This window comes from Catenulispora yoronensis, from assembly GCF_039531695.1.
GTDB classification, from domain to species: Bacteria; Actinomycetota; Actinomycetes; order Streptomycetales; family Catenulisporaceae; genus Catenulispora; species Catenulispora yoronensis.
The window spans coordinates 57,672-115,342 of record NZ_BAAAQN010000003.1 but is presented as its reverse complement, the minus strand read 5'-3'; the positions used below and the strand labels follow the sequence as shown (position 1 = coordinate 115,342).

Annotated in this window: 35 protein-coding genes (2 of these 35 cut by a window edge); 11 read left to right on the top strand and 24 right to left on the bottom strand. The window is 70.3% G+C overall.

Going from position 1 to position 57,671, the window contains the following annotated elements:
- A protein-coding gene (locus ABD481_RS03375; RefSeq protein WP_344663998.1) for a polysaccharide lyase family 7 protein crosses the window boundary here: on the bottom strand, positions 1-1,201 show its 5' portion. It extends 56 nt beyond the left edge of the window; only the first 1,201 of its 1,257 coding nucleotides appear in the window; the start codon lies at positions 1,199-1,201; its stop codon lies beyond the left edge, outside the window.
- A 181-nt stretch (positions 1,202-1,382) separates the two neighbouring features.
- The gene (locus ABD481_RS03370; RefSeq protein ID WP_344663997.1) at positions 1,383-3,269 is read right to left on the bottom strand and encodes a glycosyl hydrolase family protein; all 1,887 of its coding nucleotides are present in this window, start codon (positions 3,267-3,269) and stop codon (positions 1,383-1,385) included.
- Positions 3,270-3,614: 345 nt separating this feature from the next.
- Here ABD481_RS03370 and ABD481_RS03365 point away from each other — a divergent pair, with 345 nt between their 5' ends.
- Together ABD481_RS03365 and ABD481_RS03360 are read left to right on the top strand one after the other, a co-directional pair.
- A complete protein-coding gene (locus tag ABD481_RS03365; protein WP_344663996.1) occupies positions 3,615-4,268 on the top strand; it encodes a tetratricopeptide repeat protein in 654 nt (217 codons plus the stop codon).
- Positions 4,269-4,484: 216 nt separating this feature from the next.
- Positions 4,485-5,585 (top strand): glycoside hydrolase family 19 protein, encoded by a 1,101-nt coding sequence (locus tag ABD481_RS03360; protein ID WP_344663995.1) that lies wholly within the window; start codon positions 4,485-4,487, stop codon positions 5,583-5,585.
- Between the two features lie 63 nt (positions 5,586-5,648).
- Here the strand turns inward: ABD481_RS03360 and ABD481_RS03355 are convergent, their stop codons facing one another.
- The 12 genes from ABD481_RS03355 to ABD481_RS03300 all read right to left on the bottom strand — a co-directional run bounded on the left by ABD481_RS03355 (position 5,649) and on the right by ABD481_RS03300 (position 23,205).
- On the bottom strand, positions 5,649-6,605 hold the full coding sequence (locus tag ABD481_RS03355; RefSeq protein ID WP_344663994.1) for a hypothetical protein: 957 nt from the start codon (positions 6,603-6,605) through the stop codon (positions 5,649-5,651).
- A gap of 147 nt (positions 6,606-6,752) precedes the next feature.
- On the bottom strand, positions 6,753-7,349 hold the full coding sequence (locus tag ABD481_RS03350) for a hypothetical protein (protein WP_344663993.1): 597 nt from the start codon (positions 7,347-7,349) through the stop codon (positions 6,753-6,755).
- A gap of 180 nt (positions 7,350-7,529) precedes the next feature.
- Complete coding sequence (locus ABD481_RS03345) at positions 7,530-9,002, bottom strand: S8 family peptidase (protein ID WP_344663992.1); 1,473 nt, start codon at positions 9,000-9,002, stop codon at positions 7,530-7,532.
- 56 nt (positions 9,003-9,058) lie between these two features.
- Positions 9,059-9,937 (bottom strand): N-acetyl-1-D-myo-inositol-2-amino-2-deoxy-alpha-D-glucopyranoside deacetylase, encoded by an 879-nt coding sequence (gene mshB / locus ABD481_RS03340; RefSeq protein ID WP_344663991.1) that lies wholly within the window; start codon positions 9,935-9,937, stop codon positions 9,059-9,061.
- Positions 9,930-10,133 carry an MbtH family protein gene (locus ABD481_RS03335; RefSeq protein WP_344663990.1) on the bottom strand — a complete coding sequence of 68 codons (204 nt, stop codon included), beginning with the start codon at positions 10,131-10,133 and terminating at the stop codon, positions 9,930-9,932. Before ABD481_RS03335 ends, mshB begins: the two co-directional genes overlap by 8 nt.
- Positions 10,130-16,936, bottom strand: a complete 6,807-nt coding sequence (locus ABD481_RS03330) for an amino acid adenylation domain-containing protein (RefSeq protein ID WP_344663989.1) — start codon at positions 16,934-16,936, stop codon at positions 10,130-10,132. Before ABD481_RS03330 ends, ABD481_RS03335 begins: the two co-directional genes overlap by 4 nt.
- The gene (locus ABD481_RS03325; RefSeq protein ID WP_344663988.1) at positions 16,933-17,196 is read right to left on the bottom strand and encodes an acyl carrier protein; all 264 of its coding nucleotides are present in this window, start codon (positions 17,194-17,196) and stop codon (positions 16,933-16,935) included. Before ABD481_RS03325 ends, ABD481_RS03330 begins: the two co-directional genes overlap by 4 nt.
- Positions 17,193-18,323: a 2-oxo acid dehydrogenase subunit E2 gene (locus ABD481_RS03320; protein WP_344663987.1), complete on the bottom strand. Its 1,131-nt coding sequence runs from the start codon at positions 18,321-18,323 to the stop codon at positions 17,193-17,195. The genes ABD481_RS03325 and ABD481_RS03320 overlap by 4 nt, the downstream gene beginning before the upstream one ends.
- The gene (locus tag ABD481_RS03315; RefSeq protein ID WP_344663986.1) at positions 18,320-19,300 is read right to left on the bottom strand and encodes an alpha-ketoacid dehydrogenase subunit beta; all 981 of its coding nucleotides are present in this window, start codon (positions 19,298-19,300) and stop codon (positions 18,320-18,322) included. The genes ABD481_RS03320 and ABD481_RS03315 overlap by 4 nt, the downstream gene beginning before the upstream one ends.
- Complete coding sequence (locus ABD481_RS03310; protein WP_344663985.1) at positions 19,297-20,214, bottom strand: thiamine pyrophosphate-dependent dehydrogenase E1 component subunit alpha; 918 nt, start codon at positions 20,212-20,214, stop codon at positions 19,297-19,299. The genes ABD481_RS03315 and ABD481_RS03310 overlap by 4 nt, the downstream gene beginning before the upstream one ends.
- Positions 20,195-21,700 carry a condensation domain-containing protein gene (locus ABD481_RS03305; protein ID WP_344663984.1) on the bottom strand — a complete coding sequence of 502 codons (1,506 nt, stop codon included), beginning with the start codon at positions 21,698-21,700 and terminating at the stop codon, positions 20,195-20,197. The genes ABD481_RS03310 and ABD481_RS03305 overlap by 20 nt, the downstream gene beginning before the upstream one ends.
- A complete protein-coding gene (locus tag ABD481_RS03300) occupies positions 21,688-23,205 on the bottom strand; it encodes a class I adenylate-forming enzyme family protein (RefSeq protein WP_344663983.1) in 1,518 nt (505 codons plus the stop codon). Before ABD481_RS03300 ends, ABD481_RS03305 begins: the two co-directional genes overlap by 13 nt.
- A 111-nt stretch (positions 23,206-23,316) precedes the next feature.
- Here ABD481_RS03300 and ABD481_RS03295 point away from each other — a divergent pair, with 111 nt between their 5' ends.
- Positions 23,317-24,621, top strand: coding sequence for a condensation domain-containing protein (locus ABD481_RS03295; protein ID WP_344663982.1), 1,305 nt, complete (start codon positions 23,317-23,319; stop codon positions 24,619-24,621).
- Positions 24,618-25,361, top strand: coding sequence for a tyrosine-protein phosphatase (locus ABD481_RS03290; protein WP_344663981.1), 744 nt, complete (start codon positions 24,618-24,620; stop codon positions 25,359-25,361). The genes ABD481_RS03295 and ABD481_RS03290 overlap by 4 nt, the downstream gene beginning before the upstream one ends.
- Here the strand turns inward: ABD481_RS03290 and mshA are convergent.
- From mshA to ABD481_RS03270, 4 genes are all read right to left on the bottom strand, one after another.
- A complete protein-coding gene (gene mshA / locus ABD481_RS03285) occupies positions 25,333-26,586 on the bottom strand; it encodes a D-inositol-3-phosphate glycosyltransferase (protein ID WP_344663980.1) in 1,254 nt (417 codons plus the stop codon). The two genes, ABD481_RS03290 and mshA, sit on opposite strands and share 29 nt — an antisense overlap.
- Positions 26,583-32,033 carry a non-ribosomal peptide synthetase/MFS transporter gene (locus ABD481_RS03280; protein ID WP_344663979.1) on the bottom strand — a complete coding sequence of 1,817 codons (5,451 nt, stop codon included), beginning with the start codon at positions 32,031-32,033 and terminating at the stop codon, positions 26,583-26,585. The genes mshA and ABD481_RS03280 overlap by 4 nt, the downstream gene beginning before the upstream one ends.
- 339 nt (positions 32,034-32,372) lie before the next feature.
- Positions 32,373-33,419 (bottom strand): LacI family DNA-binding transcriptional regulator, encoded by a 1,047-nt coding sequence (locus ABD481_RS03275; RefSeq protein WP_344663978.1) that lies wholly within the window; start codon positions 33,417-33,419, stop codon positions 32,373-32,375.
- 209 nt (positions 33,420-33,628) lie between these two features.
- A complete protein-coding gene (locus tag ABD481_RS03270) occupies positions 33,629-35,653 on the bottom strand; it encodes a ricin-type beta-trefoil lectin domain protein (RefSeq protein WP_344663977.1) in 2,025 nt (674 codons plus the stop codon).
- Between the two features lie 371 nt (positions 35,654-36,024).
- Between ABD481_RS03270 and ABD481_RS03265 the strand changes: the two genes are divergently transcribed.
- The 3 genes from ABD481_RS03265 to ABD481_RS03255 all read left to right on the top strand — a co-directional run bounded on the left by ABD481_RS03265 (position 36,025) and on the right by ABD481_RS03255 (position 44,879).
- Complete coding sequence (locus tag ABD481_RS03265) at positions 36,025-38,817, top strand: discoidin domain-containing protein (RefSeq protein WP_344663976.1); 2,793 nt, start codon at positions 36,025-36,027, stop codon at positions 38,815-38,817.
- 175 nt (positions 38,818-38,992) lie between these two features.
- Entirely contained in the window at positions 38,993-40,441 is a 1,449-nt protein-coding gene (locus ABD481_RS03260; RefSeq protein WP_344663975.1) for a hypothetical protein, read from the top strand.
- Positions 40,442-40,520: 79 nt separating this feature from the next.
- Entirely contained in the window at positions 40,521-44,879 is a 4,359-nt protein-coding gene (locus ABD481_RS03255; protein ID WP_344663974.1) for a DUF8189 domain-containing protein, read from the top strand.
- An 8-nt stretch (positions 44,880-44,887) separates the two neighbouring features.
- Here ABD481_RS03255 and ABD481_RS03250 read toward each other — a convergent pair whose 3' ends face one another.
- Positions 44,888-49,222, bottom strand: a complete 4,335-nt coding sequence (locus tag ABD481_RS03250) for a bifunctional nitrate reductase/sulfite reductase flavoprotein subunit alpha (RefSeq protein ID WP_425559107.1) — start codon at positions 49,220-49,222, stop codon at positions 44,888-44,890.
- Positions 49,223-49,532: 310 nt separating this feature from the next.
- Between ABD481_RS03250 and ABD481_RS03245 the strand changes: the two genes are divergently transcribed.
- The gene (locus ABD481_RS03245; protein ID WP_344663972.1) at positions 49,533-50,075 is read left to right on the top strand and encodes a hypothetical protein; all 543 of its coding nucleotides are present in this window, start codon (positions 49,533-49,535) and stop codon (positions 50,073-50,075) included.
- Here the strand turns inward: ABD481_RS03245 and ABD481_RS03240 are convergent.
- Positions 50,015-50,860: a helix-turn-helix domain-containing protein gene (locus tag ABD481_RS03240; RefSeq protein WP_344663971.1), complete on the bottom strand. Its 846-nt coding sequence runs from the start codon at positions 50,858-50,860 to the stop codon at positions 50,015-50,017. The two genes, ABD481_RS03245 and ABD481_RS03240, sit on opposite strands and share 61 nt — an antisense overlap.
- A gap of 55 nt (positions 50,861-50,915) precedes the next feature.
- Complete coding sequence (locus tag ABD481_RS03235) at positions 50,916-51,338, bottom strand: hypothetical protein (protein WP_344663970.1); 423 nt, start codon at positions 51,336-51,338, stop codon at positions 50,916-50,918.
- A gap of 145 nt (positions 51,339-51,483) precedes the next feature.
- On the opposite strand from ABD481_RS03235, the gene ABD481_RS03230 reads away from it, so the two are divergent.
- The gene (locus tag ABD481_RS03230) at positions 51,484-51,873 is read left to right on the top strand and encodes a nuclear transport factor 2 family protein (RefSeq protein WP_344663969.1); all 390 of its coding nucleotides are present in this window, start codon (positions 51,484-51,486) and stop codon (positions 51,871-51,873) included.
- A gap of 56 nt (positions 51,874-51,929) precedes the next feature.
- Here the strand turns inward: ABD481_RS03230 and ABD481_RS03225 are convergent, their stop codons facing one another.
- Both ABD481_RS03225 and ABD481_RS03220 read right to left on the bottom strand, forming a co-directional pair.
- Positions 51,930-54,623, bottom strand: a complete 2,694-nt coding sequence (locus ABD481_RS03225) for an ATP-binding protein (RefSeq protein WP_344663968.1) — start codon at positions 54,621-54,623, stop codon at positions 51,930-51,932.
- 95 nt (positions 54,624-54,718) lie between these two features.
- Positions 54,719-55,960 (bottom strand): helix-turn-helix domain-containing protein, encoded by a 1,242-nt coding sequence (locus ABD481_RS03220; RefSeq protein ID WP_344663967.1) that lies wholly within the window; start codon positions 55,958-55,960, stop codon positions 54,719-54,721.
- 255 nt (positions 55,961-56,215) lie between these two features.
- Between ABD481_RS03220 and ABD481_RS03215 the strand changes: the two genes are divergently transcribed.
- Positions 56,216-56,590, top strand: a complete 375-nt coding sequence (locus ABD481_RS03215; RefSeq protein WP_344663966.1) for a DUF4267 domain-containing protein — start codon at positions 56,216-56,218, stop codon at positions 56,588-56,590.
- Positions 56,591-56,667: 77 nt separating this feature from the next.
- Positions 56,668-57,168 carry a cupin domain-containing protein gene (locus ABD481_RS03210; protein ID WP_344663965.1) on the top strand — a complete coding sequence of 167 codons (501 nt, stop codon included), beginning with the start codon at positions 56,668-56,670 and terminating at the stop codon, positions 57,166-57,168.
- 134 nt (positions 57,169-57,302) lie between these two features.
- Here ABD481_RS03210 and ABD481_RS03205 read toward each other — a convergent pair whose 3' ends face one another.
- Positions 57,303-57,671 carry the end of a ricin-type beta-trefoil lectin domain protein gene (locus ABD481_RS03205; RefSeq protein ID WP_344663964.1) on the bottom strand. The gene runs 1,575 nt beyond the window's last position, so 369 of the gene's 1,944 nt are visible here — the last part of the coding sequence; the start codon falls outside the window, past its right edge; its stop codon occupies positions 57,303-57,305.

Below are 57,671 nucleotides of genomic sequence, written 5' to 3'. Positions count from 1 at the left end.
CGTCGCTGCCGGTGCTCTGGTCGTAGTCCCCGGCCTTGAAGTACATGCCGTAGCCGTTGAACGTGGACGACGCCGTCCACGTCCGCGCCGCGCCGCCGTTGAGCGACAGGCTGATCGTGCTGCCGCTCAGGCCGATGACGTAGCTCCAGTGCGTGCCCACCGGCACGTTGCCCACGGTGTAGAGCACCTCGTTGCCGCCGGCCGGGGTCTGCTCGATGGCCATCTTGATGTCGCCGTTGGCGTAGTAGAACAGTTCCAGCAGGGGCTTGGTCGACCCGCCGGAGCCGAGGTGGATCTGGCCGACGCACACGTGGTTCGGCACCTTCGTCACCTTCAGAGTGGCACTGAGGGTGTGGTTGCCCGGGGCGAACCAGTTCGCGGCGGCGCCGCTGGACGTCATCTCCCGCAGCTCGGACCGCGAGTAGTTCGAGTTCGGCGTGGTGACGCCGTTCTCGGGGTCCCAGAAGGTCATCGCTCCGTCGTGGGAGTCGGTGTAGAAGTACGAGTCCTGGAACCCGTTCGCGCCTTCCAGCTGGGCCGGGAGGATGGTGGTGGGCGAGCCGGGCGAGCCGGTCGGCAGTTGCAGCTCCCACAGCGACAGGTTGAAGTTGCCGCCCGGGGCGACGTTCGGGTTCAGCCCGCCGCCACCGCCGCCGCCGCTGCCGGTCGGCAGCTTCCACTGCTGGTAGACGCCGCCGTTGCAGGTCCAGATCTGGGACTGGGTGCCGGAGCCGCCGTGGTTGGTGTCGTCCAGGCACTTGCCGGACGCCGGGTTCAGCAGCTCGCCGTTCGACTGCGGGACCCACACCTGGGCGCCGGTTCCGTTGCAGTCGTACAGGTCGACGAGGGTGCCGTTGGCGGTGCCGGCGGAGTGCACGTCCAGGCACTTGCCGAGCACCTGGAGGGTGTTGCCGCTGCTGTCGACGGTCCACTGCTCGGCCGCGGAGCCGTTGCAGGTGTAGATCTGGACCGGGTTGAGGTTGGTGGTGACGGCGCCGCGGTCGTCCAGGCACAGGCCCTGGTATCCGGTGATGGGGCCGGTCACCGTCGCGGCGGAGGCGGCCGGAGCGAGCGTCAGACTGATGCCGGCGACGCTGAGCACCGCGCTGAGGACGCCGGCGCCGAGGATCGCCGTCGGACGACGGCGGTGGCGGCGGGCGCCCCGCTGGTCGGGGCGTGCCCCGTGAGGCCATCTGGCCATGGTGGGATTTCCTTTCCCGGGCGTGGGGCCCGGTCGGGGTGGGGTGCGGGATGGTGCGGGATGGTGCGATATGGGTTGTGCGGTTGGTGCCGTGGGGATGGGTGCTGCCGTGTTGTGTGGCGAGTGCTGTGCAGTGGGTGCTGTGCGGTGGGTGCTGCGCCGTAGGTACCGTGCGGTGTACTCAGATCGCAGGCTTCTGCGACCAGGTCTCCGAGGCGCTGCCGTTGCAGGTGTAGATGTCGGCGGTCGCGTAGTTCGCGGTGGAGGCGCCGGTCACGCTCAGGCACAGGCCGGATCCGGCGCCGACGATCGTGCCTGCCGCCGTGGCCGTCCAATGCTGGCTCGCCGCGCCGTCGCAGGCCTCGATGTCGACCCCGGCGGAGGGCGCGGTGGAGCCGCCGACCACCCCGAGGCAGTCGCCGGACGGGACGCCGACGATCGAGCCGTCGGCCCGGAGGGTCCAGTTCTGGCCGGCGCTGCCGTTGCAGGTGTAGATGTCCGCCGTCGCGCCGGCCTGGGTCGAGCCGCCGCTCACGCTCAGGCACTTGCCGGACAGGCCGCCGACGAGTGTCGTGCTCGTGCTGGTGGGGGCGGACGCGCTGAAGGTGAGGATCCGTGCGCTGCCGGCCGGAATCGTCACGGTGAGCGCGGCGCCGGAGACCGCGAACCCGTGCGGCGTCGGGGCCGGCAGGGTGCCGTCCGCGTGCACGGTCTGCCCGCCGAGCGTGATCCCGCCGGTCGCCGACAGTCCGCCGCTCGCGGTCAGGTCCACCTGGTTCGCCCAGCCGTACGAGGCCGGCAGCGTCAGCTGGACCGTGGTGGCGCCGGTGGACGACGGGTCGTCGACGTCGTCGAGCAGCACGCTGAGGGTTCCGTCCGCGTGCTTGACGGCGTAGGCCCGCACGTCGGCCCAGATCGGATTGGTCAGGTTCAGGAACTGGCCGGTGCCCAGCGCCCGGACCGTCGCCATCCCGTAGTACTCCGGCTGAGCGACCACGCGGCCCGCCGCCGCGTCGGCGGCGGTCAGCGCGCACAGCGGCGTGTACGGCATCGCCGACCCGCACTGCGCGACGCCGCCGTGCATGTAGTTCCCTGAGACGCCTTCACGCGCCATGACGAGTTGCTCGTCGACCTCCCACAGCGCCGAGGCGAAGACGTTGCTCACTCCGGGAGCGCCGCCGCAGTCGGCACTGTTGCTCTCGTCGATGGCCACCGGCACGCCGAGCGGCGCCGCGCTCGCGATCGCCGCGTCGGCCTCGGCCTTCTCGCTGCTGCGCAGCGTCGTCCCGAGCAGCGCGGCGATCGTCGGACTGCCGCCGCAAGCGTTTCCGGTCAACGGATAGTAGTGGTTCGTCAGCTCATTGATTTGCGGCTTCGGCAATGCCTTCTGCGCGCCGACGAACGCGTTCTGGAAGCTGCTGCTCGGCCCGCGCGCCTCGTCGCTGCCCTCGATCGGCACGCCGGGGGCGGCGGCGCGGATCGCCGATACGTAGGCCTGGAAGTCGGTGAGATAGCGCGACGTATTGCCCTGATATGCCGGGTAGAGGTCCGGTTCGTTGCCGATCTCGATGTCCTTCAGCGTCGAGCCCAGTATCCGCTGAGCGGCCTGAGCCTCGTTCGCGGCGCGCGCCGGGTCGTACTGCTTGAGGTTGACGCCGAGGATCACCTTCCATCCGCTGGCGTTCGCGAGTCCGGCCAGCGCGGTGAGGTCGGCCGGGGTGATCGTGGCGACGGACCACGACGGCGCGCTCTCGCCGGTGGAGGTCCAGAACGTCTGGTCCGACTTGTTGCCGCCGATGCGCAGGACGGACGACGGGCTGAGCGTGTCCAGGTACGCCGCGAGGTTCCCCCCGGTGAATCCGGGCTGCGCGAGGTTGTTGGCCTCGAAGGACAGGCCCTCCGCGGCGGCGGTCAGCGAGGTGCCGACGGTGGTGGAGTCGATGCCGATGACCGACGTGGCGGCGGCCGCCGGCGAGGCGGAGCCCGCGACGGGGACGACGAACGCCAGCGCCGTGGTCGCGGCGGCGATCGACGCCAGGGGCAAGCCGGGAGCGCGGAGGCGGAACATGTGGGGCGCACCTTCCACTGATATTCACGTATGTGAACACTGATACGTAGGTGAACGGCGCACACAGTAGGAGACAGCAGCCACCCCGTCAACGCCCTGTCTCAGGACTGCGGGACCGACCTAGTCGTCGGATGGCTTACTAGATGATTGATTCCTGGGGGTTCCGGCTTGCGGGGCCGCACCTTACGTGCGAGACGTGCGAAACGGCTCAGCAGCAAGCATGGGTGACCCGGACGGACACCCTCAGCCTGGTTTGGCTGTGGGTGGCCGGCCGGGGCGGCCAGGCGCCGCTGATCAGCCGTTTCGCGCCGGTACCCCCAGGAATCAATCATCTAGGCTTGCGAAATGACTTCTGATCCTCGTATTGAACTGGCTGAACACCTTTATGAGCAGGCAGTTTTCGGTGGCGACAGCGATGCCTTGACAGCCGCGCATCAGAGCCTTGACGCCGTCGAGGCCGACCATGCCCTCGCCCGCGGCCGCCTGGTCCACGCCCGATTCCTCGAAGACCGGGTCGAGGACGAGCAGGAGCTGGAACTGTTCGAGCGAGCAGCGCGGCTCTACAAGGCGCTCGGCGACCCGCGCGGCGAAGGCGAAGCACTGTTCTGGGTCGGCATAGTCCACCAGGTGATTCGGGACGACACCCCGACGGCGGCGCCGTTCTTCGAGCGCTCCCTGGCCCTGGCCGAGCAGGCGGACGACGCGCTGACCAAGTCCTACGCCCTCAGGCACCTGGGCTTCACCGCGCAGTTTCACGACCGTCTCGACGAAGCCCGCGAGCATCTCGACGAGTCCACGCGGCTGCGCCGGGAACTGGCCTTCCTGCCTGGCGTGGCGGCGAACCTGATCGTGCTCGCCACCCTCGACGTCCAGCAGGGCCGGCCCCAGGACGCGGCGGCCCGTCTCGCGGAGGCGACGGAACTGGCTCAGGAGAGCCGGGCCGCGGCGGTGGTCCGGTGGGCGGACGCGGCGCGGGAGCAACTTGGCCTCACCGGATGACAGCACCTTGAGCACCACTGGAGCCGACGCCCTGATCTGACCATGTGTCAAGCCCCCCAACGAGGCGGCGACGACCGCGCCTACAGCCCTCTGACTTGCACAAATCGATCACCGGTCTACACCAATTCTTGGCAAAACCCTTGACTGGTCTGGACCAATTCAGTTTGCTGTTGGTGAACCACTCTCGTCGCAACACCCTCACACAAGGAGTGGCACATGACCCTTCCTCGCGCGGCCGGGAGAACCCGGCTGCTGGCACTACTGGCCGCGCTGGCGGCGCTGCTGGGCCTGACGATGCTCGTCGGTCCGGCCGCGCCCGCCGGAGCGGCGGCGACCTGCGCGGCGCCCTGGAGCGCCGGCCAGGTGTACACCGGCGGGATGACCGCCTCGTACAACGGGGACAACTGGTCCGCGAAGTGGTGGACCCAAGGCGACATCCCCGGCAACAACGGCCAGGGAGTCTGGGCCGATCAGGGCGCGTGCGGTGGGGGGACCGGCGGCGGGGGCGGCGGCGGGACCGGTTGCAGCTACCCGGCGTGGGCCGCGGGCCACAACTACAACGTCGGCGACATCGTCACCTACACGCCGAACGGCGGGCTCTACATCGCCACCAACGCGAACCCGGGGTACGACCCGACCATCAGCACCTGGTTCTGGTCGCCCTACACCTGCACCGGCGGTGGCGGCGGAGGAGGCGGGGGCGGCGGCGGCTTCGTGGTCAGCCAGGCCCAGTTCAACCAGATGTTCCCGAACCGGAACTCCTTCTACACCTACGACGGCCTGGTCGCGGCCCTGAGCGCCTACCCGGCGTTCGCCACGACCGGCAGCACCACGGTGCAGAAGCAGGAGGCGGCGGCGTTCCTGGCCAACGTCGACCACGAGACCGGCGGCCTGGTGTACGTCAACGAGATCGACCAGTCCGGGAACTACTGCGCGAGCGAGCCCTACGGCTGCCCGGCGGGCACCTACGCCTACTTCGGCCGCGGCCCGATCCAGCTGAGCTGGAACTTCAACTACTACGCGGCCGGCAACGCGATCGGCGTCGACCTGCTCGACAACCCGAGCCTGGTCGCCACCAACGCGGCCATCTCGTGGAAGACCGGCCTCTGGTACTGGATGACCCAGAGCGGCCCCGGCACGATGACCCCGCACAACGCGATGGTCAACGGCGCCGGCTTCGGCCAGACCATCCGCTCCATCAACGGCAGCATCGAGTGCAACGGCGGCAACACCGCCGAGATGCAGGACCGGGTCAACGACTACCAGAGCATCACCGCGATCCTCGGTGTGGCTCCGGGCGGGAACCTGACCTGCTGAGACGCATGAGAGAGGTGGGACCGGCGAAGCGCCGGTCCCACCTCCGCGCGGCGGCCGGCTCGCCTACGTGGCGACCGTGACCGCCGTTGCCTTGTCGAGGACGTCACGCCATTCCTTCAAGACCTGGTCCAACCGGGATCCTTCAGAAGCCATGCGGCCCAGCTGATGTGTCGCGTCCGCGCTCATGAAAGTCTGCTCGTACCCGGTGTGCTGTTTGCAGGTGGCGTCGGCGGCCGCTGTCTGCTTCTCGGCCGACGACGGCGACCCCGAGCCGAGCAGGGCCTTGTCGTTGGACGCCGTCAACGGATCAGGGTACGAGTAACCGGCGGTCTTCATACATGCGCTCCACGCGGCATTGGCTGCCTTCACCAAGGGATCTTGGTGGGTGTCGTCGAGCGCTTTCATACGAAGCGTCTGCACTTCTCCGTAGGCGTCGACGGCCTTGTCGATGTCCAACGTCGCGACCGCCTGTTGCAGGCAGCCTCCGTCGCCGCCGGGCTTTCCGTAGAACGCGGTCGTGACGGCCTCCGGGACGGCGGAAGGCGGCGCCGAGGCCGGGACCGGCTGCGGAAGCCGGTAGCCGTAGGTCTTGGCGTCGTCGACGGTCGCGACGCCGAAGTACACCAGCGGCGGCAGAACAGTGGGCAGATAGTTTCCGCCCCAGCCCTGGGGCAGAGTGAGGCCCTCGGCCTGCATGCACCGCTGTTCGACCTTGGTCACCGCCCGGTAGATCAAGGACTCGTTCACATCGGTCCCGTAGCCGTCGTAGCTGTCCAGAGGCAGCAGCATCGAACCGTCCGAGAAGAGTTCCGCGCCGCCCGGTCCGCGGGCCTGGACAGTGAGTCCGGCGGCATGAGGACCGGTGGCCATGAGCGGGGCGTGCCGGACCGGGTCCGACGCGGGCGCCGCGGTGGATGTGCCCCTGGGGCCGGCGTCGCCGACAGCCAGCCACGCACCGGCGCCGACCGCGGCGGCGACCAGGGCGATCGAGATGGTCGTACGAGTCAAACGGAGAGTCATCGTGAACAGCCCTTGCAGAACCAGGGGTCGAGATCGGGCGGCAGTGCCCGGCGACCCGGATGAGTTCGGGAGACATGAGCGACCGGCCGGCCGGGCCGCCGCGCTGTGCGACGGCGGCCCGGCGGGATGTCGAGCGTCAGAAAGCGATCAGTGCCACTGCTGCCACATGTCGTTGTTGTAGAGGGTGTTCACGAACAGGTTCTGACTGGCGAACTGGCCGTTGGCGTTGGGGCCGTTGCCGCCGTCGAGCACCCAGCCGCTCATCCAGTTGTGGAGAAGCCAGCTGCCGTTGGAAAGGTGGATCTCGATCCAGTCCTGGTTCAGGTCGGCGTTGCTGGATCCCTCGCTGCACGGTTGCATCGAGACACTCCCGTAGGAGCTCCACTCCCGATTGCCCTTCAGGCAGGACGCGTAGTACGAGTACCAGACGTTTCCGTTTGGGTCCTCCATCACCTGTCGTGGATGCTCAGTGAACGAGCCGTTGGTCTGCCGCACGTCGTACCACCAGATGTCGGGGTACTGACTGGTCACCGGGTTGGTGCAGGAGTTGGTGTAGACGTTGAACGTGCCGTTGTTCGCCTTGTCCGACCTGAGACAGGCGCCGGTCCGGGCGTTGGTCCACGTGACGAAGCCGTCCGCGAAGGCCGGGCCGGCCTCGCCGGCGAAGACCGCGGCGACGACCCCGACCGCCAACGCGATCCGACGGAGCCGCCGCCGCTTCTTGTTCGAATCCGAGCTGATCATCAGCGATCCCCATTTCAGCCGGCCTCGGCCGGCCCCTGTGCCACCGCCTCGTTCTGAGGCCCGGAACCACAGTGCAGGGGGTCGCTGACGGGTCACCGACGCGTCACCGACGCCTCGCCGACGCTGCGGGCGAGACGCCGGTCACCGGACGTCCGAATCAATAGCCTGATGGTTCGGTCGCTACCTCGTCACCGCGCGGTACGCGTCGACCAGCCCGTGCCCGTAGAAACTGTCGTTCCCGGCGGGCCCGGTGCAGGTGGAGCCGCCCGGGTCGGGCTCGGTGGCCGGGCAGGACAGCGGGTCGGCCTGGGCGTCGAGCAGGGCGCGCAGCTGGGCCGGGGTGGCGCCGGGGTGGGTGCTGGCGAGCAGGGCGCCGACGCCGGTGGCGTGCGGCGAGGCCATGGACGTGCCCTGCGCGTAGCCCCAGGTGCCGCCGGGCAGTGTGCTCAGCACGCGGCCGTTCTGGTCCGGGGTGTCGGGGATCTGGTAGATGCGGTCGCCGCCGGGTGCGGCCACCTCGACCTTGCCCTGGCCGAAGGACGAGTAGTACGAGCGGGCGTTGAACGCGCCGGTCGCCGAGACGCTGACGACGCCGGGCAGTTCGGCCGGGATGTCCAGGCAGGAGGTGGTGATGGGGCGGGTCACCGGGGTGGTGTCGTCCGGCGAGGTGGTGTCAGTGGTCTTATGTGCCAGGTCCTGGTTCTCGTTGCCGGCCGCGGCGAAGCTCAGCACGCCGTTGTTGGTGGCGAAGTCGACGGCCCGCTTGACCGAGTCGACGATCGCCGCCTGGTCGGGATCGGTCGTGCAGTTGTAGAGCCAGGGGTCGACGAAGTAGCTGTTGTTGGTGACCTGGAAGTGGTGGTGACCGGCCCAGACGAAGCCGCAGACCGCGTACTCGGGGTAGATGAAGCCGCCGTCGTCGACGACCTTCACCGCGGCCAGGCGGACGTTCGGCGCCACGCCGATCACGCCGGTGTTGTTGTCGGCCGCGGCGATGATGCCGGCCACGTGCGTGCCGTGGCTGCTGGTGGTGGGCTGCCAGGCCGCGTAGGAGGTGTCGGGGACGCCGCCGGCGGTGCAGCCGACCGAGTCCGCGGCGTCGATGTTCGGCGCCAGGTTCGGGTGGGTGGCGTCGATGCCGGAGTCCAGGACGCCGACCACGACCGAGCGGCTGCCCTCGTTGACCGCGTGCGCCCGGTCGGCGCCGATCGCCCGCATGTCCCACTGGTTGGCCTGGAGCGCGGCCGGGGTGGCGGCGGCGGAGTCCGGCGACACCACGTCCACCGGGTCGCCCTCGGCGGCGAGCGCGGCGGTGCGCGACGCACCGGCCGAGTCGATGCCCTTCAGCGCGCGCAGGTGCGCCCCGAAGGCCGGATCGGTGGAGCGCGCGATGATGACGCCGATCTCCTCGTAGGCGATCACCACCGTGCCGCCGTTGTCGGCGATCTCCCGCTCGGCCTTCTGGACCTGGCCGTGGTTGGCGCGGGTGTTGACCACATAGCTCAGCAGCGGGCCGACCGCGGCCTGCCCGCCGGAGGCGGCCGGGGCGGAGGCCGGGCCGGCGGCCGCGGCGCCGATCGTCGGCATGGTCATCGCGGCGGCCGTGGCGGCCACGACGCCGAGCGTTGTCAGGGTTCTCCTGGCATGTCTCATGCGCCGGACGTTAGAACGCTGATAAAGACCCGACAAGAGAGAGAACCCTTGTCATGTCAGATCCCTGCGAACAGGTCGCCCTCCAGGCGGCCGGCCGGGGCCAGGTCCGGACGGCGGTGGGCCAGGTGGTAGTGCTCCTCCCCCGCGATCAGCCGGCCGACGTTGTTCGACAAGGCGAAGAACGGCCCGTGGACGCTCAGCTGGGTGGCGTGGGCGCGCAGCGCGGCCGCCTTCGCCGCGAGATGGCCGGAGCCGTCGATCACGCAGGTGGCGAAGCTGTCGTCGGTCACGCTGATGGCGGACTCGTCCAGCAGGAACGGCGTGTGGTTCTCGGCCTGCAACGCCTTGGCGCTGAACCGTGCCGCGCTGCGCGGATGGCAGTTCCAGTAGATCTTCGAGACGATATGCGGCTCGCGACCGCCTGGCGGGTCGACCGCGAGCCCGGCCAGCTCCGCGGCGCGCATCGCGACGCGGTGCGTCTGGATGTGGTCGGGGTGGCCGTAGCCGCCGTCGGGGCCGTAGGTGACCATCACCTGCGGACGCAGTTCCCTGATGATGTCGGCCAGCGGCAGCGCGGCCTCGTCGGGATCGGCGCGCCAGAACGACCGCGGGTGGTCGTTGCTCGGGGAGCCCATCATCCCGGAGTCGCGATAACGGTCGGCCCCGCGCAGGATCCGGTGGTCGGTGACTCCGAGGGCTGACATCGCGTTCCGCAGTTCGCCCTCCCGGTGCTCGGCGAGGCGGTCCTCGTGGGCGGCGCCGAGGTGGGCCAGTTCCGGCACCACGATGTCGCCCTCTTCGCCGAGCGTGCAGGTCACCAACGCCACGTGGACGCCCTCGGCGGCGTACCGGGCCATGGTGGCGCCGTTGTCGATCGTCTCGTCGTCGGGATGCGCGTGGACCAGGAGCAGGCAGCGCGGGTCGGCGTCAGCCATTCCGGCCGCCCGCGCGCTCCATGGCCTCGCGCACGCTGCGCGGGCGCATGTCCGTCCAGGCGGCGTCGATGTGGGCCAGGCAGTCCTCGCGGCTGCCGGTGAAGCCCTCGGCCCGCCAGCCGGCCGGCAGCGGCGATCCGGCCGGCCAGATCGAATACTGGTCCTCGTCGTTCATCACGACCTGGGTGGCGCTCATGACTCCTCCTTCGAAGCGAGCAGCAGATCCGCCTCCTCGTCCGTAAGGCCGGCGAGTTCGGCGGCGACGATGTCCTCCACGGCGACGGCGAGATCGCGGAGCCGGGGGTGGGTCAGCAGCGTGCGGATCGGCACCCGGATGTCGGTGGCGGCGTGGATCCGGGCGGCCACCCGCATCGCCATGAGGGAGTGGCCGCCGAGGTGGAAGAAGTGGTCGTGGACGCGGATCCGCTCGATGCCGAGGACCTCGGCCCAGACCTCGGCGACGAGTTGCTCGGCGTCGGTGAGCGGGCCGGTGTCGGGAGCGGCATCGCTCTCCGGCTGCTCAGGCGCCGCCGCCGACGCCCCCAGCGCCCCCAACGCCGCCAACGCCGCACGGTCGACCTTGCCGGAGACGGTGAGCGGGAGGCGGTCGACGACGACGATCCGGCCGGGGACTAGGTGCGGCGGAAGGGTCTCGGCGAGATGCGTGCGGAGCTGGTCGGTGAGCTGTGGGTTCACCGCAGCGGCGACGACATACGCCACGAGCGCGTCGTCACGGACCACCACCGCCGCGTCGCCGATCAGCGGGTGACTCAGGATCCGATGTTCCACTTCGCCGGGCTCCACCCGGAACCCGCGCACCTTCACCTGGTCGTCGAGCCGCCCCAGGAACTCCAGCTGGCCGTCGTTCCGCCACCGGGCCAGATCGCCTGTGTGGTACCGGCGCGCGCCCGGCGCACCATGCGGGTCCGGCGTGAAGCGTTCGGCGGTGAGGACCGGCCTGCCGATGTAGCCGCGGGCGACGCCGCTGCCGCCGATCACCAGTTCGCCGACGGCGCCGGGCGGCACTTCCCGTCCGGAGCGGTCGAGCACCTGAACACTCGTGGCCGCGATGGGGCGGCCGATCGGCGGCCGACCGCCGGATCCCTTTGCGCCGGAACCCTTTGCGCCGGCCCCGGTCAGCTCGGCCGAGGTGGCGATGATCGTGGCCTCCGTCGGCCCATAGGTGTTGACGAGGCGGATCCGGTCGCCGAACCTGTCCCGCCACTTCGTGACCGCGCTCGCGTGGACCTGCTCCCCGCCGAGGACGACGAGCCGCAGCGCATCAGGCCACTCGATCTCGTCGACAAGCTCGACCAGCCGGTGCCAGTGGGCGGTCGGCAGGTCCAGCACAGTGACGTCGGGAGCGGCGGCGAGGAAGTCGGGAAGCGACGCGCCGCCCTCCGGCAGCAGCCGCACTTCGGCGCCGGCCGCGAGGGCCGGGAAGATCTCCTCGGCGTGGGTGTCGAAGCTCAGCGAGGCGAACTGCACGACCACGTCGTCCGGCCCGAGTTCGTACTCGTCCACCATCCAGCGGATCCGGGCGGCCAGGTTCGCGTGGGTGACCGTGACGCCTTTGGGCGCTCCGGTCGAGCCGGAGGTGTAGATGATGTAGGCGGGCGCGCTCTCGACGGCGGCCTGCCGTGCCAGCGACGTATCAGGGTTCTCCAGTGCGGCGGGACCGGTGATCACCACTGACGCGCCGGAGTCAGCGATCATCAGCTCTCGACGACGCAGTGGGTATTCCGGGTCGAGCGGGAGGTAGGCCGCCCCGGCGTACCAGGCTGCCAGCAGCGCGACGATCATGTCGCCGGACCGGGGCAGGCACACGCCGACGATCGCGGCCCCGGCCAGCGACGCCGCGAGCCGGCGGGCTCGTTCGTCCAGCTCCGCGTAGGTGAGCGCCTCGGTGCCGCAGGTGACGGCGACGGCGTCGGGCATGCTGCGCACCGTCGCCGCGATCAGCTCCGGGACCATCGGTCCCCGGTCGGGCGCGGCGTGCGCGTGGGCGTCCACGAGCCGCCGGTCGGCGGCGGTGAGCATGGGCAGCGCCGAGATCGGGCGGTACGGATCGGCCGCGATGCCGTCGAGCACCAGGACCAGGCGCTCGGCGAGCGTGGCGATCGTCGGCGCGTCGAAGAGTTCTGCGTCGTAGTCGAGGAGCAGGGACAGCCCGTCGTCGTCGCGCCAGGCTTCCAGCATCAGGTCGAACTTCGCCTGCCGGTATCCGGCGTCGAACGGCGTCAGGCCGAGGTCGGCGAACCGGTCGGTGACCGCGTCCTCGTCCTGGCTGTGCAGGATCGCCATGGTCTGGAACAGCGGCGTCCGGCTCGGGTCGCGCTCGACGGCGAGCAGGCCGAGCAGCTCCTCGAACGGGACGTCCTGGTGCGCGAGGGCGTCCAGGACCGTCGTCCGGGTCCGGGCCAGGAGGTCGTCGAACCGGGGATCGCCTGCGAGATCGCCGCGCAGCACCAGGGTTCGGGTGAAGTAGCCGACGACGCGCTCGATCTCGACGGAGTCGCGGCCGGCCGCGGGCGTGCCCACCAGGATGTCGTTCTGGCCGCTGTGGCGGGACAGGAGGATCTGGTAGGCGGCGAGCAGCACCATGAACGGCGTCGCGCCGTGCTCGCGGCCGATCCGTTCCAGGCGCTCGGTCAGGTCGGCCGGGATCCGGAACCCGTGGATGCCGCCGCGATGCCGGGAGAGCGGGGGACGCGGATGGTCGGTCGGGAAGTCGAGCACTGTCGGTTCGGCGAGCTGGGTGCGCCAGTATGCGAGGTCTGATTCCCGGTCGCGGTTCCAGTAGTCGGGGTCGATGTCGGCGTACTGGACGAGGTGGTCCTGGAACGGCGGGCCTTGATCCGTCCGACGTGCCGTGTACAGGGCTGCCAGGTCGTCTCGCAGGATGTTGAGCGACCAGCCGTCGCCTGCGATGTGGTGCAGGACGAGACAGAAGACGTGGTCGTCGTCGGCGAGGCGGATCAGGGCGGCGCGCAGCGGCGGGGCAGCGGTCAGGTCGAAGGGTTCGTTGACGCGGTCGGCGACCAGGTTGCGGGCTTCGTGCTCGGCGGCGGCGAGTGCGGCCCCGGCCGCGGTTCCAGCTCCGGCCCCAGCTCCGGCTCCAGCGAGCTCGATGCGCTCGACGTCGATAGCACCGTGCGGCTCCACGATCGCCATCGGCGTCCCGTCCTGATCGGGATACCGGGTTCGGAGCGTCTGATGGCGCATGGCGAGATCGTCGAGCGCGGCGCAGAAGGCATCCGCGTCGAGGGGCCCGCGCAGGCGCCACACGTTGTACATGTTGTAGGCGGCGCTCTCCGGTTCCAGCGCGTGCAGGAACCAGAGACGTTGCTGCGCGGGCGAGAGCCTCGGCACGCTGCTTGGCTGCTGCGCCACAATCGCACTGTTCTTATAAGCGGCCTGCTCGGCGTCGCGCCGCTCCTCCAATACGGCGGCGAGACCACCGACAGTCGGGTTGGCGAACAGCTCGCCGATCGGCAGCCGGTCCAGACGCGCGACCGCCTTCGCGGCCAGGAGCGAATGACCGCCGAGGGCGAAGAAGTCGTCGTCCACGCCGAGCGAGATCCGCGCATCGTCGTGGCCGAGGACGTCGGCGAAGACCTCGGCGACCCGGCGCTGGGCCGGTGTGCTCGGCGACGCGCCGCGGGCCTGCGTGGGCAGGACCACGAGCTGCGGGAGCGCGCGCCGGTCGACTTTGCCGTTGGGGGTCAGGGGCAGCGCGTCGACCGGGATCACGAGCGAGGGGACCAGCGCCGGCGGCAGCCTCGTGGCCGCGTAGGCGATCACGCGGTCCGTCTCGCCAACGATGTACGCCACCAGCAGGTCGTCCCGGACGGCGACGGCCGCGGCCCGGACCTGCGGATGGGAGCCGAGGACGGCTTCGATCTCGCCGAGCTCGATGCGGTGGCCGCGCAGCTTCACCTGGTCGTCGGTCCGGCCGAGGAACTCGATCCGGCCGTCGGCGCGGCGGCGCACGCGGTCGCCGGTGTCGTAGAACCGCGAGCCCGCCGGGCCGAACGGGTCCGGCCGGAACTTGTCGGCGGTCAGACCGGGCCGGCCGAGGTAGCCGAGCGCTACCCCGTCGCCGGCGATCCACAGCTGCCCGGGCACGCCGATCGGCACCGGTTCCCCGCGATCGTCGAGGACGTGGAGGCGGGTGCCGGCGATCGGGCCGCCGATCAGCACTTCCTGAGGATCCGGCGGCACCTCCCAGAACGAGGACCAGATGGTCGTCTCGGTCGGTCCGTACATGTTCACCAGCCGCCGCACCCGGCCGCGCAGGTCGCGGGCGAGCTGCGGCGGCAGCGCCTCGCCGCCGACCAGGGCGTCGAGGGAGCCGCCAGCGCCGCGGGCGCCGCCGGTGAAGCCGGCTTCCAGCAGCAGGCGCCAGCCGGAGGGCGTGGCCTGGACGTCGGTGACGCCAGTGCGCTCGATCAGCTTGATCAGCGCTGCGCCGTCGCGGGCAGCGCCGTCCGGGACCAGGACGACGCGGCCGCCGCCGGTGAGCGGGAGGAAGATTTCGAGGGCTGAGATGTCGAACGACAGCGAGGTGAGCCCGAGCCAGCCGCGGCCGGCTTGGTCGCCGAGCAGTTCGGTCATGGCCTGGAGGAAGGCCGCGAGGGCGCGGTGCGGGACGGCCACGCCTTTGGGGCGGCCGGTCGAGCCGGAGGTGTAGAGGACGTAGGCGGGGGATTCGAGATCTGTGGGGTGACGGTGGTCCGCCGTGTCCGGCTCCGCGGGCCGGGCGCCTGGTTCGGTGTCCTCCAGCAGGAGGAGATCCCCGGTGGGGAACCGGTCGGCGAGTGCGCGTTCGGTGAGCAGGACCGAGGCGTCCGAGTCGGCGAGGATCAGGGCCGTGCGATCGGGCGGGAACTCCGGATCCAGCGGGAGATACGCTGCGCCGAGACGCCACACCGCCAGCAGAGCGGCGATCAGGTCGGGCGTGCGGCGCAGCGAGACGGCGATCAGGCCTCGGCGGTCCCCCAAAAGGGCCGCGATCTCGTCAGCACGTGCGTCGAGCTGCGCATATGTCAGCTCCCTGTCGGCGCCAGTGACCGCGACCGCGTCCGGAGTCACTGCCATCTGCGCGGCGATCGTCTCACCGGGCGTTCGGCGCAGCAGCGCGGCGGCCGGTTCGGTCCAGGCGCTGTCGTTCCACCGGTTCACGATCTCGGCACGCTCAGCCGGGCTCAGGAGCATCAGTTCACTGATGCGTGCCTCCGGGCGCGCCGTGACGTCTTCCAGCAGGGCGACAAAGCTCGCGGTCATCCGCTCGATCGTCGAGCGGTCGAAGAGGTCGGTGTCGTAGGTGAACACCGCGTTCGCGCCATTCGGTCCCTGATAGACGTCGAGCCCGACATCGGTCTTCGCGCCGCTGAGACCCTGGTCGAAGATCTCGGCGTCGAGCTCGCCGAGGCGCGGCTTGGCCTCCGGCTGGCGCAGCAGCATGAACATCGCCTGGAACAGCGGCGTCCGGCTGCGGTCGCGCTCGATCCGCAGCTCGCCCAGGATCCGCTCCAGCGGCACCTCCGGACCGCTGATAGCGCGCAGCACCCGACCCCGAGTGGCCCGGACGAAGTCGCGAAACGCCGGATCGGCACGCAGATCACCGCGCAGAACGACGGTGCCCGCGAAGTACCCGACCACCGACTCGGTCTCCACATCGCCGCGGCCCAGAATCGGCGTCCCGACCGTGAGGTCGCGCTGACCGCTGTAGCGGGCGAGCAGGACCTGATACGCGGCCAGCAGCACAACGAACAGAGTGCTGCGCTCGGCGCGCGCCACCGTTTCCAGCCGACGCACCAAGTCCGCTGACAACTCGAACACCAGCCGCTCGCCCTGACCGGACCGCACCGGACGACGCGGCCGATCGGTCGGCAACTCCAGCACCGGGGCGCCGGCCAACTGCTCGGTCCAGAAGCCCAGCGCGGCGGCGTCGGGCTGCGCCAGCCGACGGACATGGTCGAAGTACGACATCGACAACGGCGCCAGAGGCGACGGCCGCCCGGCCGCGAACGCCGCGTAGAGCTCCGAAACCTCGCGCAGCAGCACTTCCAACGACCAACCATCGCCGGCTATGTGGTGCAGCACCACACCGAAAATGTGATCGTCGGCCGCAAGCCGGACGAGGGTGAGCCGCAGCACGGGACCGTGCTCCAGGTCGAAGGGGCGGTCGGCGCGCTCGGCAACGAGCTTGCGCGCCTGCTCGGGGTCGGGAGCCCAAGAAGAATCGGTCCGCCCTGAAGCGCTGACGCCGCTGCTGCGCGCAGCAAAAGGCTCGCGAACATGCTCCGGATCCGGAGCGCCAGACCGACTGACCCGCCCCGGATCGCCAAAACCGGCAGTGGCCTCGGCAACGAGATCGCGGGTGTTCTTAGCCTCCGGAGCGTCGGACAAGTCGATCCACTCGGAATCGCCAAGGCCGTCGGCAAGCTCAGCACCCGAAAGGTCGATCCGCTCCAACTTCGGCCCGCGGTCCCCGATGCTCTGCATCGGGCGCCCGCCCTCGTCCCCGAAGCTGCTGCGCAGCATCGGGTGCCGGTCGATCAGTTCTGTCAGGGCCCTGTCGAGCGCTTCGACGTTCAGGTCGCCGCGGATTCGCAGCGTCGTGGGCATGTTGTAGGAAGTGTCGGTCGGGTCCAGGCGGTAGAGGAACCAGAGCCGTTCCTGCGCGGGTGACAGTGATGCGGAGCGTGCTGGATCGCGGCGTGGCTCGACGTCGGACGGTGCCGGTCGGCCGGTTGCGCGGTACTCGCCCACCAGTGCCGCGGTGCCGGCTGGGGTCGGCTGTTCAAAGAAGGCGTCGAGCGTCAGTACCGCACGGAGTTCGGCCCGGACCCTGGCCATGATCTGGGTCGCCAGGAGGGAATGGCCGCCGAGGTCGAACAGGTTGGCGTGCGGGTCCAGGTCGTCCGTCTCCAGTACCTCGCACCAGATGCGGTGGACCGCGGCGGCGAGTCCGTCGTCCGCGACGGCGGTCACCGGCCCGCGTCCGGCGAGACGTGGCCGCTGAGGTAGGCCGTCATCGAGTCCAGGTCGCGGAACCAGGAATCGTCGTCGAGGTCCAGGATCACCTCCAGCTCGTTCTCGACGGCGTCGATCAGCCGGACCAGCGCGAGGGACCCGATGCCGAGCGCGGCCAGGGTGCAGTCGGCGTCGAGGATCCGTCGCGCCGAGACCTCGCCGTCGCAGCATTCCGCGAGCGCGTTCGCCAGCCACTCCCGCAACACCGGTTCGGTCACAGCAGGTCCTCCTTGAGCGCGGTGAGGAAGGCGGCGGCGTCGCGGCCGTTGATCACCCGGTGGTCGTAGGCGAGGCCGATGTGGGTGACGGTGCGCGAGGCGACCGCGCCGTCCTCGTCCAAGACGACCTCGCGCTGCGGCGCGGTCACGGCGAGGGCGCACACCTGGCCTGGGAAGACGAACGGGATCGCCAGCGTGATGTCCGCGTCGGTGTGGAGGGTGACCGCGAAGTTCGCACCGTCCAGATCCTCGGGCCGGAAGGTCTGCTCCATCGCCGCGAGCCGGAAGTTCATGAGCTGCGAGGCCAGTTCCTTGACGCCGAGTCGCGCGGCGTCGCGCACGACCGGGACATAGAGCCCCTTGCCGAGATCCACCGTGACGCCGACGTGAGCGGCCTCGGCCAACCGGACCCGGTCGCCGTCGAGAGTCGCGAAGAACAGGGGGAACCGGTCGTGGAGGTTGGCGACCGCCCTGACACAGAGCTCTGCCAGACCCACCGGCCGCCGGACTTCCTTGGTGAGCCTGGCGGCCTCGGCGAGCGACCGGCCGATGTCCATCTTCATCACGGTGTAGGCGGCGGGAATCGTCGCGTGCGACTCGCTGACCGCGCGCCCCACCGCCTGCTGAACCCGCGACAGCGCCTGGGTCACCGCCGACGCCGCGAGTTCGGCGATGTCGGTACGCCGCACCACCTTGATCCCGAGCTCGGCGACTCGCTCCGGCGCGATGCCGAGCTCCTCCATGAGCGCCCGCGCCGGACCGGTGATCACGACACAGGCCGTGCCGTCGGACGCGGCCCCGGCAGCGCCCTCGTCCCCGACCGGCGACACAGCCGCCGGCTGCTCCGGCGGAACCGGCGACAACGTCGCGATCAGCTGCCCCGGCGTCACCGTGGCGCCGACCGGCACCACCTGGCTCAGGTACCCGGCTGCCTCGGCAGCGAGTTCCTCGGCGGCCTTGGACGTCTCGACCGTCGCCACCGGATCGCCGACGGCCACCGGCTTCCCGTGCTCGGCGAGCCATTCGGTGAGCAGGTACTCGGCGTCGTTGTTGCTCAGCTTCGGGACACGGATCTGCGTCGCGTCCGCGGCCTCCGCAGCCTCCACGGCTTCCGTCGCCTCCGTCATGTCAGCACCTCCAGAACCTGCCGATGGATCGTCTCCGCCCGCGTCAGCACCTCGCGCTCCAGATGGGACGCGGTCGGGATGACGCTGTCGACCGAGTGCACGAGGGTGACCGGCCGATCCAGCCGGCCCCACAGGCCGGCATGCAGCCGATGCGCGACCTCGGCGCCCCACGTCCCGCCGCCGGTGCTCTCCTCGGCGACGAAGACGAACCGCGCGCCGGTGGCCTCCACCGCGGCGGCCTCGATCGGAAACGGATAGAGCCGCGAGGGGATCATCAGTATGCTGCTGATATCCGCCTCGAACAGCAGCGACCGCATGGCTTCCAGAGCCCGGTGCGCCATGCCGCCGGGAGCGATGAGGACGCAGTCCGGCCGCTCGTCCAGGAACACCCGCACGACACCGTCATCGGTGCGATCCCACCGGAACGGATCGACGTCGGGGAACATCGGCTGCGTGTACGTCACCTTGTCCTCGACGAACAAGCACGGCTCGCCGAGCGCCAGCATCTCGCCGAAGACATCGAGGTTGTCGTGGAACGGCGAGAGCTCGTAGACCGAAAGCCCGGGCACCCCCAAGAAGTGCTTCATCGGGCTCTGACTATGCGTGGGCCCGTAGCCGCGCCCGCCGCCGCTGGGACACCGCACCACCATGCGCATCGGCAACCGCGAACCGTACATCGACACCGACTTGCTGGCGAAGTTCACCAGCGGATCAAAGGCGAGCGCGACGAAGTCGCCGAACATGACCTCGACGATCGCCGCGTCGCCGCACAGCGCCAGGCCGCTGGCGACGCCGGTGATGCCCGCCTCGCTGATCGGCGTCGACAGCACCTGATCGGGGAACCGCTCGGACAGCCCCCGGGTCACCTTGAACGCACCGCCGTAGGGGTCGGCGATGTCCTCGCCGAGCAGATGGACGCCCCGGTCGGCGGCCAGCACGGCGTGCAGCGCGGCGTTGAGGTTCTCGGCGACTCTCATCGGGCGGCCCACCGGGACGGCGGCCGACCCGCGACGTCGGCGACGACGCTCCGGATGTGGTCGCGCTGCATCCGGTCGGCCCGCTCGAACTGCTCGGGATGGTCGCGCTCGTAACGCGTGTACCAGTCGCGGGAGCGGGCGTGCTCGACCTCGTCGGCCGAGCGCGTGTCGTCACCCTTGCTGTGCGGGCCGAGGCGGTCGGTGGCGAACTCCACGACCAGCGGCTCACCCGCTCGAACCGCGTCGACGGCCGGGGCGAGGATCTCCCGGATCTCGGTCACGTCCCGCGAGTCGACGCCGAGATGGCGGATACCGAACCCGGCGGCTCGGCCGGCGATCGTCCCGGCCAGGTGACGCGCCGTGGGCGTCGACTGCGCGATCCCGTTGTTCTCGACCACCACCAGCAGCGGCAGCCGCCACAGCGCGGCCAGGTTGAGCGCCTCGTAGACGGCGCCCTCGCCCCACGTCCCGTCGCCGATATAGGCGCAGGCCAGCGCGCCCGGACGCGTACGCCGCAGATGGAGCGCGGTCCCGGTGGCGATCGGGAGACTCTGGCCCTGCACACCGGTGGACAGGTAGCCCTCGCGGTAAATGTGCTGGCTGCCCCCGACGCCATCGCAGATCGCACCTTCCCGGCCCATGATCTCGGCGAGCAAGCCGGCGGGATCGCGATAGCGCGCCAGGTAGTGTCCGTGGCTGCGATGGTTGCCGAAGACGAAGTCGCCGTCCCGAAGCAGGCCACTGACAGCGACAGCGACGTACTCCTGTCCCAGGCAAGTGTGGGTGGTTCCGTTGAGCTCTCCACGGCTGAACAGGTCAAGGAGTTCGAGCTCGAAGTGACGGATCAGCAGGAGGAGTTCGAGGTCTGCGTCCGCGAGTCGGCCACAGGGCGCTTCAGTGCGCGTTGACGGCATCGAGCGCTCCGGCGATCGTCGGGTTGTCGAACAGGACGTCGATCGGTATCTCGATGCCGAGGCGGGCCCGCATGCGCGCGACGATCTGGGTGACGGTCAGCGAATGCCCGTCGAGATCGAACAGGTCGTCATCGACCTCGACCCGGGGAACACCCAGCACCTCCTGCCAGATCTCCCGGATCTGCTCGACGAGGTCGGCGTCGGCTCCGGCTCCGCCGCTCGCTCCGGTGGCGGCGGGAAGATGGCCAGAACTGCCGTCTTCGTGCGCCGGCTCCGCGGAGGGTACAGTCTCTGCGGCGTCCGGCACGACTGTGAGCAGATCGGCGATCAGCCGATCGGGATCGTCGGCCAACCGCCGCAACACCGCGCCCAACTCGTCGGCGAAGGGCTGAGCATGCTCCGCGGCCCGTGCCGAATACCGAAGGCTGCCCAGGAGCGCCCGACCGGTGTCGACGATCTGGAGTTGCAGATCCCCGCGCACAGCCCCGTTGAAGACCAGCCACTCGACATCCGCGTCGATCCGCTCGGACTGCTTGCGGTAGCTCACGGAGATCGGTGCCAGCGCGGCGTGCGGCGCGATCCGAGGCACGGCCCGGGCCAGCGGAACCTCGCGGAACCGGTAGATGTCCCGCAGCTCGGAACGCACGCGGAGGCCGAACTCACGGAAAGTCAGATCCTCCGCAGGCTCGGAGGCGAGCAGCAATTCGTTGACGAAGGGCCCGATCAGGTCGGCCGTGTCGGACGTCCGGGTCGACAGGTCGATCGCCGTGACCGGCCTGCTGTTCCCGTACGAGAACAGCAACACGTGCAGCGCCGCCGCTGTCGCCTCGAAGACGGTCAGCCCAGGGACTTCGACCCTCGGCAGTTCGAGGTCGAGAACCGCACCGGCCTCGGCGCGCCGGGAGTTGAGGATGCCGTTACGGACGACAACCGGAGCCTGACCACGCCACCGCGGCTTCCAGAACTCCCGCGCCGCGACCAGAGCGGCGTCGACCCGCCGCCGTTCAGCATCGGCGTGCTCTGCGAAGCTGATCGGCAGCGGTCTGATCTCGCTGCCGTCGCAGAACGCGAGGAGATCACGCACGACCAAGTCCTTGGAGAATCCGTCGAAGACGGTGTGATGCGCGGTGACGACCAGGTCCCGGCCGAACAGCACGAACCGGATCAGCGGCCCGCGCTCCAGATCGAAAGGCCGGGCGATCTCGTCCTCGGCCCGCTCCCCCGGGGCCGCGATCCGCAGCCCGGGCACGGTCTCGGCCGGGGCCACGTAGGTGATCCCGTCGCGCTCGACCAGCGCGCCGGCCAGCAGCGGATGCCGTTCGACAAGCGCCGTGCAGGCCTTCGCCACGGTCCCGGCGTCGATCCCGGCGTCGATCCCGGCGCCCAGCCGGAGCACCAGCGGCATGTGATAGGCGGTGCCGCCGGAGGCCAGGTGCGCCATCCGGATCCCGTGCTGGGCGAACGCCGCTTCGGTCAGGTCGGCCATGTCGACTCCTTCACCAGGGCCCGCTTGTCCACTTTGCCGCCGGCATTGCGAGGCAGGGTGTCGGCCTCGACGATGACGCCCGGGACCTCGTGCGGGGCGAGCCGGTCGAGCAGGAACTCCCGCAGCTGCTCGGCCGGGACCGGCCGGCGCGGGACCACGACCGCGGCCAGCGCCGTCCCCAGCACCGGGTGCGGCCGGCCGACGACGGCGGCCTCCAGCACATCAGGATGCTCATAGAGGGCTTCCTCGACCCGCAGGGTGGAGACTTTGAAGGCCCCTGACTTGACCAGGTCGCCGTCCCGGTCCACCAGGTAGAGGTAGCCGTCCTCGTCGAGATATCCGAGGTCCCCCATACGGATCCAGCCCGCCCGGAACACCTCGCGGCTGGACTCGGCGTCCCCGTAGTAGGTGCGGGAAACCGTCGGCGAACGCAGCCAGACCTCCCCGGTCTCCCCGGCCGGGACCGGCTCGCCGGACCCGGCCGCCGCGATCCGCACGGCGCCGCCGGCCAGCGCGCGGCCGACGCTGCCGGGGCGGGACGGGTCGTAGAGCATGACGGTCTGGGCCGGGGCCGCCTCGGTGGACGTGTAGTAGTTCGCGATCGTGGCGTTCGGGAACGCCGCCACCAGCTTCCCCGCGACCGCGCCGGGCAGCGGGGCCGCGGCCGACCCCAGCAGCACCACGCTGGAGAGGTCGTACCGGTCGAGCGTTCCGGCGGCGAGCAGTTCGACGGCCATCGCGGGGACCAGGAAGACCGTCCCGGCCGCGTACTCCTGGATCATGCGGGCGAAGCGGGCCGGGGTGAACCGCGCCGGGCTGAGCACCGCCAGCCGGGCGTCGAGAGCCGTGATGAGCATGACCTGGCCGGCGTTCGTGCCGATCGGGAACGCGTGCGCCAGGTGGCGGGAGTGGGCGAACGGACGCCGGCGGGCGCCGCAGCCGTGGGTCAGGTTGGCATGCGTGGCCGCGACGCCTTTGGGCCGGCCGGTCGTGCCGGAGGTGTAGAGGATCTGGGCCAGATCGCCGGGCCGGACCTCGACGTCCAGCGGGCCGTCGTCGACGCCGGTGGCACTGTCGTCGAGTTCGGATACGGTCGCCGACCAGCCGCCGAACGGCGCGGGCGCGGCAGCGTCCTCATGCACAAGCGCCGTGGCGTCGCAATCGTCCAGCAGCCGCGTGAGCTCCGCGGCGGGGGCCCGGGGCGGCAGCGGCACAGCTGTTCCGCCGGCCTTCTGGGCGCCCACGAAGCAGACCGCGTAGTCGAGCCAGCTGTGACTGCCGAACAGCAGCCCCACGCGGTCGCCGGGGCGCAGCCCCCGACGCACCAACGCATGAGCGACGGCGTCGGACCGGGTCTGCCAGGACCCGACCGTGAGCGAGCCGGCCGTGTGCGAGCCCGTCGTGAGCGAGCCGGCCGTGTGCGAGCCGATCCCGTCGACGATCAGCGCGATCCGGTCGGGTTCGGCCGCGGCCCGGGTGGCGAGCAGGTGCGGCACCGTCGTCATCGCGCCACCCACGTCGCCGTCACGACAGAAGACTGACAGAACTAGACGTAGAAGCGCAAGGAGTGGACGATAACCGAGTCAGAATGCGATATCGCGGACTCGGAGGCTCGGATGGCCGGAGCGGAAAGCGGAAGAAGCGGCGGTCTCACCCTGTCCCAGCACGAATGGGTGCAGTGGATCCCCGGCGACTCCGACACCTCCTTCGAGGACAACATCTGGACGGTGGTGCCCGCCGCCGGCGTGCCGCTGGACCGCGCCGTCGAGGCGGTGCGCGACGTGCTGGTCCGGCACGAGGGCCTGCGGAGCCTGGTCGACCGGGCCGAGGGCGGCCAGCGGGTGGAAGCCGTCGACGACCGGATCGGCGACGTCATCGACATCGCCGATGCCGGCGCACCGCTCGACAACAGCTGGCGGCGGGTGTGCTTCCGGGTCGGCGAGCAGTGGCCGATCCGCGTCGTGCTGTTCGCGCAGGGCCGGGTCGTCGACCGGATCGGGGTCGTCGTCGACCACGTGGCGATCGACCCGTGGGGCATGGGAGTGCTCCACGGCGATCTGCTCCAGGCACTGACCGCCCGCGCCGCCGGGCGCGAGCCGTTCGGTGCGGAACCGGTCGAGCAGCCGATCGACGTCGCCGAAGCCGAGTCGAGCCCGGCCGGTCTCGCCTACCAGCAGCGGGCTCTGGCCTACTGGCAGGACCGCTTGAACCTGGTCGCCGAGATCCTCGCCGGGCGGGCACCGGGGCCCAGGCCCGCCGCGAAGCCCGATGCTCCGATGTTCCGCTCGGCCCGGCTGTATTCGCCGCGCGCCGCACAGGCCGCACAGGCCATCGCGGGCGCCACCGGGGTCTCCCCCGCCTCCTCGTTCCTGCTCGCCTTCGGGACGGCCGTGTGCGCGGTCGAGGAGTCCGCGGGCGCCGGGCTGTTCGCGATATCCGCGAATCGCACGACGCCGCTGTCCGCCACCGCCGTGCGCAAGGCGACCATGACGCTGCCGGTGTTGGTCCGCGCGGAGCAGGACTCGTTCCGGTCGGCGCTGGCCGACTGCGCGGGACAGCAGCTGCGCGGCCACCGGTTCGCCAACGCCGATCCGCGCGTGACCGAGAAGATGTGCCATGACATTCTCGGCGGCCACTACGAGACCGCGGTCGCCTATCCCCGCTTCAGCTATCTGGCCGCACCGGTCGGCACCGAGGACCGCGCTCCGGCGTCGCTGCCCGACGATTCCCTCGCGGCGGACCGGGTCACCTTCGCCGAACCGCGGTCGCTGGGTGCCAGGTTCATGCTGACCGTGACCCGGCACCGGCGCGGCGCGCGGCTCGATCTGGAGTGGAGTGAGGAGTCCGGGTGGGGCGGGACGGCCGCGGCCCTGCTGCTGAGCGTCGAAGACCTGCTGACACAGGGAGCTGCGACACTGTGAACCAAGACAGCACTATGAACCAGGACGACGCTGTGAACCAGGACGATGCTGCGAACCGGCACCTGGAGTGGGACGGCTGCCACAACGTCCGCGATCTCGGCGGGCTGCCGCTCGGCGACAGCGGAACCACCCGGTGGGGCGCGGTCCTGCGCTCGGACACCCCGGACCGCCTCACCGAGAAGGGCTGGCAGGCGGCCCGGGAGTACGGCGTCCGGACCATCGTCGACCTGCGGACCCCGGGCGAGCACCGAGTCGGAACCGGCCACCGGCCGTCGTGGCTCACAGTGGTCTCGGCGCCGCTGCACGATCCGACGGACGTCCGGCCGCCCGGCTACGTCACTCCGCTCACCTATGGCCCCTTCCTCGAACGGCGGCCCGAACGCTGCGCGGCCGTCATCGCCGCGATCGCCCGCGCCGAGCCCGGAGGGGTCCTGATCCACTGCGTCGCGGGCCGGGACCGCACCGGCATCGTCAGCATGCTGTTGTTGGCGCTCGCCGGGGTGCCGGCCGCCGACGTCGTCGCCGACTACGAGCTCAGCGGGCCCCGGCTCAAGCCGTTGTTCGAGAAACTCGGAGAAGCCGACGAGGCCCCCGCCATCGCCGAGACGCTGGCCCGGCAGGGCACGACCGTGCGGCAGACCGTCACCGGTCTGCTCGACGGCCTCGACGTCGCCGAGTACCTGCGCTCCGGCGGCCTGGAGGAGGCCGACCTCAAGGCTGCCCGCGCACGCCTGCGATAGCGGCTCGGTAGACGGCGATCAGCCGGTCCACGGCCTCGCCCCAGCCGAACCCCGCGGCATGCGACAACGCTCCCTTGCGCAACGTCGCCAACCGCGCGGGATTGTGCATCAGCTCTCTGATCACCTCCGCGTACCGGACCGGATCGTGCCCCTCCACCAGGACGCCGGAGACCCCGCCCCGCACCGCCGTCTGGAGGCCGCCCACGGCGGCCGCGACCACCGGTGTGCCGCAGGCCTGCGCCTCCACCGCGACCAGGCCGAAGGTCTCAGCCCTCGAAGGCACCACGACCAGCGTCGCGGCACGGTACCAGTCGGCCAGTTCCGGATGCGGACAGGGCGGTTCCACGCGAACGTGGGCGCCGAGGCCCAGATCCGTCGCGAGCTTGGTGAGCTGGTCCGGGTCCGCCTGGCCGTCGCCGCTGGGACCGCCGACGAACGCCACGACGAGGCGGTGCCCCAGATCCGGGTCCGCGCGCAGGACTTCGGCCGCGGCCCGCATGAGGATGTCGGGGCCTTTGAGCCGCTGGACCCTCCCCGCGAACAGCAGCACGACGGCGTCCTCGGGGATGCCGAGCCGCGCCCGGGCCTGGCTCCGGCTGCCCGGCCGGAACAGGGTCAGATCGACGCCGGGATGGACGGTGTGCACCCGCTCCGGAGCCGCGCCGTAGAGCGCGATGAGCTGGTCGGACTCCTGAGCGGTGTTGGCGACGAGCCGGTCGGCGGCCGCGATCACCGCGTTCTCCCCGGCTATCTGAAGCATCGGCGCCGATCCCTCGCCGCCGGGCAGCACCGCGTTCTTCACCAGCCCCAGCGAGTGCATCGACTGCACGAGCGGCACGCCCCGGGCCCGGGCCACCAGCGCCCCGACCCGGCCGGAGAGCCAGTGGTGGGCGTGGACGACGTCGTACTCGCCCCGGGTGCGGAGCATGCCGTCCGCGAACTCGCCGAGGACGCGAGGCAACGCACCCTTGTCGATCTCGCGGGCCGGACCGGCCGGGACATGTCGGACCAGGACACCGTCGCAGAGCTCGACCACCGGCGGGAGGCGGGGCGCGGCGGCCCGGGTGAAGATGTCCACCTGGACGCCGACCGCCGCAAAGCGGCGGGCCGTCTCCACCACATAGACGTTCAGGCCCCCGGCGTCGCCGCCGCCCGGCTGAGCCAGCGGTGACGTCAGGACGCTGATGGTCGCGATCCGGTGCGGCGTCGGAGCCTCGGCCGTCACCGGACGGAACCGGTGGCCACGAGCCGCTGCCGCGCCTCAAGCCCGATCAGGTCGTCCGGCGCGGCATCCGGCACGTCGGCGTCGAACCGGCGCAGCGCCGGGGTCCGCAGCGCGACCACGACCACGAGCGTCATCGCCACCGCGAAGGCCACGTACATCAGCCCGATCCCCCGGCCGTGGCCGGTGCCGAGCACCGGGCCGAACGAGCCGGCCAGGGCGCCGCCGGGAGCCATGAGCGGCTCGAACAGCTTGGTCCCGTACGGCACCACCAGGCCCCAGCCGATCGGCAGCGTCGACCAGGCGATCAGGGTGTTGAGGGCGAAGACCCGGCCGTGGAAGCGCTGGGCCACCTTCACCTGGACGATCGTGGTGTAGATGCCGTTGACGACGGTCAGCCAGAACGACATCCCGAACGCTCCGACGGCGATCAGCCACAGCGTCGGCCGCAAGCCGGTCACCAGACAGAACGACGCCAACGCGAGCGTGCACAACAGCATGCCGCGCATGCGCAGCCGTCGCGGCCCACCCCAGAAGGTCATCGTCAGTCCGCCCAGGGTCGCGCCGATCCCGGCGACCAGGGCGACCTCGCCGACCTGGCTCAAGGTCGTGAACGACAGGACCAGCGGTGAGATGAGCAGGAACAGCGGGGACAGGAAGACGTTCAGCACGGCGAAGAACAGGAGCATCGCGCGCAGCCCTGGTTGGCCCCACGAATACCGAAGCCCTTCGGCGATCTCCGCGAGCAGGGTCTCCTTACGCCGCCAAGCCATCGTGGCGGGGAACCGCACCAGCAGGACCACCGTGACGGCGAAGGCGTAGCTGGCGACGTCGATGACCAGGATGCCGCCGAGACCGATCGCCGCCATCAGGCCGACGGCGACCAGCGGCACCATGATCTGCGCGACGCCGTTGATCATCTGGACGACGCCGTTGGCATGGCCCAGATAGTGCTTGGGCACGAGCTGCGCGACCGAGGATCCGTAGGCGAGCCGTTGGAAGGTCAGCGAGACCGACAGGCAGATCAGCAGCGGATAGATATGCCACACCTGCAAATGACCGGTCCAGAGCAACAGCCCGAGGATCAGCTGAGTACCCCCGGCGGCGGCGTCCCCGAACAGCATGACGCGCCGCCGGTTGGAGCGGTCGACGACGGCACCGGCCAGCGGGGCGGCCAGCATGCCGGGCACCAGGCCGCAGACCGCGAACAACGCGAAGCGCAGCAGCGATCCCGTATGCAGATAGATCCACAGCGGCACGGCGAACTCGGTCAGCGCCGAGCCGGTCATCGAGACGAGTTGGCCGGAGGCGACAGCGAGGAACCGGCGCATGCTCGGTACCGGACCGGTCGGCACGACCCGTTCAGCGGAGCGGGAAACACCGTGCAGCCACCAGCCGGCGTCCTCGCCGCGCGCGGTACGGCTCAGCGGCTCGGGCGCCTCCAGGGCCGGCGTCGTCTTCGTGATGATCGAGGCCAGTTCCTCGGCGCGGTACTTGAGGAAGAAGTGCCCTGCTTCGTCCAGGACGACCGCCGCTGAGGTGTCCGTGAGGAAGTGCCACTCCCGGTACCGCTCCGCGTAGAACTCGGTGGTGGGGTCGCGATCGCCGGCCACGGTGATCACCGGGGCTTCGAGCCGGTCGACGCTGTCGCGGAGCAGTCCCGTGTAGTAGTCCTCAGCACTCTGCGAGTCTTTGCGCATGTTCTGGATGATGTGCGTGGCCTGCTCCGGCTCGATGTCGCTCATATCGACGCCCATCGAGAGCAGCCAGTTGGCGTAGCCGCGGTCCGAGCGGAACCGCTCCAGGCGGGCCATCCGCGACAGCCCGCTCAGCAGCCCGTTCTCCGGCCTGGCGAACGGGAAGATGGCACCGATGTACAGCGCCTCCAGACGCCGTCCGGCGGCTTCGAGGCGACGGGCGATCTCCACGGCCAGCGCCGAGCCGACACCGCAGTGTCCGTACACGGCCAGGGGCCCGTCGACCTTCCGCAGGATCTCGTCGACGCAGCGGGTGGCGAGGTCGTCGAACGGCAGGGCGTCCTCGTCCAGGCCGATGTCGTGGCCCGGGATCGCGACCGCGAACAGCCGGTGTCCGGCCGGAAGGGCGTCGGCCAGCGGCTGGTACACCACGGCGCTGCCGCCGCCGTAGGGGACGCACACGAAGGAGAGGGTGCGCTGCCCGACCGGCACCGGTTTCGTCAGCTCGTGGACCAGCTCCGCGGGACCGCGTTCGGCGGCCGGGATGTCCAGCAGGGTGGCGAGCGCGCGCACCGTCGGGTTCTTGAAGAAATCGAGGACCGAGACACCGGCGCCGGCGGTGCGGCGGATCTTGGCGACGGCTTGGGCCGCCAGCAGGGAATGGCCGCCGAGGTCGAAGAAGTCGTCGTCGATGCCGATCCGCTCGACGCGGAGCACGTCGGTCCAGATCGCCGCGATCAGCTGCTGGGACTCGGTTTCCGGCGCCGTGTACTCGGTGCCCTCGTCGCGGCCGCGCTGGGGCTCCGGGAGCGCGCGGCGGTCGAGTTTGCCGTTCGGGGACAGCGGGAGGGCGTCGAGACCGACCAGGGCCGAGGGGACCATGTAGTCGGGAAGGCGCCGCTTGAGGGCCGTCCGCAGCCCCGCCGGATCGGCGTCCCCCACGACGTAGGCGACGATGCGCCGGTCGCCCGGGACGTCCTCGCGCACCACGGCCGCGGCCTCGGCGACGCCCGGCTGCTCGCGCAGCACCACCTCGATCTCCCCGAGCTCGATCCGCAGGCCTCTGATCTTCACCTGGCCGTCGATACGGCCCAGGAACTCCACGACGCCGTCGGACCGGCGGCGGACCAGGTCGCCGGTGCGGTAGAGCCGGGACCCGGGCGGGCCGTAGGGATCGGGGACGAAGCGCTCGGCGGTCAACCCCGGCCGGTGCAGGTAGCCGCGGGCCAGGCCGACGCCGCCGAGGAACAACTCGCCCGGCACGCCGATCGGCACCGGTCGCAGGTCCGGGTCCAGGACGTGGAGTGCGAGGTTCTGGATCGGGCCGCCGATCGGGACCCGGGCCGCGCCGATCAGCTCCTGAGGTGTGCACTGCCAGGCCGACACGTCGATCGCGGCCTCGGTGGGGCCGTAGAGATTGTGCAGCTCCGCCGGGAGGGCGGCCAGGCAGCGCAGGGCGAGATCGACCGGCAGCTCCTCGCCGCTGCACAGGATCCGCCGCAGTCCTCGGCACCGGTCCGCGCCGTCCTCGGCCAGGAACACGCCGAGCATGGAGGGGACGAAGTGGGCCGTGGTGACACCGGCCGACTGGATCAGGTCCCGGAGATAGGCGGCGTCCTTGTGGCCGCCGGGCTTGGCGAGGACCAGGCGGGCGCCGGCCAGCAGGGGCCAGAAGAACTCCCAGACGGAGACGTCGAAGCCGGCCGGGGTCTTTTGCAGGACCACGTCGTCGGGGGTGAGGCGGTAGCGACGCTGCATCCAGTTCAGGCGGTTGACGATGCCGCGATGGGTGTTGAGAACGCCTTTGGGACGGCCGGTGGAGCCTGAGGTGTAGATCGCGTAGGCGAGATCGCCGGGTGGCGATGGGGTACCAGGTGACTCAGTCGGCGCGGGCGGCCAGTCGTGGAGGTCGTCGAGGAGAACCACCGGAGCGGTTGTCTCAGGGACCTGAGCTAGGAGGCCGCGCTGAGTGAGAAGCGCCGCGGCCGAGGCGTCGGTGAGCATGAAGGCAAGGCGGTCCGGCGGGTACTCCGGGTCCAGGGGCAGGTAGGCGGCGCCGGACTTGAGGACGCCGAGCAGCGCGACAGGCAGCGCCAAGGACCGTTCGGCACAGACCGCGACCAGCGATTCAGGGCCGACACCAAGGTGGGTCAACCGGTGGGCCAGCGCGTCGGCCTGGGCGTTCAGCTCACGGTAGGTCAGGGAGCTGTTCTCGAAGACAACGGCGATCGCTTCGGGGGTATGGGCGGCCTGGGATTCGACGAGAGCGTGCAGCGTCGTGTGCTCGGGGAAGTCGGCGGCGGTGTCGTTGAAGTCCACGAGGAGTTCGGCGCGCTCGGCGGCGTCGAGGATCTCGAGGTCCGCGATGGCACGGCTCGGGTCGGCGAGGGCCGCGGTGAGCAGGACCCTGAGGTGAGTGGCCAGTCGGGCGACGGTCTCCGGCTCGAAGAGGTCGGTGTTGTAGACGAACAGGCCGTTCAGGGCCGAGTCCTGCTCGGTGATGTAGAGCTCCAGGTCGTAACGGGTCGCCCAGGAGGTCAGAGGAAAAGGCTCAGCAGTCAGCGTCGCGGATCCGACGGGTACTGATTCGCGGCGGTAGTTCTGCATCGCGAAGATAACCTGGAACAGCGGCGGGCGAGCGACGTCGCGGACCAGGTCGAGGCGCTGGACGAGCTGCTCGAAGGGCAGGCCCTGGTGGTCGTACGCGGCGGCGGCCGTTTCACGGACCCGGGCGAGCACGTCGGCGAAAGAGGGGCGACCGGCGAGGTCGGCGCGCATCGTCAGCATGTTGACGAAGCACCCGACCAGCGGCTCCAGCTCGGTGAGCGGGCGGCCGGCCACCGGGGTGCCGACTGCGAAGTCGTCCTGGGAGGTGTACTTCGCCAGGAGGGTTTGGAACGCGGCGAGCAGAACCATGTAGGGCGTCGCGTTGGTCTGGTCCGCGAGGTCTTTCAGAGCCGCTGTCAGGGTCTGATCGAGGGAGAAGCTGTGAGCCGCGCCGTTGTACGTCTGCTCGGGCGGACGTATCCGGTCGGTGACCAGATCAAGGGTCGGGAGGGCTGCGAGCTGCGCGGCCCAGTAGGTGTGGTCGGCGTCGTGGGTGGGGGCGTCGCGCTGCCAGATCGCGTAGTCGCCATAGTCGATGCTTCGTGCCGGCAGAGCGCTCGGCACGTCCGCCTGGTCGGCTTCGTAGAGCACGAACAGGTCGCTCAACAGCACGTCGACCGACCAACCATCGCACGCTATGTGGTGCACGGCCAGCGCCAGGACATGGTCGTCCTCGGCCAGCCGCACCAGCAGCGCCCGCGCCACCGGGCCGCGCTCAATGTCAAAGGACTCTGCGATCAGCTCCCCGACAAGATCCTGCGCGGCGGCCAACGACTCGGCATCCGCGACGCGTAACGGCACCTCGGCCGATGAATGCACGCGGATGACGGGCCGGTCGTCCGCGTCAGCCGGGTAACTCATCCGTAACGTCTCGTGCCGCTCCGCCAGCCGCCGCAGGGCTCTGCCGAACGCCTCCGCGTCGAGCGGGCCGTGCAGGCGCATCGCGACGGGGATCGTGTGTGCCGCGGAGCCCGGTGCGAACTGCTCCATGAACCAGAGCCGCTCCTGGGCGAAGGACAGCGGCGGCACCGTTTCCGCAGGTCGACGGGGAATCGACGGGGCCGTGGCGCGCTGCCTCAGGCGTTGCGAAAGGAGTGACTGCTTGGTGGTGGAGAGCTTCGAGGGGCCGCTGGTGAGGTCGGTCACATCGACCAAGGTAGCGAAGGATCGGCGTGAGAGTCAGTTTCTTTCGTTTGATTGACGCAGAATTTCTGCCAGCAATCGAAGTATTGCTGGACGGAGTCCAGGATCGTACTGTGAGCGGTATGTGCGGGCGCGGTGCGGGTACGCGGGCGAAGCCCCGGGGTGTGGATCCGGGGTACGGATCCGGAATGTGGATCCTGAGCGTGGATCCGGGGGTGAGGAACTGGGAGTGAGGAGCTGGGGGTGAGGAGTCGGGAGTGAGGAGCTGGATCAGAGTTCGACCAAAGCCCGGCCGACACCGCGACCGGAAGTCGTCCGAAAGGGCTTCAGGCTCCGGCCTTCTCAGGCCGACCCGCGCACCACCAGCGTGGGCTCGAAGATCCGCGCCGTCGCCCGCAGCTGCCGGTCCTCGATGTGCGCCAACAACAGCCGCGCCATCTCGGCGGCCATGTCCTCGATCGGCTGATGCACCGTGGTCAGCGGCGGCCGGCAGGCCTTCGCGGCGCTGCTGTCGTCGAAGCCCACCACCGCCACCCGCCCCGGCACCGCGATGCCCCGATCGTGCAGCGCCAGCAACGCCCCTTGCGCCATCAGGTCGTTCGCGGCGAACAGCCCGTCGATATCCGGATACTGGGCCAGCAGTTCCGCGACCGCGCGCTCGCCGCTCTCCTGCGTGAAGTTCCCCTCCGCCGAGGGTATGAACGCGTGCCCGTGCCGCGCCATCGCCTCGCGGAACCCGTCCAAGCGCTCGCGCGAGGCCGGCATGTCCATCGGGCCGGAGATCGTCGCGACCCGCTTGCAGCCGCGCGCCGCCAAGCACTCGGCCGCCAGCGCCGCGCCCGCCTGCTGATCGGCGTCGACGTAGCTGATCGGCATCGGTCTGCTCGGCCGCCGGGAGAGCACGGCGGGCAGCCCCGACTCGGTGAGGAGCCGGGGCAGCGGATCATCGGCATGCGTGGAGATGATCATGACGCCGTCGACATGCCCCTGGCGGAGGTAGTCGACGAGCTGGTTGCGGGCCTCGTCGGTCTCGGTGAGCATCAGCATCAGGTTGACGCGCCGCGGTCGCAGCTCGCCGAAGATGCCGCTGACCAGCCGGCCGAAGAACGGGTCGGTGAACACCCGGCCCAGGAAGGGATCGTCGAAGGTCCGGTGCTCGGCCTCCGACACCACCAGGGCGACCGAGCCCGTGCGCTTCGTCACCAGCGACCGGGCCGCCTGGTTCGGCACGTAGCCGGTCTCCGCGACCGCGGAGCGCACCGTCTCCTGAAGCTCCCGGTCGACGTTCCGGACGCCGTTGATCACCCGGGACACCGTGGATCGCGACACGCCGGCGACCCGCGCCACGTCTTCGAGCGTGGGCGAACGCGGGGCGGGCTGCTCGATCATCCCTTGTTTATAGCATGGCGGGAGAGCGCTCCCCCAGCGTATGCGGAAAGCGAAGACCGCGGCTGGTGGCAGCGAGTCAGCTCACTGTCACCAGTCGCGGTCGGTCGCGGTCGGTCGCGCTCAGCAGGGGCGCGGATGGCTCTCGGAGAGCGCTCTCCTGGGCCGGCCGGAATCAGGACTCGGATCTCGACCGGCCAGGCGTCGCTCGATCAGCTCCCGAAGACCTGGAACTCCCACAGCGAGTAGCCCCACTGCGTGGCCCGGGTCGTCCCGTACATCCGGATGTACCGGCCGGTGCCGCTGACGGTCAGCGTCTGGTTCCCACCGGTACCGGTCGTGGTCGAGTAGATCGGCGTCCAGTTGACGTTGTCCGTCGAGGTCTGGATCTGGAACGCCTTGCCATACGCGGTCTCCCAGTTCAGCACCACCTGGCAGATCGAATGCGTGCTGCCGAGGTCGACCGCCAGCCACTGCGGGTCGGAGAACGCCGAGGACCAGCGCGTCCCCAGGTTGCTGTCGGTCGCGTTGACCGCCGGGAACGCGATGTTCTCCTGCGAGGACGCCGTCGTGGGCTTGCCCGCGGCGAGGTTGGTGGTCCCGCATGTGCCTCCGGTGCCCACCGTCCAGCTGAACGACGCCGATCCGGAGACCCCGCCGCCGTCCTTCGCCGTCACCGTGACGTTCGAGGTGCCGGCCGTCGTCGGCGTCCCCGAGATCAACCCGGTCGAGGCGTTGATCGACAATCCGGCGGGCAGGCCGGTCGCGCTGTAAGTGAGCGTCTGCCCGGACGCCGAGTCGCTGGCGTGGATCTGGAGGCTCGCGGCCGTGCCGACCGTCGAGCTCTGATTGCCGGGGTTGGTCACCGTCACGGTGTGGCTACCGGTTCCGGTCGGCAAGGTCCATTGCTGGTTCGCGGCCCCGGTACAGGTCTCGATGTCCAGCCGCGCCCCGGTGTTGTTCCCGGGGACCGTGAGGCAGAGCCCGGAGTTCGGGTTGACCTCCGTGCCGTTCGCCTGGTGGGTCCAGTTCTGCGCGTTGCTGGCGTTGCACGGATACCAGTCGACGTTCGTACCGCTGGTGGTCCCGGCGCTCACGACGTCCAGGCACCCGCCCTGGGTCCGCAGCGTGCCGTCGGTGTACGGCGACCACTGCTGCCCGGCGGAACCGTTGCAGCCGCTCACGCCGATCGGGTTGCTGGCGACGTTCAGCGAGTTCTGATTCCCCAGGCACAGCCCGTTGAGCCCGCCGACCGTCCCGGTCGCGGTCGGCGTCCCGGTCGGCGTGGAGTTGCCGCCCTGCTCGTACACGGCCACGTAGGCCGCGCTCAAGGACGCCCCGGAGGTCGTCGCCGAGGTCGGCGTCGTGACCCCGGAGACCCCGTCCGGGTAGTTGCCGCCCATGGCCAGGTCCCAGATGATGAAGAACCCGTGGTCGATCGCCGCCTGCCAGGCGGCCGTCCCGACCGAGGCCTCGGTGATCGTGCTCTCGACCGTGCCGTCCATGATGAACTGCAGGAACTCGGCGTTGGTGTTCACCCGGTTCACCAGCACCGAGTAGGTGTGGTAGCCGGTCTGGCAGCCGGAGCCGGCCGCCGGGCAGTTGATCAGCCCGTGGCCGCTGCTGCCGGCCGAGTCGTGCAGGGTCTGCGAGGCCTGATTCAGGCCGTTGACGTCCTCCATCATGTCGATCTCGCCGGAGCCGGGCCAGCCGCCGCCGACCCGCATCGGCGAGCCCAGGGCCCAGAACGCCGGCCAGTAGCCGAGGCCGCTGCCAGGGTTCGGCTGCTGGATGGAGGCGGTCATCTCCATCTGGCCGCCGGGCGGCGCCTGGAAGTCGTCCCGGGTGCTCTCGATCCGGCCGGAGGTCCAGGTGCCGCCGTTCTGGATGGCCTTCAGGACCAGGTGGCCGTTGCCGTCGAGATAGACGTTGTTGGTCGAGTTGGTGGTCTGCTCCTTCTCACCGGTCCCGTAGCCGGTGCCGATGTCGTAGAACCAGTTCGCCGACGCCGGCGCGGACCCGGCCGGGCCGGAGAAGTCGTCGGAGAAGACCGTCGTCCAGCCGGCCGGCGGCGGCGGAGCGGTGTCCGCCCGCGCCAGCGGCGCCGAGACGACGGTCGCGGTCGCGGCCCCGATCAGGCTGCCGGCGATCAGCAGCGCCGAGGCCAGGAGCGAGCGGACTCTGGGCGGGCCCGCTCTCCGGGCTGCGCCGCTTCCGGGGCGCGGAATGTCGATCATGATTTTCCCTTCAACGGTGGTGGTCCCCGTCGGAAGGGAGAGCGCTCTCGAACTATGTGATGTCTACGACCAGGTTGCCGGGTTGTCAATCGCCTATCTCACGAAACGTACGCCCGATCGCGACCGGTCGGCCCCGCCGCCGGTCGCGGCGCCCTATCAGAAACCTGTTTGGTTCCGGAACAAGAATCCCTTGACACCTCGGAAACATCGGCGCAACGATCCCCCATTGGGAGAGCGCTCTCCTTGGATCCATCCTCGACGAGACCTGATCTGGAGACGCAATGAAGCCACCCTCCCCCGGTGGAACGCTGGTTCGGAGACCCCTGATCCGTCAGGGGCGAGCCGCACTCGTCCTTGCCCTCGCACTGTGCATGTCCCTGTACACGCTCGTCAGCGCCACCTCCCCCGCGCACGCCGCCGACTCGCTGCTCTCGCAGGGGAAGACCACGACCGCCTCCTCGACGGAGAACGCGGGCACCCCGGCCGCCAACGCGACCGACGGCAACACCGGGACCCGCTGGTCCTCGGCGTTCTCCGACCCGCAGTGGCTGGAGGTCGACCTCGGCGCCTCGGCGAGCATCGACAAGGTCGTGCTGAACTGGGAGACCGCCTACGGCACGGCGTTCCAGATCCAGACCTCCACCGACAACGCGACGTGGAACTCGATCTACTCCACCACCACCGGCACCGGCGGCACCCAGACGCTGACCGTCAGCGGCACCGGCCGCTACGTCCGGATGTACGGCACCGCCCGGGCCACGCAGTACGGCTACTCGCTGTGGGAGTTCCAGGTCTACGGGACCACCGGCACCACCGGCGGCTGCGGGACCACGAACGCCGCGCAGGGCAAGACCACGACCGCCTCCTCGACGGAGAACGCGGGCACCCCTGCCGCCAACGCCACCGACGGCAACACCGGGACCCGCTGGTCCTCGGCGTTCTCCGACCCGCAGTGGCTGGACGTCGACCTGGGCAGCACGCAGTCGATCTGCCAGGTCGTGATCAACTGGGAGGCCGCCTACGCCTCGGCGTTCCAGATCCAGACCTCGGCCGACAACGCCACCTGGAACTCGATCTACTCCACCACCACCGGGACCGGCGGGATCCAGACGCTCAACGTCTCCGGCAGCGGCCGCTACATCCGGATGTACGGCACGGCGCGCGGCACCGGCTACGGATACTCGATCTGGGAGTTCGGCGTCTACACCGGCTCCGTCGGCGGCAACACGGTCACCGTCACCAACCCGGGCAACCGGACCGCGACCGCGGGCACCGCGACCAGCCTGCAGATCCAGGCCTCGGACTCGGCGTCCGGCCAGACCCTGACCTACACCGCGAGCGGCCTGCCGACCGGCCTGTCGATCAACGGCGCCACCGGGCTGATCTCCGGCACGCCGAGCGCGGCCGGCACCTTCAACTCCTCGGTGACCGCGACCGACGGCACGGGGGCGTCCGGCAGCACCTCGTTCACCTGGACCGTCAACGGCATCGCGACCGGCTGCACCAACCAGCCGAACACGCCGAACTTCGGGCCGAACATGTACATCTTCGACCCGAGCATGTCCTCGGCGAGCATCCAGTCGACGCTCGACGCGGCGTTCAACACCCAGAAGCTGAACCAGTTCGGCAATCAGCGCTACGCGCTGCTGTTCAAGCCGGGCACCTACAGCAACACCGCGAACATCGGCTACTACACCTCGATCGCCGGCCTCGGTCAGAACCCTGACGACGTCACGATCAACGGCGACGTCACCGTGGACGCCTTCGACGGCACCGGCAACGCCACGCAGAACTTCTGGCGCTCGGCGGAGAACATGGCCGTCAACCCCTCGGCCGGCAACACCCGCTGGGCCGTCGCCCAGGCCGGGCCGTTCCGCCGGATGGACATCCACGGCGGACTCCAGCTGTTCCCGGCCAGCTACGGCTACGCCAGCGGCGGCTACATCGCCGACTCCAAGGTCAGCGGCCAGGCCTCCAGCGTGTCGCAGCAGCAGTGGTACTCCCAGGACAGCAACTTCGGGAGCTGGAGCGGCTCGGTGTGGAACATGGTGTTCTCCGGCGTGACCGGGGCGCCCGCGCAGAGCTTCCCCACGCCGCCGATGACCACCCTGGCCACCACGCCGACCTCGCGTGACGTGCCGTACCTGTACGTCGACGGCGGCGGCGCCTACCACGTGTTCGTGCCGTCGCTGCGGACCAACTCCTCGGGCGCCAGCTGGGCCGGCGGCAACACCCCGGGCACCTCGCTGCCGATGAGCCAGTTCTTCGTCGCGACCCCGTCCAACACCGCGGCGCAGATGAACGCGGCGCTGGCGCAGGGCTGCAACCTGTTCCTGACGCCCGGCGTCTACAACATCGACCAGACGCTGAACGTCAGCAACCCGAACACCGTCGTGCTCGGCGTCGGCTTCCCGACGCTGATCCCGACCGGCGGCGTGGACACCATGCACGTGGCCGACGTGGACGGCGTGCGGGTCAAGGGCGTGCTGTTCGACGCCGGGACCACCAACTCCACGGCGCTGCTGACCGTGGGGACGCAGGGCTCGACCGCGAACCACGCGGCCAACCCGATCTCGGTGCAGGACGCCTTCTTCCGGATCGGCGGCGACATCGCCGGCAAGGCCACCAACAGCCTGGTGGTCAACGCCAACAACACGATGCTGAACGACATCTGGGCCTGGCGCGCCGACCACGGCAACGGCGGCACCGTCGGCTGGACCACCAACACCGCCGACCACGGCCTGACCGTGAACGGCAACAACGTGCTGGCGACCGGCCTGTTCATCGAGCACTACCAGAAGAACGAGGTGCAGTGGAACGGCCAGGGCGGTGAGACGATCTTCCTCCAGAACGAGAACCCGTACGACCCGCCGAACCAGGCGGCATGGATGAACGGATCGTCGAACGGCTACGCCGCGTACGTGGTGGCCCCGAACGTCACCTCGCACCAGGCCTACGGCCTGGGCAGCTACTGCTACTTCAACGTCAACCCGGCGGTGGTCAACGACCACGCCTTCGAGGCGCCGAACACGGCGGGGGTGCAGCTCCACGACCTGCTCACCGTGTCCTTGGGTGGTGTGGGCGTGATCAGCCACGTCATCAACGGGATCGGCGGGGCGACGCCTTCGAACACGACGCCGGTGAACGTTACTAGCTACCCGTGAGGGTGGTGAGGTAGCGAGAATTTGAAGGATCTGATGTAGGGGCTTGCGGGCCGTCCCAGGTGGGGCGGCCCGCAAGGGTTTTGGTTAGTGATTAAGAATACTGATGCACTCCGCGAAACCGGACGCTAGTCTCGACGCGACGATCAACCGCTGTTCCGGGACGGGGAGACGCACCTTGCCCACCTCACGCCGAGCCTTTCTCACACGGACCGCGACCCTCGCCGCCGCGACCACGCTGTCGCCACTCGCCCTTGGCCGTACCGCGGCAGCGGCGACGCCGACGATGGCCGTGTCGGTCAACAAGGTCGACATCACACCGCCGGCCGGAACACCGATGGCCGGCTACTACGAGTTCCTTCCGACCGATCGGCTGTCCACGGGCGTCAGCGCGCCGTTGTACGCGCGCTGCACGATCCTCTGGGACAACGGCTTCCCGAACGTCATCGTGACCGCCGACACCCTGGTGATCCCGCGCGCCGTGAACCAGGACATCCGCGCACGGGTGTCAGCGCTCGGCATCGCCGGGTCCGATTTCGTCCTGACCGCGACGCACACGCATTCCGGCCCGGTGCTGAACGGGGACCTCAATCCCCTGATCGCCTACGGCATCGCGGACTCGTCACCGCAGGCGTGGGCCGTCCAGGACGCCCGCGAGGCCTTCGAGGACGCCGTCGTGCAACTGGTCAGCGACACTCTCGGCGCGGTCCGCACCCCTTGCACGCTCGACTACAAGGTGGGAACGGCCACCTTCGCAGCGAATCGTGAAGGCCTGACCTACAACGAACGGGACGTTCCCATCCTGGTCGCGCGAAGCCTGGCCGGCGCGCCGTTGGCCGTGTTGTACGGCTACGGCTGCCACCCGGTCTCCTTGGGGTCGCCGGCCAACCCGACGTTCAATCCGGACTATCCCGGAGTGGCGACGGCCACGATCGAGAGCTCGACCGGCGCGTTCGCCCAATTCCTTCTCGGCCCGGCCGGCGATCAGGACCCGTCGCAGAACCTGACCCGCGGCACGGCCCTGTGCCAGAGCCTCGGCCAGTCCCTGGGGCAGACGGTCGCCAACGCTGTCGCCACACCGGGGCGGAGCATCGCGGGCCCCATCCTGACGGACTACCAGGAAGTCAGCCTGCCCCTGTCCATACCCACCGCGAGCACCATGACCGCGGATTTCACCAGCCGCCTGAACGACGTGGCTTGGGACAAGCGCCATGCCACCGCGATGCTCGCGCAGATCCAAGCGGCCGACTACGCCACAGCGATCCCCCTGCCGCTCCAGGTCTGGAAGCTGAGCGGCGGCACACCGCTGCGCCTCGCGCTGACCGGCGGCGAACTCGTCTCCGACTACGGCGAGATCTTCCGCAGCCTGTATCCGAACCGCTCCAACGACATCTGGATCGCCGGCTACGCCAACGAGGTCCCCGCCTACATACCGTCCGACACGCTGCTCAACTCCGGGGGCGCCCAGCACTACGCGTGCGGCTGGACCGCGGACTTCCCGGCGATCGGCGGCGGCGCGATGGAGTTCTACGGATGGATCGGCCACTTCCAGGGCAGGCCGCCGGGCACCTCGACGAACGGGGTCCAGCAGATACTGACGGCGGCGCTGACTGGCATGCTCGCCTAGCGATTACCAGGCTTTGACCAATACAGATCAACCACTGTGCGCCTACCCGACGGGCAGGCGCACTTTGAGGAGCACACGCATGCCCTTGCCCACTTGGCGAAACGGGACCAAACGACTGCTCGCCCACACCGTCGGCATCGTCCTGCTCGGCGGCTTGGTGAGCCCCATCGGCGCCGGGATCGCAAGCCCGGCCAGCGCCGACACGGCTCCGACCCCGCAGCAGACCACGGTGGACAACATCCAGCTCACCGTGGTCACGAAGGACTTCCCGGCCGCCACCTTCAACGCCTCCCAGCCGGGCGATCCGCTCCAGGGCGCGGACGCGACCGTCGACTCGCCGACGTTCGCGAAGTTCTCCATCACCGGTGTGCCGTTCGGATACGGCGACTCGGACGAGGATCCGGAGCTCGGCACCGCCGGGACCGGCCTGGCCGCGTCCTGGCAGCAGACGCTGACCGCCGACTGGAGCAGCCAAGGCGCCCCCACCGCGACCGGACCGGTCGCGACGCTGTTCGGCCAGCAGGTCACCGGCAATCTCGTCCAGCCGACGATCCCCGCCGACGGCGTGACGCCGCGCCAGGTGGACATGGTCCAGTGGGTCGTGGAGGCCGGCGGCCGGCTGTGGATCGTCAAGGACATGGAAGACCACACGGCGAACACCGCCACCTTCGCGAACGATCTCGTGGTGTCCTCCCCCGACCCCGGCCTCCCCACGACGGTCGGCACGGTGACGTCGCCGAACCAGACCTATGCGGAGATATCGGCCGCCGCGCTCAGCGACGGTGCGGAGGCGGCCGCGAAGGCGGCCAGCACCCAGACAAAGGCTTCCGCCTCACTGAGCGCCGGAGCGGCAGCCATCGGAGAGACCTCGAGCCTGCCTCCTCTGCCGACCCCCAAGTGGTGGACCGGGCCGGGCACCTGCGACCAAGGACGCAATTCCGGAGGCATTCAGAACTTCGCTCTCAATACCAGGGGCGTCGTTCCGAGCTTCCGCGGCGTGGTCGCCTGCGGCCCGACCCGGCGCGACCGGAACGGCCGAGCGGAGCCGCTGGTCAGCATCGGCGGATTCGGTGAGTACGAATGGGAGTGCGTCGAGCTTTCCCAGCGCTACCTGTACCTTGCCGGGTACACCAAGGGCGCCTACGGCGCCATGGGAAACACCGTCGTCGACAAATACCCGGGCACTCGGATGGTGAAGGTCCAGAACACCGCCACCCCCGGAGTGGTCCCCGTCGCCGGTGACGTGGTCAGCATGAACCACGCATCCACCTCGGGTCACACGGCCCTCGTGATCGGCAGCAACGTCGACTCCTCCGGCAACGGCACGGTCACCGTCCTCCAGAACAACTGGGACGACACCGGCGTGGGCACTATGCAGGTCAAGCACTGGAAGGTGTCCGGCGTCAGCGGAGACGGCGGCACCGACGTCAACTGGCTCCACGACCCGCTCCAGTCCGGCGCCTCCGGCCCGCCGCCGGCCACCCCCGGCGTGACCCTCGGCGGCATCGCCGACAACCAGCAGCTCTCCAACTCCGTCACGTTGACGGCGACTCCCAGCGTGTCGGTCGACAACATCGTGTTCCACATCGTCAACAAGGCCACCGGCCACGACACCACGGCGACCGCGGTCCACGGCACGCCCTACAGCTACCAGCTCAACACCCTCGGTCTGCCCAACGGCAGCTACCAGATCTACGCGACCGCGCCGCTCGCCGGACATCCGACCGGCCTGTCCCGGCAGATCGCCGTCACCATCTTCAACAATCCCGTTCCGCAGGCTCCGGTCATCAGCGTCCCGGTCGGCGTCATCGCCGGATCGGTGACCCTGGCGGCCTCTGTGCTGGGCGGCAATGCCACGTCCGTCACCTACCAGGTGGACGGCACCGTGGTCGGCACCTCGACGGCCGCGCCGAACTTCGCCTTCACCTGGAACGCCACCCAGGCGGCTCCCGCCGCGCACGTCATCACAGCGTTCGCGACCAACGTCAGCGGCAATTCGAAGCTGTCGGCGGCCGTGTCGACGCGGGTGGTGGTCCCGGTGCACGGGCCGTCGGTGGTGTCCCCCGGCGGGGCCGTGTCGACGTTCGCGATCCAGGGCGGCCGCCTGCTGACCTCGTGGCAGTTCGCCCAGGGCAGCGCGTTCGGCCCGTGGACCCCGGTGACGAACAACGGCAACTCGCTGACCGGCTGGGTCGGCGTTCCGCAGGCCGTCGTGGGAACCAACGGCCTGATCAGCGTGTTCGCCCGGGCCTCGAACGGCACCATCGGCGCCGTCTACCAGACCGTCCCCGGCGGCTCGATCAACACCTTCAGCCCGATCGGCACCAGCACGCCGTTCACCCCGGCCGGGGATCCGGCGGTCGTGCTGTCGCCGAACGGCGCGTACTCGCTGTTCGACGTCGGCACCGACGGCAAGTTGTGGACCACCTGGCAGGGGGTCCAGGCCGGCGCGTTCGGCGCGTGGATCCCGGTGACCAACAACGGCAACACCCTCACCGGCTGGGTCGGCACCCCGCAGGCGGTTCTGGCCCCCAACGGCCTGATCAGCGTGTTCACCCGCGCCACGAACGGCACCATCGGCAGCGTCTACCAGACCGTCCCGGGCGGTTCCATCAACAACTACGCCCCGGTCGGTTCCGGCACCGGCTTCGTGGCCGCCGGCGATCCGACCGCGGTCGTGGCCTCCAGCGGCACCGTCCAGATCTTCACCACCGGAACCGACGGGCAGCTCTGGACGGCCTGGCAGTGGGTCCAGGCCGGCGCCTTCAGCGCGTGGACGCCGGTGACCAACAACGGCAACACCCTCACCGGCTGGATCGGCACCCCGCAGGCGGTCCTGGCCCCCAACGGCCTGATCAGCGTGTTCACCCGCGCCACGAACGGCACCATCGGGACCGTCTACCAGACCGTTCCCGGCGGCTCCATCAACAACTACAGCCCGATGCCCTCGGCTTCGGGGCTGACCGCGGCCGGCGACCCGACCGTCGTGGTGACTTCCAGCGGCGCGATGTCCGCGTTCCTGGCCGGCACCGACGGCAACCAATGGATCGCGTCGCAGAGCGGCCTCGGGGCGTCGTGGGCCGGCTGGCAACCGGTGTACGGGGTGCCGAGCGTCCCGGTCGTGTCCGCGCTTCCCGCGCTCGCCACCGGGACCGTGAACCTGACCGCGTCGGTCACCACCGGCAACGCGACCAAGGTCGCCTACTACGTGGACGGCCTCGCGGTCGGCGAGTCGACGAACGCACCGTCCTTCCCGCTCGCCTGGAACACGGCCGGGTTCAGCCCGTCCGGCCACGCCGTCACCGCTTACTCAAGCAACGCCTACGGCACCTCGTCGGCCTCCACGGCCGTGACGACGACCGTCATCGAGCCCGGTCACGGCCCGACGGTGGTCAACGGCAGCGGGCTGCTGTCGACCTTCACCATCCAGAACGGAACGCTGAACATCGCTTGGCAGGCCCAGGCCGGCGGGGCCATCGGCCCCTGGACGCCGGTCACCAACAACGGCAACACGCTCACCGGCTGGGTCGGGGCTCCCCAAGCGGTCCTTGACGGCGACGGATCCGTCAACGTGTTCGCCCGGGCCGACAACGGCACCATCGGCACCGTCTACCAGACCGCGCCCAACGGCTCGATCAACAACTACAAGCCGGTCACTCCGACCACCCCGTTCACCCCCGTGAGCGACCTGAGCGCGGTGCGGAGCGCCAGCGGCACCCTCGCCTTGTTCGACACCGGCAGCGACGGCCAACTCTGGACCGCCTACCAGAACTCGGTCGGCGGAGCCTTCACGACCTGGGCGCCGGTGACCAACAACGGATCCCCGCTGACCGGCTGGACCGGCGCTCCGCAGGCGGTCCTCGGCTCCAACGGCGCCATCAGCGTGTTCGCCAGGGCCACCAACGGGACCATCGGCACTGTGTTCCAGACGGCGGCGGGCGGTTCGATCAACAACTACGTCCCCGTCACGCCCGCCACGCCGTTCACCCCGGCCGGCGACCCGAGCGCGGCGCTCGCCGTCAACGGCGCCTTCTCCCTGTTCGACATAGGCACCGACGGCCAGCTCTGGACCACCTGGCAGTCCGCTGCCAACGGCGCTTTCGGGGAGTGGACGCCGGTGACCAACAACGGGAACACCCTCACCGGGTGGACGGGCACTCCCCAGGCGGTCCTCGGTCCCGACGGATCCGTCAGCGCGTTCGCCCGCGCCACCAACGGCACCATCGGCACCGTCTTCCAAACCGCGCCGGGAAGCTCGATCAACAACTACGTCCCGGTCGGCGCCACCACGCCGTTCACCCCCGCGGGCGATCCAGCAGTCGTGGTCACGGCGAACGGCACGATGCAGGGGTTCGTCCTGGACGGCAGCGGCACCCAGTGGACGTCCTGGCAGACCAGCCCGGGTTCCTCCTGGGTGAGCTGGCAGCAGACTCCGTAACAGCACCCTTAGTACACATCCCGCACGTACCGTTTCTCGGCGGCCAGCTGCTTCACGTAAGCGCTGGCCGCTTCGGCGTCCATGCCGCCGTGCTGCGCGGCGATCTCGTGCAGTGCCAGGTCCACGTCCCTGGCCATGCGGCCAGCGTCGCCGCACACGTAGAACCGTGCGCCGGATTGGAGCCAGGTCCAGAGGCGGGCGCCGTGTTCGCGCATCCGGTCCTGGACGTAGATCTTGGCGCGCTGGTCGCGGGAGAAGGCGGTGTCGAGGCGGTCCAGGTGGCCGGAGGAGAGGTGGTGTTCGAGTTCGGCGCGGTAGTAGAAGTCGGTGGCTTGGTGCTGTTCGCCGTAGAACAGCCAGTTCGGGCCGGTGTGGCCGCGGGCTTGGCGGTCTTCGAGGAAGCCGATGAAGGGGGCTACGCCGGTGCCCGGGCCGACCATGATGGCCGGTGCGGAGGCGTCGGCGGGCGGGCGGAAGTGGGGTGAGCGTTGGACGAAGACTTGGACGGGGCCGTCGTCGGCGTGGTCGGCGAGGTAGGTGGAGCACACGCCTTTGCGGTTGCGGCCGCGGTCGTTGGTGTAGCGGACTACTGAGACGGTGAGGCGGACTTCGTCCGGGTGGGCCAGTGGGCTGGAGGAGATCGAGTACAGGCGTGGCTGGAGGCGTTTGAGGACGGCGGCCCATTCGGCGGCGGTGGCGCGGATCGGGAACATGCCGATGAGGTCGGCGGCTTGCAGGCCCCAGCTGAACTTGGCGAGCTCGTCCTTGTTGCCGGGGCGTTGGAGGCGTTTCAGGTCGTGGTTGGCGGTGCGCTCGGTGATGAAGGCGAGCAGGTCGGGGGTGATGCGGGTGATGTCCAGGCGGGTCCGCAAGGCCTCGGCCAGGGGGAGCGTGTCGCCGTCGCTGATGGTGACCGGCTCCAGTGCGTCCAGGCCGGTGAGGGCGAGCCATTCGGTGACGAGTTCCGCGTTGTTCGCCGGTCGCACGCCGAGGGCGTCGCCGGCTTCGTAGGCCAGTTCCCCGCCCCGGGTGTCGAAGGCGAACTGGCGGACTTCTTTGCCCGAGCCGGGCAGGCTGAGGAGGCGATTGCCGATGAGGAGGGTGGAGAAGGGGGAGGTCTTGGTGAAGGCGGCGGGGCCGGCGGAAGCGGTGGACCGTCCGGCGGGCTGCCGGGTCGGAGGCGGGGGCGACGGCGATGTGCCCGATGGCGCCGATGCCAGGGCACTGAGGACATCGCCGAACCAGGCCTCCGCGTTGTCCTCGAAGTCGGGCTCGCAGTCGGCGCGTGGACGCAACCGAGTGGCACCGAGCTCGGCGAGCCGCTCGTCCAGGCGCCGTCCGTGGCCGCAGAAGTCGTCGTAGCTGGAGTCGCCGAACGCCAGCACGGAGTAGCGGACGCCGGTCATCGCAGGAGCCTGCAACGCCGTCAGCGCCTGCCAGAACGCCGCGCCGTTGTCGGGAGCGTCGCCGTCGCCGAAGGTGCTGGTGACCAGGAGAAGATCGGTGTCGCCGGTGAGGAGGGTCGGATCCGCGGCGGCCATCGGAGTCAACTCGACGAAGAAGCCTGCTTCCGCAAGCCGATCGGCGATCGCGTGGGTGAACTCCTCGGCGTTGCCGGTCTGGGAGGCCCACAGCACGACCAGTCGCCGCAACGGGGCTGCGGCCTCGGGCTCGGCTTCAGCGGTCGGCACCGGTGGTCGAGCCGGTTCGGCGCGGGAGAACATCCCGGCCAGCATTCCGTCGATCCACAGCGCATTCGCCGGTTCCAGCGGTGCGGCGGAGGGCAGCACAGGTGTCCCGATCACGGGAGCGGCGGTGAGACCGGCCAGGTAGCCGGTGAGGTAGCGGCGCTCCGGTTCGGCCAGCGCGGGCGGCGTGAGGTCGGGGATGCCGAGGGCGTCGGCCAGGATGGAGATCGCCGCCGCTGCCGCTGCCGCCGACCCGGGTGCCGCCGACCCAGCCGCCGACGCCGCCGACGCCACCGACCCAGCCCCCACTGACCCAGCCCCCGCCGTCGACCGCGACCGGTCCGGCGCCGAGGCAGCACCCAGCGCCGAGGCAGCACCCACAACCGGCGAAGCCCCTGCCGCCGCCTCACCCTCGACCACCTCCACCTCCACCCCCGATCGCCGATCGGAACCCGTGGCCGGAACCGGCGCGGCGGTCGGGGTGAGCGCGACCGCGCAGACCTTGAATTCCGGCTGGAAGGAGATCGGGTCGATGGCGTCATTGGTCACGGCGTTGACCGCCAGGTACTCCCCGAACAGGTCGTTCCAGTGGAAGGGCGCGAAGCAGTTGCCCGGCCGCACCCGGTCCGTGACCACGGCCGGCAGCACGGCCCGGCCCCGGCGGGACGCGATCTCCAGATGATCGCCCTCTGCGATGCCGAGCGCGGCGGCGTCCTCGGGGTGGACCTCGATGAACGGCCCGGGGTTGAGCTTGGCCAGTTTCGCGACTTTGCCGGTCTTGGTCAGGGTGTGCCACTGGTGCTGCAACCGGCCGGTGTTGAGGACGAAGGGGAAATCGTCGTCGGGCAGCTCGGCGGCGGGCAGGTGCGGGCGGGCGAAGAACTGCGCGCGTCCCGTGGCGGTCGGGAACACCAGGTGCGGGCTGGTCCCGTCGTCGAGCGTCCGCTCGGCCTGGCTGACGCCGTCGTTGAGGTACCGCAGGGGATTGCGGTCCGGACCGTCGGGGGCCGCGGCCGGCCACTGCACCGGCGTCGCCCGCAGCCGCTCGTAGGTCACGCCGCGCAGGTCCCAGCCGGTCTTGGGATTCCAGGCCTGCTTCAGCTCCTCGAAGACCTCTTCGGCGCAGGTGTAGGTGAACGCGTCGGCGAAGCCCATCGCGCTGGCGACGCGGGCGATGAGCTGCCAGTCCGGCAGAGCCTGCCCGGGCGGGTCGATCACGCCGGGGACCAGGGTGAGGTTCCGCTCGGAGTTGACCATGACGCCGTCGGACTCGGCCCAGAGCGTGGCGGGCAGCACGATGTCGGCGTAGGCGTTGGTCTCGGTGTCGGCGAAGACGTCCTGGGTGATGACCAGTTCCGCGGCCTCCAGGCCCGCGATGACCGTCTTGCGGTTGGCGACGGAGGCGACCGGGTTGGTGCAGATGATCCAGCAGGCCTTGACGGCGCCGTCGGCGAGCTTGCCGAACATCTCCACGGTGCCGCGTCCAACCTCCGTGCGCAGCGTTCCGCCGGGCAGACCCCACAGATTCTCGATGAACTCCCGCTCGTCGTCGACCAGGACCGACCGCTGCCCGGGCAGGCCCGGGCCCATGTAGCCCATCTCCCGGCCGCCCATCGCGTTGGGCTGTCCGGTCAGCGACAGCGGCCCGGCGCCGGGCCGGCAGATCGCGCCGGTGGCGAGATGGAGGTTGATCAGGGCATTGGTGTTCCAGGTGCCGTGGGTGGACTGGTTCAGGCCCATCGTCCAGCAGCTCGTCCACGCCCCGGCCTCGCCGATCCACCGCGCCGCCTGGCGGATGTCGGCCTCCGGCAGGCCGGTGATCCGCGCCACCGTCTCCGGCGGATAATCCGCCAGGAAGGCGGGCATCTGCTCCCATCCGTCGGTGTACTGCTCGATGAACTCCGCGTCCGTGTGGCCCTCCGCGACCAGCAGATGCAGCAGCCCGTTGAGCAGCGCCAGATCGGTGCCGGGCTTGATCGGCAAGAACAGGTCGGCCTTGTCGGCGGTGGCGTTGCGCCGGGGATCCACCACGATCAGCTTGGCGCCGGCCTTGACCCGCTCCATCATCCGCAGGAACAGGATCGGGTGGCAGTCGGCCATGTTCGCGCCGATCACGAAGAACACGTCCGCCGAGTCGAGGTCCTGGTACGAACCGGGAGGGCCGTCCGCGCCGAGCGACAGCTTGTAGCCGGAGCCCGCCGAGGCCATGCAGAGGCGGGAGTTCGACTCGATCTGGTTGGTGCGCACGAATCCCTTGGCCAGTTTGTTGGCCAGGTACTGCGCCTCCAGCGACATCTGGCCGGAGACGTAGAACGACAGCGCGTCGGGGCCGTGCTCGTCAAGGATCGCGCGCAACCTGGCGGCGACCGCCGCCACCGCCTCGTCCACGTCGGTCTCGACCGGCTCGGTCCCGCGCTCGGCCCTTATCAGTGCTTTGTGGGCCCGGCCGCCGGCCGCCATCATGTCAACGCTGGTGGCGCCCTTCGTGCACAGCCGGCCGAAGTTCGCCGGATGGGCCTTGTCCCCCGAGGCCTTCACCGCCCGGCGCCGCCCGGTTTCCGGGTCGCGAACGATGTCCAGCGTGATTCCGCAGCCGACTCCGCAGTACGAGCACACTGTCCGAGCAGTCTGCGTCACGAGGCTTCCCACAGCCAGAACCGTAGGAAGGGCAGGTTTCCGGGCGGTCACACGGCGGGCACGCCGAGGGTTACGCCGCCTTCACGGTGACTGATCGGGAACGTGACCAAGCCGGCGGGCCGATTTACGGATGTCGCATCTGCTAGGAGTTGGCGCGATTTTGGATGGCAGATACCAGGTGGATAAGCCCTCATCCCAGTAGCTGCGATTCGTGGCGGGCTGCGGCGGGTACCGGTTTCACAGCTGCACAGCCACACAGCCACACAGTCACAGAGCCAGACAGCCGCGCTCGCCCAAGATCATGCTCTCCAGGACCAGGACCCTGCTCATGAGCCCCTCCAGCACCGCGGTCCGCTTGCACGGACATCTGCACCACCCGCATGAGGTGACGGTGGAGCAGTTGCGGGCTTTGCCCGTGCATCGTGTGCAGGTGTCCTTCGACTGCCGTTCCAGCGGCCCGCAGCACCACAGCTTCGAAGGGCCGACGCTGTGGGACGTGTTGCAGACAGCCGGTCCGCACCTGAACGGCGCGCATCGCAAGAGCCGGCTGGGGCACCTGATCACCATCACCGGCACCGACGGTCACTTCACGCTGCTGTCCTGGGCCGAGATCGATCCCGAATTCAGCGGCCAGCAAGTGTTGTTGGCCACCAGCATCGACGCGCGGCCGCTGGACGCAGCCGGCCCGCAACTGGTCGTCCCGACCGATGTCTGCGGCGCTCGATATATAAGCGGCATCACGACGGTGTGGACCGGACCGCTGGACGCGTGGCAGCCCACCGACCTGGGCTTGCATCAGAGCCCTTATGCTTACGGCGTCGCCGACAGCCGCCCCAACGCCGCCTCGTCCGCGCTTCCCGCCTCAGCCTGATACACGGTCATCCGCTGACCGTCGTCACCGAAGCGCAGGACCTCGGTAACCAGGGTCAACTCCCCCACCACCGGGTGATGGAAGCGCTTGGCGTCGCCGCGCCGGACCCGCACCTCGTGCCGGGCCCACAGCTCCGGAAACTCCGGGCACTCCCGATGGAACTCCTCGACCAAGGCCGTCAGCTCCGGCGCGTCCGGTTCCTCGGCGGCGAGGCTGTGCATGCTGGCGACGGAGCTCCGGGCCCACCGCTCCCAGTCGTCGAACAAGGTCCTGGACTGCGGATGGCAAAAGAAGTACCGCAGGGTATTACGACGCCGCACTGGCCAGTCCGCCAGCCCCGCGAACAGAGCGAGCCCCTCGGGGTTCGCAGCCAGAATGTCGCTGTACCGGCCCAGCACATACGCCGGGCTGGGCCGAACCGTCTCCAGCAGCCGCCGGATCCCCGGCCGCACCGAACGAGCACTCGCGCGGTACGGCAGCGGCGATGGCGGCGGCGTTCGCTGCGCGACATGGTGCGAAAGCGAGTACAGGTGCGCGTGCTCCTCCTCGTTGAGGCGCAGCGCCGCAGCCAGCGCATCCAGCACCGCGCTGCTGGGATTGGTCTCGCGCCCCTGCTCCAGGCGGATGTAGTAGTCGACGCTCACCCCGGCGACCGACGCGAGTTCCTCACGCCGCAGACCCGGCGTGCGGCGCAGGCCGATGCCGGCGTTCAACCCGACGTCGGTCGGCGCCAGCCGAGCACGCCGCGCGCGGAGGAACGCCGCGAGCTGGTTACCGTTCACCACGGTGTTGAGTGTCGCATGCACCGCCGATCTTGGTGCGCCGGTACCACGAACCGGCTCAGTCGCCCGAGTATCCCCAGAAGGCGACCTCATCCGGCTTCCCGCCTTTGTAGATCACGGCGCAGCAACCGTTCCAGCGGCCGTCGAAGGGAAGGCGGCCGGCGTCCTCGGCCTCTTGGAACGTGGCCAGCGTGGGGCGAGGACACTCGAAGGCGGCCATCAGTTCGTCATCCGTCAGCGGTCGCATGTTGTTGTAGTACAGGCGGTCACGGGGCGTCTCCGGTGCCACCAAGCGGTAGATGTCAAGAATCGAGTGGGTGCCGATGGTTTCCATGAACTCTTCGTCGGCCCACAGGTCTTCCAAGGTGGCGCAGTGCTCGTTGTACTCGCTGCCGTCGAAAGTCACGGCCTGCAACGCTGCGAACGTCGTTGCGATGTCGTCTTGAAACTTCTCCCGGTAGCCCCAGCCGGACGCGCCCATGACCTGTTCTCCTACGGTGCCGCTGAACGATGCTCCAAATATGCGCCGAGAGTATCGGCTGGCTGCGACAGCCTCTGAGTGGTCGCGCCATGGCTAGGAACATCGCGGTCTGTCTCCTCCGACGCCCGGCGACGAGGGTAGGCCCATGACTGAGACGCACCTCCGCCAGATCGATCTCCCCGCTCCCGTCGCCGCCTACTTCGCGGCCTCCGAGTCCGGCGACCCGCGGGCCTGGAGCGCCACGCTCGCCGAGGACGCCGTGGTCCGCGACCCGGTCGGGGCTCCCGAGGTCCGCGGTCGCGCCGCGATGTTCGAGCGCCTGAGCGGTGTCCTCCCCTTGCTCGCGGCGTTCTCCGGCCTCCAGCCCGACGCTGTGCACCCCGGGGGCGACAGCTTCGCAGTGTCCTGGCACGCCACCGCCACCACCGTGGCCGGCAAGGACCTTGCCTGGTCGGGAATCAGTATCTTCACGGTCGGCGACGGCGGTCTGATCGCCGCCATGGACACCTACTTCGACGCGTCGATCTTCGCCTGACCCGGAACCGGCACCCGCCTGCCGCGCATTCCGGGACGCCTCACCACGGCAGCGCCTCACCCCAGCTGCGCCTCGACCTCCGCGAGCGCCGCGGTGATCTCGTGCTCCAGTGAGGGCAGCTCAGCCTCGCTCAGCACTCGCAACGCCTCGCGCAGCCATCGGCGGGCAGCGTCGCGGTCCGGCGGCTGCTGGGCCAGCGCGAGCCGCGCCTTGCCGTAGGCGGCGCTGCCGATGACGACCGCTTCGGACCGTTCCTCGTCGGCGAGCACCAGCTCGAACTGCTGGTCCGCCGCTTCGACCGCGCCGAGCGCGAGCAGCGCGTCGCCGCGGGCCTGGGCCAGTGGCAGAACCCAGCGATGGCGGCTCTGCCCCTGCATCGGGCCGTCCGCCAGTTCGAGGAACTCCAGTGCCGCCTTGGGTTCGCCGGATCGCAGGGCGTTGACCCCCAGTCGATACAGCGCCTCGGTCTCCTCGCCGCGGTCGCTGATCTCGTGGGCGATCTGTCGGGCGCGCTGGTGCGAGCGTTCGGCTTCCTCGTAGTCGCCGCGCTGGGTCGCCAGCGTGCCGAGGATGTTCAGCCGCGCGCCGAGGCGTCGGCTCGATCCGACGCGTTCGGCGGACGCGACGGCCTCCGCCACCGTGGCCTGGGCCCGCTCGTGCTCGCCGAGCAGGCCGAGGCTCTGGCCGAGGGCGGCGAGCGCCACCATCGGGTCGTCCTCCTCGCCGTGTTTCCGGTACAGGTCGTGGGCCTCGGTCAGGGTCTCCACGGCCTGGCGGTGCCGTCCGGTCGCGGCGAGGACGACGCCCATGTTGTGGACCATCGAGGCTTCGCCGACGTGGTGGCCGGTTTCGCGCAGCAGTACCAGCGACCGGCGGAACGCGGCGGTGGCCTGCCGGTAGTGGCCGAGGTCGAGGTGCACGCAGGCGAGGTTGCCCAGGGTGATGGCGGTGCGGGAGCGGTCGCCGGCGAGTTCGCGGTGGGGCACGGCTTTTCCGAAGGCGATTAGGGCTCGGTCGAAGAAGCCTGCGACGCCTTCGAAGGTCCCTTGGCTGTGCCAGAGTTCGCCGAGCGCGGCGGCGTTGCCTTCGGCTTCGGCGGCGGGGATGGCGTGGCGGAGCTGGTCGGCCCATTCGGAGTTGTAGCCGGAGAACAGGTAGTACCGCGCCAGGGCCTGGCAGATGCGCCAGGCGTGGCCGGGGCGGTGTGCGGCGGCGTGGCGGGTGGCGGCGACGAGGTTGGCGCGTTCGGCGGCCACCCAGGCGCGGGCCTCGTCCTCGTCGGCGAACGCGGCGGGTTCGATCCCGGGCGGGCAGGGCAGCGGGTCGACGCGGAAGACCAGCCGTTGGAGCTGGTCCATGGCCGTGTAGACGGATTGCAGGGTCCAGTCGAGCCAGCGGTCGACGGCGGCCTCGCGGTCGGCGGCCGGGTCCACGGCGTGGCACTTGTCGATGGCGAAGGCGCGAAGCAGGTCGTGCAGCTCGTAGCGGTCGGGAACCTGTTGCCGGACCAGGTGTTCGTCCTGGAGCAGTTCCAGGATTCGGCGGGCTTCGTACGCCGGGATCCCGGCGAGGGCGGCGACGGACTCGGCGGTGGCGTCCAGTCCGGGGTCGATGCCCATGAGCCGGAACACGGTTTGGGCCGCTTGGGGCAGGCCGCTGTAGGAGAGCTCGAATACAGCGGCGAGGTTCAGCTCGCCGTCGGCGAGTTCGCCGATGCCGTGCTCCAGCCGGTCGGCCAGGTCCCGCATGGTCCAGGCGGGCGGGGAGCGCAGGCGGGCGGCGGCCAGGACGACGGCGAGCGGCAGGCCGCCGCAGAGGTCTGCGACGCGGCGCGTGGCCCCCGGGTCGGCGGCGGCGCGTTCGGGGCCGGCGATCCGGGCGATCAGCCCGGCGGATTCGGCGGGGCCGAGCAGTTCGAGCTGGAACACCATGGCGTCGTCGATCCCGGACATGCTGCGGCGGCTGGTGACCAGCACCAGGCATCCGGGACTGGCCGGGATCAGGTCCCGTACCTGCTTCTCGTCGGCGGCGTTGTCGAGCACGACGAGGGCGTCGCGGCCGTGCATGCGGTCGCGGAACATCGCGGCGCGCTCGTCCAGGGAGTCCGGCACGTGTTGGGCGGCGACGCCCAGGCGGCGCAGGAACGATTCCAGCACGGCGGCCGGATCGGCGGGCGGCCGTTCGGGGTCGAAGCCGCGGAGGTTCACGTACAGCTGGAGCTCGGCGTAGCGGCCGGACCGCACCAGGGTGTGCGCGGCGTGCACGGCGAGCTGGGTCTTGCCGATGCCGCCCATGCCCTCCATCGCGCAGATGACGACGGTGCGGGCCGGGCCGGCCTCCCCCGCGACCGCCAGGAGCCGCTCGACCTCGGAGGTCCGGCCGGTGAACGTCGGCAGGTCGGCGGGCAGCCGCAGCGGGCTGCCGCCGGCATCGCCGGCCGGTGCTCCGCGCCGCTGCACCCGGGCGTAGGCCTGACGCCAGCGGTCCACTTCGGGCTCGTCGAGGCCGAGGGCGCGGACGGCGGCCAGCACCAGGTCGATGTCGAGCCGTCGGCGGTCGGTCTGGAAGGTGTCGGCCAAGGTGGTGTGGGTCAGCTGGCGCGGCGGGCGGAGCAGCGGACCGACCTTCTTTGCCAAAGTCCGGTAGGACGGACCGCCGGCCCACAGCCGCAGGTCGTTCAACAACGAGATGAAGTCGGTCAGATCGGCGGCCTGCGACGGGTCCGGCGGCGGACCCCACGATGTCTCCACGGTCCATCCCCTTGCTCGAATCGGAACCATTGTAGAGGCGCGATGTCAGGGCTCGGACATGGGTTTCGGCGGCCGATCGGTCCCGCGGCCGCCGCTCAGTCCCGGGGCCGCGCCAGGGCCTCGGCGGCCAGCCTCCAGATCGAGGCGGCCAGGTCCAGGTTCGCGCCGTCCTGGGCGTGCTGCGCCAGGGCGCGCAGCCCGGCCATCCCCTCCTCGCTGCGGCCGTCCAGCAGCAGGAGCTGGTTGCGCAGCACTTCGAGCTCGACCTGCTGGCGGTAGGGCATGAACAGCTCGGCGCCATCGAGCCCCGCCAACAGGCCGCGGGCCTCCTCGGTGCGGTCCTCCTGGAAGGCGATGCGGGCGCGCAGGACGGTCAGGGCCTGGCGCAGGGCCGGCGTCCCGGCGAAGGCCAGGTAGGTCTCGACGGTTTCGACGTAGCGCAGTGCCGCGGCCGGGTCGGGCGGGGTCATCACCAGGTGCAGGTCGGCGGCGACGGCCCGCAGGCGCAGCCACAGGGTGAAGTTGTCGCGGCCGTCGTAGCGGTCCAGGGCCTGGTCGAGCAGTTCCTTCGCGGCGCCGAACTCGCCCTGCCGGGACCGGACGGCGGCGACGGTCCACATGGCCTCGGCCCACAGCGTGTCGGAGCGGCCGGCGACCAGATCGACGAGTTCGTCGGCGTGGCGGCGCGCCTCGGGGAGCCGGCCGGCCTCGGCCAGCGCGGACACCAGGGCAAGCAGGGCGGTGGCCGTGGTCGGTACGCCGGCCGAGAGCGGGGGCGCGGTCCGGGCCGCGGCGGCCTCGGCGGTGGCCAGCCGGTAGGCGGCCAGGGCGGTGTCGACGGCCGCCGGGACCTCGCCCAGCGACCGGCGGCACCGGGCCAGCTGGGTCAGGGCCCTGATCCGCAGCTCGGGGATCCCCACCTGGTCGCTCAGCGCCACGAGCTCCTCCAGGTGGACCCGCTCCTGGGCGTGCTCGTTGCGCCGGCGCCGCCACTCGGCGACCTGGTACAGGGCCGGCCAGCGGGTCAGCGGGTCCTGGCCGCCGGCGTCGGCGAGCGCCTCGGCCAGCAGCGGGCCGGCCTCGTCGGGGCCCAGGCCGGTGGCGACGGCCAGGGTCTCGGCCAGCGGCGAGGCCTCGGGCTCGGCGAACCGCGCGGGGTCGATGCCGAGGCGGTCGGCGAGCAGCCGGACGGCCCGCTCGGTGGGCTGCCGGGCTCCGGACTCCAGGCGGGACAGGTAGCCGGTGGACAGCTCCTCGCCGGCCAGTGCGCCCTGGGTGAGGCCGCGCTCGACGCGCAGGCGGCGCAGTCGCTGCCCGAAGGCAGGCTGTTCGAGCATGTCTGTGACTCCTTTTTGCCACGGCCTGTGGCAAAGCCCCGGCTATCGCTACCTGGAAAATAGCCCCGGCGTGGCAATTTTGGCAACTTGGCAAGCCGGTCCGGAGCCGGCGGCGAGCGCGCTGAGCTGCGTCGATCGACAGTCTTGGCAAACATTATTGGCAAAAACTTGCCAGAGTGAATCAAGGGGCGCTAGCTTCTTGGCAACGAACTTGCCAAGCCGACGGGCGAACAGCCCGGGGACCAAGGAGATGCCATGCTCACCGCGATCGCTTCCACGCTGGCCGTCCTGCTCGACCTCCTCATCATCTTCATCGGCGCCCGGTTCTTCGCGGTCCCGATAGCCGCGGCGGCGGCGTACGGAGTCCCGGTCCGCGAGGACGGCGACTCGCGCCCCTACCTGACCATCAAGGGCCTGCGCGACATCACGTCCGGCCTCATCGGCCTGGCGCTGCTGGCCTTCTCCGGCACGCACGCCGAGGCCTGGTTCATGCTCGCGGTCGCGGTGACCCCGTTCGGCGACACCTTCGTCGTGCTGAGGAACGGCGGCTCGAAGGCGGCGGCCTTCGGCATCCACTTCGCCACGGCGGTCGTCGTCGTCATCAGCGCGGCCCTGCTGTTCGCGGCCTGATCCCGGCCGTCCCGTCCCGCAGTACCCGGCCTGGTACCCGGCCTATTACCCGCCACAACCTTTCGACAGGAGTCGTCATGTCCCTGCTCACGCCGTCCTTCAACGAATCCCAGTCCGTGATCGCCCGCTCCGCCGAGGCCGAGGTCATCGGCCGCGCCCCGACCACGATCCGCCTGCTGGCCGACAGCTCCTCGACCGGCGGCGCGCTGTCGACGCAGCAGGTCACGCTGGCCGACGGCGCCGACGGCGCCAAGCCGCACCACCACGCGGGCTCCGCCGAGCTGTTCTACGTCATCGACGGCACCGCGCAGCTGCTCTCCGGCGACCAGGTCGTCACCGCCGGACGCGGAGACCTGGTCGTCGTACCGCCGGGTCTGGTCCACGCCTTCGCGGCGGCCCCCGGGGAGGACGCCGACCTGCTCATCGTGATCACGCCCGGCGTCGAAAGGTTCGAATACTTCAGGCACCTGGAACGCATCGCCTACGGGAAGGTCCCTCCGGAGAGCCTGCTGGACGTGCAGGAGATATACGACACCTACTTCCGCACCAGCAGCGTCTGGGAGGCCGCCCGGGCCTGAGAGGGATCGCAAAGTACCGGAGAGGATCGATCGGCACGACGACGCCGCGGCGCTGAGGGAAGCGCCGCGGCGTCGTCCTTTTCAGATGGGTCTTTCAGGCCGGTCCTTCAAGCCGGCCGCGATACCGAGCCCGATCAAACCAGCAGGTCGAACTCCTGTGCCGCGCCGATCGACGTCTGGTTGGCGATCAGCGACGAGGCGCCCGCGCTGTCCGCGGTCACGAGCTGCGTCGTCGAATGCGCGCGGAAGCTGTAGCTGCCGTCCGCGTTGAAGACGAGGTCGAATTCCTCGGGGGCGGCGATCGCGGTGGCGTCGGCGATGAGCGGCGTGGTCGTGTTGGGTGCGTCGACGTACTTGCCGTTGGCGTGGGCCCGCAGGCTGACGCTGCCGTCCGCGTTGTCGAACCAGTCGAACGTCTCCCAGCTGTCGACGACGGCGCGGTTGGCGATCAGCGGCTGCGCGCCGGCCTGCTCGGCGGTCACGATCTGGCCGTTCGCGTGGGC

Bases quoted from the DNA above. Each gene is read 5' to 3' on its own strand.
- ABD481_RS03305 (WP_344663984.1), bottom strand. From the start codon at position 21,700: ATGGCCGACCTGACCGAAGCGGCGTTCGCCCAGCACGGGATCCGGATG.
- ABD481_RS03235 (WP_344663970.1), bottom strand. From the start codon at position 51,338: ATGGGCGCGTCCGGCTGGGGCTACCGGGAGAAGTTTCAAGACGACATC.
- ABD481_RS03355 (WP_344663994.1), bottom strand. From the start codon at position 6,605: ATGACTCTCCGTTTGACTCGTACGACCATCTCGATCGCCCTGGTCGCC.
- ABD481_RS03300 (WP_344663983.1), bottom strand. From the start codon at position 23,205: ATGACGACGGTGCCGCACCTGCTCGCCACCCGGGCCGCGGCCGAACCC.
- ABD481_RS03370 (WP_344663997.1), bottom strand. From the start codon at position 3,269: ATGTTCCGCCTCCGCGCTCCCGGCTTGCCCCTGGCGTCGATCGCCGCC.
- ABD481_RS03310 (WP_344663985.1), bottom strand. From the start codon at position 20,214: ATGCCGTCAACGCGCACTGAAGCGCCCTGTGGCCGACTCGCGGACGCA.
- ABD481_RS03360 (WP_344663995.1), top strand. From the start codon at position 4,485: ATGACCCTTCCTCGCGCGGCCGGGAGAACCCGGCTGCTGGCACTACTG.
- ABD481_RS03220 (WP_344663967.1), bottom strand. From the start codon at position 55,960: ATGCTCGAACAGCCTGCCTTCGGGCAGCGACTGCGCCGCCTGCGCGTC.
- ABD481_RS03365 (WP_344663996.1), top strand. From the start codon at position 3,615: ATGACTTCTGATCCTCGTATTGAACTGGCTGAACACCTTTATGAGCAG.
- ABD481_RS03335 (WP_344663990.1), bottom strand. From the start codon at position 10,133: ATGAGCGCCACCCAGGTCGTGATGAACGACGAGGACCAGTATTCGATC.
- ABD481_RS03265 (WP_344663976.1), top strand. From the start codon at position 36,025: ATGTCCCTGTACACGCTCGTCAGCGCCACCTCCCCCGCGCACGCCGCC.
- ABD481_RS03230 (WP_344663969.1), top strand. From the start codon at position 51,484: ATGACTGAGACGCACCTCCGCCAGATCGATCTCCCCGCTCCCGTCGCC.
- ABD481_RS03255 (WP_344663974.1), top strand. From the start codon at position 40,521: ATGCCCTTGCCCACTTGGCGAAACGGGACCAAACGACTGCTCGCCCAC.
- ABD481_RS03210 (WP_344663965.1), top strand. From the start codon at position 56,668: ATGTCCCTGCTCACGCCGTCCTTCAACGAATCCCAGTCCGTGATCGCC.
- mshB (WP_344663991.1), bottom strand. From the start codon at position 9,937: ATGGCTGACGCCGACCCGCGCTGCCTGCTCCTGGTCCACGCGCATCCC.
- ABD481_RS03275 (WP_344663978.1), bottom strand. From the start codon at position 33,419: ATGATCGAGCAGCCCGCCCCGCGTTCGCCCACGCTCGAAGACGTGGCG.
- ABD481_RS03215 (WP_344663966.1), top strand. From the start codon at position 56,216: ATGCTCACCGCGATCGCTTCCACGCTGGCCGTCCTGCTCGACCTCCTC.
- ABD481_RS03315 (WP_344663986.1), bottom strand. From the start codon at position 19,300: ATGAGAGTCGCCGAGAACCTCAACGCCGCGCTGCACGCCGTGCTGGCC.
- ABD481_RS03270 (WP_344663977.1), bottom strand. From the start codon at position 35,653: ATGATCGACATTCCGCGCCCCGGAAGCGGCGCAGCCCGGAGAGCGGGC.
- ABD481_RS03345 (WP_344663992.1), bottom strand. From the start codon at position 9,002: ATGAGACATGCCAGGAGAACCCTGACAACGCTCGGCGTCGTGGCCGCC.
- ABD481_RS03245 (WP_344663972.1), top strand. From the start codon at position 49,533: ATGAGCCCCTCCAGCACCGCGGTCCGCTTGCACGGACATCTGCACCAC.
- ABD481_RS03295 (WP_344663982.1), top strand. From the start codon at position 23,317: ATGGCCGGAGCGGAAAGCGGAAGAAGCGGCGGTCTCACCCTGTCCCAG.
- ABD481_RS03320 (WP_344663987.1), bottom strand. From the start codon at position 18,323: ATGACGGAGGCGACGGAAGCCGTGGAGGCTGCGGAGGCCGCGGACGCG.
- ABD481_RS03350 (WP_344663993.1), bottom strand. From the start codon at position 7,349: ATGATCAGCTCGGATTCGAACAAGAAGCGGCGGCGGCTCCGTCGGATC.